The 56,423-nt window shown below is 46.2% G+C and carries 56 protein-coding genes (2 of these 56 cut by a window edge); 23 read left to right on the top strand and 33 right to left on the bottom strand.

The genetic code is table 11. The features are described 5' to 3' along the window. The 3 genes from WH95_RS04640 to WH95_RS04630 all read left to right on the top strand — a co-directional run. Positions 1-1,593, top strand: the 3' portion of a protein-coding gene (locus WH95_RS04640) for a sensor histidine kinase (RefSeq protein WP_218044440.1). Its footprint begins 207 nt before the window's first position; the window shows 1,593 of its 1,800 coding nt (coding positions 208-1,800); the start codon falls outside the window, past its left edge; the stop codon is at positions 1,591-1,593. A 287-nt stretch (positions 1,594-1,880) separates the two neighbouring features. Beyond that, positions 1,881-2,906 carry a TAXI family TRAP transporter solute-binding subunit gene (locus tag WH95_RS04635; protein WP_046503672.1) on the top strand — a complete coding sequence of 342 codons (1,026 nt, stop codon included), beginning with the start codon at positions 1,881-1,883 and terminating at the stop codon, positions 2,904-2,906. Between the two features lie 91 nt (positions 2,907-2,997). Next, the gene (locus WH95_RS04630; protein ID WP_046503668.1) at positions 2,998-5,109 is read left to right on the top strand and encodes a TRAP transporter permease; all 2,112 of its coding nucleotides are present in this window, start codon (positions 2,998-3,000) and stop codon (positions 5,107-5,109) included. Between the two features lie 109 nt (positions 5,110-5,218). On the opposite strand, the gene WH95_RS04625 is transcribed toward WH95_RS04630, so the two are convergent. Then, complete coding sequence (locus WH95_RS04625) at positions 5,219-5,872, bottom strand: hypothetical protein (protein ID WP_157845891.1); 654 nt, start codon at positions 5,870-5,872, stop codon at positions 5,219-5,221. 191 nt (positions 5,873-6,063) lie between these two features. Between WH95_RS04625 and WH95_RS04620 the strand changes: the two genes are divergently transcribed. Then, positions 6,064-7,203, top strand: a complete 1,140-nt coding sequence (locus WH95_RS04620; RefSeq protein ID WP_046503662.1) for a DNA alkylation repair protein — start codon at positions 6,064-6,066, stop codon at positions 7,201-7,203. Positions 7,204-7,284: 81 nt separating this feature from the next. On the opposite strand, the gene WH95_RS04615 is transcribed toward WH95_RS04620, so the two are convergent. The 4 genes from WH95_RS04615 to WH95_RS04600 all read right to left on the bottom strand — a co-directional run bounded on the left by WH95_RS04615 (position 7,285) and on the right by WH95_RS04600 (position 9,421). After that, positions 7,285-7,767 carry a copper chaperone PCu(A)C gene (locus tag WH95_RS04615; RefSeq protein WP_046503660.1) on the bottom strand — a complete coding sequence of 161 codons (483 nt, stop codon included), beginning with the start codon at positions 7,765-7,767 and terminating at the stop codon, positions 7,285-7,287. Positions 7,768-7,846: 79 nt separating this feature from the next. Next, complete coding sequence (locus WH95_RS04610; protein ID WP_046503657.1) at positions 7,847-8,284, bottom strand: hypothetical protein; 438 nt, start codon at positions 8,282-8,284, stop codon at positions 7,847-7,849. A 58-nt stretch (positions 8,285-8,342) separates the two neighbouring features. Continuing rightward, entirely contained in the window at positions 8,343-9,017 is a 675-nt protein-coding gene (locus WH95_RS04605; RefSeq protein ID WP_052741802.1) for a tetratricopeptide repeat protein, read from the bottom strand. A 134-nt stretch (positions 9,018-9,151) separates the two neighbouring features. Next, the gene (locus WH95_RS04600; protein WP_046503653.1) at positions 9,152-9,421 is read right to left on the bottom strand and encodes a hypothetical protein; all 270 of its coding nucleotides are present in this window, start codon (positions 9,419-9,421) and stop codon (positions 9,152-9,154) included. 402 nt (positions 9,422-9,823) lie between these two features. Between WH95_RS04600 and WH95_RS04595 the strand changes: the two genes are divergently transcribed. Both WH95_RS04595 and WH95_RS04590 read left to right on the top strand, forming a co-directional pair. Further along, entirely contained in the window at positions 9,824-12,811 is a 2,988-nt protein-coding gene (locus WH95_RS04595) for a phosphoenolpyruvate carboxylase (protein WP_046503649.1), read from the top strand. A gap of 103 nt (positions 12,812-12,914) precedes the next feature. After that, positions 12,915-13,454 carry a DUF924 family protein gene (locus WH95_RS04590; protein WP_245622938.1) on the top strand — a complete coding sequence of 180 codons (540 nt, stop codon included), beginning with the start codon at positions 12,915-12,917 and terminating at the stop codon, positions 13,452-13,454. 100 nt (positions 13,455-13,554) lie between these two features. On the opposite strand, the gene WH95_RS04585 is transcribed toward WH95_RS04590, so the two are convergent. Both WH95_RS04585 and WH95_RS04580 read right to left on the bottom strand, forming a co-directional pair. After that, on the bottom strand, positions 13,555-14,529 hold the full coding sequence (locus WH95_RS04585; RefSeq protein WP_046503645.1) for a glutathione S-transferase family protein: 975 nt from the start codon (positions 14,527-14,529) through the stop codon (positions 13,555-13,557). 28 nt (positions 14,530-14,557) lie between these two features. After that, positions 14,558-15,268 (bottom strand): pirin family protein, encoded by a 711-nt coding sequence (locus WH95_RS04580; RefSeq protein WP_046503642.1) that lies wholly within the window; start codon positions 15,266-15,268, stop codon positions 14,558-14,560. 125 nt (positions 15,269-15,393) lie between these two features. Between WH95_RS04580 and WH95_RS04575 the strand changes: the two genes are divergently transcribed. After that, positions 15,394-16,302: a LysR family transcriptional regulator gene (locus WH95_RS04575; protein ID WP_046503640.1), complete on the top strand. Its 909-nt coding sequence runs from the start codon at positions 15,394-15,396 to the stop codon at positions 16,300-16,302. Positions 16,303-16,625: 323 nt separating this feature from the next. Next, a complete protein-coding gene (locus WH95_RS04570; RefSeq protein WP_046503638.1) occupies positions 16,626-17,162 on the top strand; it encodes a GNAT family N-acetyltransferase in 537 nt (178 codons plus the stop codon). Here the strand turns inward: WH95_RS04570 and WH95_RS04565 are convergent. From WH95_RS04565 to WH95_RS04550, 4 genes are read right to left on the bottom strand one after another with little or no spacing between them, the layout of a single operon-like run. After that, complete coding sequence (locus WH95_RS04565) at positions 17,159-19,225, bottom strand: hypothetical protein (protein ID WP_046503635.1); 2,067 nt, start codon at positions 19,223-19,225, stop codon at positions 17,159-17,161. The genes WH95_RS04570 and WH95_RS04565 overlap by 4 nt on opposite strands. After that, a complete protein-coding gene (locus WH95_RS04560) occupies positions 19,222-21,981 on the bottom strand; it encodes a DUF4159 domain-containing protein (RefSeq protein WP_046503632.1) in 2,760 nt (919 codons plus the stop codon). Before WH95_RS04560 ends, WH95_RS04565 begins: the two co-directional genes overlap by 4 nt. Next, complete coding sequence (locus tag WH95_RS04555) at positions 21,974-22,975, bottom strand: DUF58 domain-containing protein (RefSeq protein WP_052741800.1); 1,002 nt, start codon at positions 22,973-22,975, stop codon at positions 21,974-21,976. The genes WH95_RS04560 and WH95_RS04555 overlap by 8 nt, the downstream gene beginning before the upstream one ends. Before the next feature lie 9 nt (positions 22,976-22,984). After that, on the bottom strand, positions 22,985-23,998 hold the full coding sequence (locus tag WH95_RS04550) for an AAA family ATPase (protein ID WP_046503629.1): 1,014 nt from the start codon (positions 23,996-23,998) through the stop codon (positions 22,985-22,987). Positions 23,999-24,271: 273 nt separating this feature from the next. On the opposite strand from WH95_RS04550, the gene WH95_RS04545 reads away from it, so the two are divergent. From WH95_RS04545 to WH95_RS04530, 4 genes are all read left to right on the top strand, one after another. Beyond that, positions 24,272-24,799, top strand: a complete 528-nt coding sequence (locus tag WH95_RS04545) for a DUF1285 domain-containing protein (protein WP_046503627.1) — start codon at positions 24,272-24,274, stop codon at positions 24,797-24,799. Between the two features lie 38 nt (positions 24,800-24,837). Then, on the top strand, positions 24,838-25,530 hold the full coding sequence (locus tag WH95_RS04540) for a CoA pyrophosphatase (protein ID WP_082113979.1): 693 nt from the start codon (positions 24,838-24,840) through the stop codon (positions 25,528-25,530). A 114-nt stretch (positions 25,531-25,644) separates the two neighbouring features. Continuing rightward, positions 25,645-25,830: a hypothetical protein gene (locus WH95_RS21250; protein ID WP_157845890.1), complete on the top strand. Its 186-nt coding sequence runs from the start codon at positions 25,645-25,647 to the stop codon at positions 25,828-25,830. Then, on the top strand, positions 25,827-27,047 hold the full coding sequence (locus WH95_RS04530; RefSeq protein WP_046503621.1) for a CCA tRNA nucleotidyltransferase: 1,221 nt from the start codon (positions 25,827-25,829) through the stop codon (positions 27,045-27,047). Before WH95_RS21250 ends, WH95_RS04530 begins: the two co-directional genes overlap by 4 nt. Positions 27,048-27,053: 6 nt before the next feature. Here WH95_RS04530 and WH95_RS04525 read toward each other — a convergent pair whose 3' ends face one another. Genes WH95_RS04525 through WH95_RS04515 form a run of 3 tightly spaced genes read right to left on the bottom strand, consistent with a single transcriptional unit; the run spans position 27,054 to position 29,085 of the window. Further along, positions 27,054-27,590, bottom strand: coding sequence for a GNAT family N-acetyltransferase (locus WH95_RS04525; protein ID WP_046503619.1), 537 nt, complete (start codon positions 27,588-27,590; stop codon positions 27,054-27,056). 60 nt (positions 27,591-27,650) lie between these two features. Continuing rightward, positions 27,651-28,550, bottom strand: a complete 900-nt coding sequence (hemF, locus tag WH95_RS04520; RefSeq protein WP_046503617.1) for an oxygen-dependent coproporphyrinogen oxidase — start codon at positions 28,548-28,550, stop codon at positions 27,651-27,653. A gap of 58 nt (positions 28,551-28,608) precedes the next feature. After that, on the bottom strand, positions 28,609-29,085 hold the full coding sequence (locus WH95_RS04515) for a tRNA (cytidine(34)-2'-O)-methyltransferase (RefSeq protein WP_046503614.1): 477 nt from the start codon (positions 29,083-29,085) through the stop codon (positions 28,609-28,611). 322 nt (positions 29,086-29,407) lie between these two features. On the opposite strand from WH95_RS04515, the gene petA reads away from it, so the two are divergent. The 5 genes from petA to WH95_RS04490 all read left to right on the top strand — a co-directional run bounded on the left by petA (position 29,408) and on the right by WH95_RS04490 (position 33,626). Beyond that, positions 29,408-29,962, top strand: a complete 555-nt coding sequence (gene petA, locus WH95_RS04510; protein WP_046503611.1) for a ubiquinol-cytochrome c reductase iron-sulfur subunit — start codon at positions 29,408-29,410, stop codon at positions 29,960-29,962. A 12-nt stretch (positions 29,963-29,974) separates the two neighbouring features. After that, positions 29,975-31,186, top strand: coding sequence for a cytochrome b (locus tag WH95_RS04505; RefSeq protein WP_046503610.1), 1,212 nt, complete (start codon positions 29,975-29,977; stop codon positions 31,184-31,186). 16 nt (positions 31,187-31,202) lie between these two features. Beyond that, positions 31,203-31,961: a cytochrome c1 gene (locus WH95_RS04500; RefSeq protein WP_046503608.1), complete on the top strand. Its 759-nt coding sequence runs from the start codon at positions 31,203-31,205 to the stop codon at positions 31,959-31,961. Between the two features lie 167 nt (positions 31,962-32,128). Further along, complete coding sequence (locus WH95_RS20435) at positions 32,129-32,992, top strand: VOC family protein (protein WP_052741799.1); 864 nt, start codon at positions 32,129-32,131, stop codon at positions 32,990-32,992. Positions 32,993-33,116: 124 nt separating this feature from the next. Then, complete coding sequence (locus WH95_RS04490) at positions 33,117-33,626, top strand: HPP family protein (protein ID WP_046503605.1); 510 nt, start codon at positions 33,117-33,119, stop codon at positions 33,624-33,626. Between the two features lie 99 nt (positions 33,627-33,725). On the opposite strand, the gene ychF is transcribed toward WH95_RS04490, so the two are convergent. From ychF to rfaD, 9 genes are all read right to left on the bottom strand, one after another. Continuing rightward, the gene (ychF, locus tag WH95_RS04485; RefSeq protein ID WP_046503603.1) at positions 33,726-34,823 is read right to left on the bottom strand and encodes a redox-regulated ATPase YchF; all 1,098 of its coding nucleotides are present in this window, start codon (positions 34,821-34,823) and stop codon (positions 33,726-33,728) included. Positions 34,824-34,915: 92 nt separating this feature from the next. Then, a complete protein-coding gene (pth, locus tag WH95_RS04480; protein ID WP_046503601.1) occupies positions 34,916-35,662 on the bottom strand; it encodes an aminoacyl-tRNA hydrolase in 747 nt (248 codons plus the stop codon). A gap of 41 nt (positions 35,663-35,703) precedes the next feature. Continuing rightward, entirely contained in the window at positions 35,704-36,351 is a 648-nt protein-coding gene (locus tag WH95_RS04475) for a 50S ribosomal protein L25/general stress protein Ctc (protein WP_046503598.1), read from the bottom strand. 163 nt (positions 36,352-36,514) lie between these two features. Beyond that, entirely contained in the window at positions 36,515-37,447 is a 933-nt protein-coding gene (locus tag WH95_RS04470) for a ribose-phosphate pyrophosphokinase (RefSeq protein WP_046504508.1), read from the bottom strand. Between the two features lie 125 nt (positions 37,448-37,572). Further along, positions 37,573-38,484, bottom strand: coding sequence for a hypothetical protein (locus tag WH95_RS04465; protein WP_046503596.1), 912 nt, complete (start codon positions 38,482-38,484; stop codon positions 37,573-37,575). Between the two features lie 116 nt (positions 38,485-38,600). Next, positions 38,601-39,377 (bottom strand): peptidoglycan editing factor PgeF, encoded by a 777-nt coding sequence (gene pgeF / locus WH95_RS04460; RefSeq protein ID WP_046503593.1) that lies wholly within the window; start codon positions 39,375-39,377, stop codon positions 38,601-38,603. Further along, positions 39,374-40,492: a class I SAM-dependent methyltransferase gene (locus WH95_RS04455; protein WP_046503590.1), complete on the bottom strand. Its 1,119-nt coding sequence runs from the start codon at positions 40,490-40,492 to the stop codon at positions 39,374-39,376. Before WH95_RS04455 ends, pgeF begins: the two co-directional genes overlap by 4 nt. Continuing rightward, positions 40,489-41,388, bottom strand: coding sequence for a prolipoprotein diacylglyceryl transferase (gene lgt, locus WH95_RS04450; protein WP_046503587.1), 900 nt, complete (start codon positions 41,386-41,388; stop codon positions 40,489-40,491). The genes WH95_RS04455 and lgt overlap by 4 nt, the downstream gene beginning before the upstream one ends. Beyond that, on the bottom strand, positions 41,385-42,368 hold the full coding sequence (gene rfaD / locus WH95_RS04445; protein ID WP_046503584.1) for an ADP-glyceromanno-heptose 6-epimerase: 984 nt from the start codon (positions 42,366-42,368) through the stop codon (positions 41,385-41,387). Before rfaD ends, lgt begins: the two co-directional genes overlap by 4 nt. 230 nt (positions 42,369-42,598) lie before the next feature. Between rfaD and WH95_RS04440 the strand changes: the two genes are divergently transcribed. The 5 genes from WH95_RS04440 to WH95_RS04420 all read left to right on the top strand — a co-directional run bounded on the left by WH95_RS04440 (position 42,599) and on the right by WH95_RS04420 (position 45,679). Continuing rightward, positions 42,599-42,916, top strand: a complete 318-nt coding sequence (locus tag WH95_RS04440; RefSeq protein WP_046503581.1) for an accessory factor UbiK family protein — start codon at positions 42,599-42,601, stop codon at positions 42,914-42,916. Between the two features lie 257 nt (positions 42,917-43,173). Further along, positions 43,174-43,674 (top strand): type III secretion system chaperone family protein, encoded by a 501-nt coding sequence (locus WH95_RS04435; RefSeq protein ID WP_046503578.1) that lies wholly within the window; start codon positions 43,174-43,176, stop codon positions 43,672-43,674. 39 nt (positions 43,675-43,713) lie between these two features. After that, the gene (gene proC, locus WH95_RS04430) at positions 43,714-44,535 is read left to right on the top strand and encodes a pyrroline-5-carboxylate reductase (protein WP_046503575.1); all 822 of its coding nucleotides are present in this window, start codon (positions 43,714-43,716) and stop codon (positions 44,533-44,535) included. 115 nt (positions 44,536-44,650) lie between these two features. Then, positions 44,651-45,253, top strand: coding sequence for a TetR/AcrR family transcriptional regulator (locus WH95_RS04425; RefSeq protein ID WP_046503572.1), 603 nt, complete (start codon positions 44,651-44,653; stop codon positions 45,251-45,253). An 84-nt stretch (positions 45,254-45,337) separates the two neighbouring features. Next, entirely contained in the window at positions 45,338-45,679 is a 342-nt protein-coding gene (locus WH95_RS04420; protein ID WP_046503569.1) for a tRNA-binding protein, read from the top strand. 38 nt (positions 45,680-45,717) lie between these two features. On the opposite strand, the gene WH95_RS04415 is transcribed toward WH95_RS04420, so the two are convergent. From WH95_RS04415 to WH95_RS04405, 3 genes are all read right to left on the bottom strand, one after another. Then, positions 45,718-47,130: an ATP-binding protein gene (locus tag WH95_RS04415; RefSeq protein ID WP_082113978.1), complete on the bottom strand. Its 1,413-nt coding sequence runs from the start codon at positions 47,128-47,130 to the stop codon at positions 45,718-45,720. Further along, the gene (locus tag WH95_RS04410) at positions 47,131-47,826 is read right to left on the bottom strand and encodes a response regulator (RefSeq protein ID WP_046503565.1); all 696 of its coding nucleotides are present in this window, start codon (positions 47,824-47,826) and stop codon (positions 47,131-47,133) included. It abuts the gene before it with no gap. Positions 47,827-47,923: 97 nt separating this feature from the next. After that, positions 47,924-48,430, bottom strand: coding sequence for a MarR family winged helix-turn-helix transcriptional regulator (locus WH95_RS04405; RefSeq protein ID WP_046503562.1), 507 nt, complete (start codon positions 48,428-48,430; stop codon positions 47,924-47,926). 182 nt (positions 48,431-48,612) lie between these two features. On the opposite strand from WH95_RS04405, the gene WH95_RS04400 reads away from it, so the two are divergent. Beyond that, positions 48,613-49,494, top strand: a complete 882-nt coding sequence (locus tag WH95_RS04400; RefSeq protein ID WP_046503560.1) for a branched-chain amino acid aminotransferase — start codon at positions 48,613-48,615, stop codon at positions 49,492-49,494. Positions 49,495-49,628: 134 nt separating this feature from the next. Here the strand turns inward: WH95_RS04400 and WH95_RS04395 are convergent, their stop codons facing one another. The 7 genes from WH95_RS04395 to WH95_RS04365 all read right to left on the bottom strand — a co-directional run. Further along, positions 49,629-50,081 carry a molybdenum cofactor biosynthesis protein MoaE gene (locus WH95_RS04395; protein WP_046503557.1) on the bottom strand — a complete coding sequence of 151 codons (453 nt, stop codon included), beginning with the start codon at positions 50,079-50,081 and terminating at the stop codon, positions 49,629-49,631. Position 50,082: 1 nt separating this feature from the next. After that, positions 50,083-50,334 (bottom strand): molybdopterin converting factor subunit 1, encoded by a 252-nt coding sequence (moaD, locus tag WH95_RS04390; RefSeq protein ID WP_046503554.1) that lies wholly within the window; start codon positions 50,332-50,334, stop codon positions 50,083-50,085. Next, the gene (gene moeA, locus WH95_RS04385; RefSeq protein ID WP_046503552.1) at positions 50,331-51,590 is read right to left on the bottom strand and encodes a molybdopterin molybdotransferase MoeA; all 1,260 of its coding nucleotides are present in this window, start codon (positions 51,588-51,590) and stop codon (positions 50,331-50,333) included. The genes moaD and moeA overlap by 4 nt, the downstream gene beginning before the upstream one ends. After that, entirely contained in the window at positions 51,590-52,111 is a 522-nt protein-coding gene (mobB, locus tag WH95_RS04380) for a molybdopterin-guanine dinucleotide biosynthesis protein B (protein WP_046503548.1), read from the bottom strand. The genes moeA and mobB overlap by 1 nt, the downstream gene beginning before the upstream one ends. 137 nt (positions 52,112-52,248) lie before the next feature. After that, a complete protein-coding gene (gene uvrC / locus WH95_RS04375) occupies positions 52,249-54,279 on the bottom strand; it encodes an excinuclease ABC subunit UvrC (RefSeq protein WP_082114016.1) in 2,031 nt (676 codons plus the stop codon). Positions 54,280-54,985: 706 nt separating this feature from the next. Then, a complete protein-coding gene (locus WH95_RS04370; protein ID WP_046503545.1) occupies positions 54,986-55,378 on the bottom strand; it encodes a dihydroneopterin aldolase in 393 nt (130 codons plus the stop codon). Between the two features lie 132 nt (positions 55,379-55,510). Then, positions 55,511-56,423 carry the 3' portion of a calcium/sodium antiporter gene (locus WH95_RS04365; protein WP_046503543.1) on the bottom strand. Its footprint extends 59 nt past the window's final position, so only the last 913 of its 972 coding nucleotides appear in the window; its start codon lies beyond the right edge, outside the window; the stop codon is at positions 55,511-55,513.

Raw genomic sequence — 56,423 nt, 5'->3', positions numbered from 1 at the left:
TACCTCCCTTTCGTTCTTTCCCGAGATGAAGGAATTAAAAACTTACTGAGTGTAGAGGATGGACGAGAAGGTGTTGTTACCTCAGTTAATCGTGTTTTAAGTGCGACAAACCAAAAAGCTGAGTCTGATGTTCTCTATGTTTTGAATAGTGAAGGCACAACACTTGCTGCGTCTAACTGGATGGAAGAACGATCCTTTGTTGGACATAACTATGCTTTTCGCCCCTATTATAAGGATGCAATCGAAGGGCGAGAGGCAGGTTTTTTTGCAGTGGGCGCAACAACGGGTGTGCCTGGTTATTTCATGTCTCATGCCGTTCAAGACAAGTCCGGAGTTAAGGGTGTAATCGTTGCCAAGGTCGATATGAGACCGCTGCAAAAGCAGTGGCACAACGGTGGTGAACATGTTTTTGTGACTGATAATAACGGGGTTATCTTTCTATCCAGCCGGGATGAATGGCGATATCGAACTATTCTGCCCATTCGCGATCAGGCTATGACACGGATAAGAAGTGATCGCCAGTTTGGTGGTGCGGATCTTTTGCCGCTTAATCTCCGGTTTCACAATCTGTTTGGGCGAAGCGTTTTTGAAATTGATGGGACGAAATATCTTTCTTTGACGAGGGATTCTGTAAAACCAGGATGGGTTATGCACTTTTTAATCCCGCTTAAGCTTGTCGAAGAAAAACAACAGACGGCTTGGGTTATTGGTGCTGTCTTGTTGATATTGTTTGTTCTTGGTGGGCTCTTCCTACGCGAGCGTCGACAAAAGTTACGTTCAGCCCAACGGGCACGTCAGGCTGGCAGGTTCCAGGCTATTAACAAAAAGCTGCAGCTGGAAATTGATGAACGAAAGCGTACGGAAACGCAGTTATTGAAGACGCAGGAAGACTTGGTCCAAACGGGGAAACTTGCTGCATTGGGGCAGATGTCGACCGCGATAGCGCATGAGATAAATCAGCCAATGGCAGCGATCCGAACTTTTGTTGCCAGTGCGCGCTTGCTTTTAGCTAAGGGAAAAAAAGAAAGTGTGAAAGAGTCTTTGACCGAAATATCGTCACTGACCGAGCGCATGAGTAATATCACTGGTGAGTTAAACAGCTTTGCGCAAAAAGCCTCTGTTGAGTATGAGGCTGTTGATTTGAGAGCAGCTCTGCAAAATGCGATAAACCTGATGGAAACGGTTTGGAAACCGGACGAGATCAAACTCGATTTTCAGGATTTAGGTACCCCTGTTTTTGTGAAGGGCGATCTGATTCGGTTAGAACAGGTTTTTGTTAACTTGCTTCGTAATGCCGTGGATGCGATGGACAAACAAAGTGAAAAGAAGATCTTTGTTTGTCTTCGTCAGATTGATCATTGCGCGATTGTTATTGTTGAAGATAGTGGTCCGGGTATTAATCCCCAAAATTTAGATCAGATATTTGACCCCTTTTTCACGACTAAAGAAGTTGGTGAAGGTGTCGGTTTGGGATTATCAATCAGCTATGGAATCATCAAAGACTTTGGTGGGAATATTCGTGTTGAAAACGCGGCGAAATCAGGTGCCCGATTTGTTATTGAATTCGAAGCTGTATTGAATCGCGATGTTTAGATGAACATGCGCGGAAAGTTGCCGATCATGGATTTGGATATCGGCGAAAACTCGCTTTAAACTTTGTTGTGATCTTTTAATATTGTTTGTTTTCAGTGTGTTGGTGCTGTCGCTGAATGGCATGTTTTTTGCCAAATATGTCGCTATAAGTTTTCTTTCTACGCTACTTGTTTTGAAAACCCCTAAAAAGGATGCTGGTTTTGTTTCGGGGAAATGAGTAACGTAGAGCCTGATACACTCAAACACGTAATATGTACGAAAATAATAAATGTCTTAGGGAGGCTCTTATGAAAATGATGAAAGCAATCAAAGGTGTTGCTGCTGCTGCGACAATTTGCAGTGCTCTTTCGGCTGGTGCAGTGGCTCAGGCTGCTGAAGCTCGTGATTATCTTTTGGCAACTGCAAGTACTGGCGGGACGTATTATCCGGTTGGTGTTGCGATTTCTACTCTGGTGAAAGTTAAGCTGCAGCCAAAACAAAAAATTGGTCTCTCTGCTATTAACTCTGCTGGTTCCGGCGAAAACGTAAAGCTACTGCGCGAAGATGAGGCTCAATTCGCTATTCTTCAAGGACTGTATGGTTATTACGCGTGGAACGGTAAAGGTCCTGTCGAAAAAGATGGCCCACAAACAAAGATGCGTTCCGTATCAATGCTATGGCAGAATGTGGAACAGTTTACGGTGTTGTCTGAGTATGCAAAAACAGGAACAGTTTCTGATTTGGCTGATATGAAGGGGCAGAGCATGGCCCTGGGTAAAAAGAACTCTGGAACGATTGGTTCCAATACGGTTCTTTTGAAAAACCTTGGTATTGATGCTGAAGCTGACTACAGCTTGGTTCATGTGGGTTATGGTCCGTCTGCTGATGCGTTGCAAAATGGTCAAGTTGCGGGAATGGGAACTCCATCAGGTACGCCGACTGGCGCGGTAACCAAAGCGATGGCCGCTATGGGTGATAAAATCACTCTGTTGAACTTTACGGCCGAACAAGCAAAGCAGGCTGATGGCGGATTTGGTCTTTGGACACCTTTCACAATTGCGGCTGGTACCTATCCTGGTCAGACAAAAGATGTGACGACCATTGCTCAGCCAAACTTCCTTGCTGTGCGTGATGATGTGGATGAAGATGCTGTATACCAGATCACAAAAACGATCTATGAGAATCTTCCTTTCCTTAACGCTATTCACAAAGCAACAAAAGCAATGAGCACAGATGCTGCGCTGGCCGGCTTGCCTGTGCCTCTGCATCCTGGTGCTGCTAAGTACTACAAGGAAATTGGCATTGATATTCCCGCAAACCTAATTGCGAAATAATCAGTCGAAATTGTAATATTTCAATGTTTTATCGGGCGCTCGACATGTCGGGCGCCCGTCTTACTTAGTACGCTTTTCTTTCGGGGAAATCATGTCACAAGAAACAAACGCACCAGAAGTTGAGTTGGGCGAGCACGAAGCAATTGTCCGCGGTGAAGACGGGTGGATAGGAAAAGTCGTTTTCGGTTTGGGCGTCCTTATCTCCCTGATGCACATCTATTTTAATGTCTTTGCCGTGATACCGGGGCTTTGGCAAAATGCACTGCACTTTGCTGGTTTTGTTCTTATGGGGGCTTTGATTTACCCCATGTTTGGAAGGGGAAAGAGCAAGGGGCTTCTTGTTTTTGATCTGTCTTTGGGGATCTTGGGGGCGTTCGCTGCGCTTTATATGATTTCTATGGAAGATACAATCTATGAGCGTGGTGTTCGACTGGATACGCCAGAATGGATCTTTGGGACTTTAGCAATTCTTGTCGCCATTGAATTTACCCGTCGTACGACAGGATGGATAATTCCGATACTGATTGTGTTGGCGCTCACTTACATTGGTTGGTGGGGCGCACTGATTGACGGCGTGTTCAAATTCAAAGGCCTAAGCACGGAAACTATTCTGTTCAGAAGTGTTTATGGCGATGATGGATTGTTTGGAAATATAGCGCGTATCTCTTCTACTTTTGTCTTTATGTTTATCCTCTTTGGTGCTTTTCTAGTGCGTTCTGGCGCAGGTGAATTCATTATTGACCTGGCCCGTGTGGTCGCTGGGCGCACCGTGGGGGGACCTGGCCTGGTGGCGGTATTTGCCTCTGGTCTGACGGGGACAATTTCAGGTTCGGCTGTGGCAAATACAGCATCGACTGGTGTGATTACCATTCCTTTGATGAAAAAAGCGGGCTTTCCTGCCCGGTTCGCAGGTGGCGTTGAAGCCGCTGCGTCAACGGGAGGTCAGCTAATGCCACCTATTATGGGGGCGGGCGCCTTTGTTATGGCAAGTTACACGCAGATCCCCTACACCACCATTATTGCCGTGTCTTTCTTACCAGCCATTCTTTACTTTGCGACGGTTGCGTTCTTTGTACGGATGGAAGCCAAACGCAGTAATGTACATGTGGTCGAAGTCGAAACGGAAAGTGCGTTCGAGGTTCTCAAGAGGGGCGGATTGCCGTTTCTGGTCCCGATTACTGTTCTGATTGGCTTGTTGATCTATGGCTTTACCCCAACCTATGCAGCTGGTTTTTCGATCATTGGGGTCGTGGTTGCCTCGTGGTTGACACCAAATAAGATGGGCCTGCGTGCAATCCTTGATGCTTTGGCCCTAGGGGCGCGAAACATGGTCATGACGGGGATCTTGCTGTGTGCTGTTGGTTTGATCGTTAATGTGATTGCCACGGCGGGCATTGGGAATACCTTTTCGCTGATGATTACTAACTGGGCGGGGGATAGTCTGATCATCGCCATGGTGCTTATTGGACTTGCATCATTGGTGTTGGGTATGGGGCTGCCTGTTACCGCGTCTTATATTGTGTTGGGAACACTTTCGGCCCCGGCGCTTTATTCGCTTATTGCTGATGGTCTGCTTGTTGAGGCCATTGCGGCAGGTAATTTGGCTGATGATGCCAAGGCAATCTTTATGTTGGCGGCTCCTGAAAGGCTAGCCGAAATTGGCTTGCCAATGTCTGCAGAGGCGGCAAAGGAAATTCTGGCATTGGTGCCACCGGATATGGCGGATACGTTGCGTCAAATGGTGTTGGATCAAGATACCCAAATCTATGCGCTGTTATCAGCACATATGATTATTTTCTGGTTGTCACAGGACAGTAATGTGACCCCACCGGTTTGTTTGACGGCCTTTACAGCCGCGGCAATTGCTAAAACACCACCGATGGCAACAGGATTGCAGTCCTGGAAAGTTGCCAAAGGTCTCTACATTGTACCGCTGCTTTTTGCTTATACACCATTCTTGGGTGGCGAATGGCACGAAGTTCTCTCGATCTTTGGCTTCTCTCTGGTTGGTCTTTATGCCTTTACCGGGGCGTTGCAAGGATATCTGGAAGAGAAGTTGAGCTGGCTGGAACGTGCTGTGGTGTTTGCACTTGGTGCCGGATTACTGTGGCCTTTGGGGTGGCAGATTCATCTTGCTGTCTTGGCTGTTTTTGTTCTCTTTTTCTTGTGGAATAAAAAAAGCGGCGGTGTTGTTAAAGTGTAGTCTGGATATAAGCAAGCTATACATAATGCAAAGATGTGAAAGGCCGGTATTGATGTCAGTATCAATACTGGCCTTTTTTGTATCGTGTGCTTAGCTGGATTTGGATATTTTACTGTTTGGTACTGTGCATGATTATATCCATTTGCTCTGTGGCAATTGCGAGGCCGCCTTCGTGGTGATACCAAACAATCCGTCCATCTTGATCCAGATCCTGTCCGATAAAGAGTGCTTCGGTCAGCTTCTGGAGTCTTTGTACCTGGGGAGCAACAGATTCCGGGGTTTTGCCAGTTAGAATTTCTTTCGAAAGCTCGATTGCTTCTTCTCCGCGGCGCGTTGTGTTCCGTCCAACGGAGGCAACCATGATTCCTGAGACGCGAATAATATCACTTGCGTCTTCTGAATCTGAAGCCAGCTCTGCATGTGCTGCGACACCTTCAGCTGCTTTTATCAAGCCATAACCAAGTCCGGGACCCTTTGATTCCTCTGTAGGATCTAGGGCGTGTAAAACGTGACGTGTATGGAGGTGCATAGAGGCAAGGTCAGTCAGGTCCGATGCTGCGAAGCCAGCATGCGTTCTGGCTATTTCGGCTTCTGCTGTGGCAACTGGTAATAACCCTCTTTCTTCAGGTGTGTCTGCCCAATGGGTCATAACGTGACCTACGTGCTTCAAGGCCTCGTTTGCTGTCGCCGTCAGGCTGACTGTGCCTGACAGGGTAAGGGCGGTTATAAACATAATTGAGGATAGCGGGCGGGTCCGAGACATTATCTGATCCATCTGTTCAAAGACTGTTTATGTCATTCCATTAACCTATAATAACCATCTGTAATGACGAGCAAAGAATACTCAATTTATTGTGAGCTATTTCTGGTTAGTTCCTACTGACACAATGCTGTCAGTAGCGGTGTTTTATAAGAAAAGAAGAAAATAAAATTCTCACATTAGACAGGATAGTTATGGAGCCATTTAAAGAAGTCTTTAATCATAAATCTATTTCTAAAATGGCTGAACATATAAGTGCTCGGCAGGATAACTTTGACCAAGATGGATTTATTGCCTATGCAACTAAAGATCTGAGCACATTAGAGTTAAAGCAGCGATCAGAACGTATTACAGAGGCATTGTATAAATTTTTACCAGACGATTTTTGCCGTGCTGCTGAAATCTTGCAGGCAATTTTGCACCCGGACGAGAATATTTCGATCAGTGATCAGGGAACATCTGATAAGGGGGTGTCAGGCTGGCTGGTTATGCCGATGTGTGACTATGTGGCATTCTTCGGGAAAGATCATTTTCATATGTCTATGGAATTGCTGAAGGAGATGACCAAACGATCAAGCTCGGAATTTGCGATTAGACATTTTTTTCTGTCTGCGCCAAAGGAGACAATGGCAACCGTTCTGAAATGGGCCGATGATGAAAATTACCATGTGCGTCGATTAGCTTCTGAAGGTTCGCGGCCTCGTTTACCTTGGTCAATGCAGTTACCTGATTTTATCAACGATCCTGCACCTCTGGTTCCTCTTTTGGAAAAGCTGCGGGATGATCCAGAAGAGTATGTACGGCGCTCTGTAGCGAATAGTCTTAATGATATTGCAAAGGATCATCCGGATCTGGTTGCCGATATTGCAAAGAAGTGGATGAAAGGGGCATCTAAGGAGCGACAAAAGCTAATACGGCATGCGTGTCGGACGCTTATCAAATCAGGGCACAAGAAGTGTTTAGAGGCTTTGGGCTATAAAGACGCCCAAATTGAGTTGACTGATTTTAATATACTGACTCCGTCTGTAACTTACGGTGAGGGGGTGGAATTCGAAGTAACAATGAATTCTGTCGGCAAGGTTGATCAGGCGTTAATTCTGGATTTTGTTATTCATCATCGCAAGGCCAATGGTGATACATCGCCGAAAGTCTTTAAGTGGAAAACCTTTAGTTTAGCTGTGGGCGAAGAACATACAATTCGCAAGCGTCATAACATCAAACCTATAACCACGCGCAAGTACTATCCTGGAATTCATAGAGTTGAAATTATTGTCAATGGAACGTCGTTTGGGATTAAGGATTTTGAATTGATTATGGAGGTTGCTTGCGCCTAGACACACACTGTGGTTCGTAAAAGCCGAGCTTGTTCGAAGCTCGGCTTTTGTATCATTTAACCAGACTGTGGTTTTGTGTTTTTAATGGTTGCTATGATCATCTGTCTTTTTCATGGCGCCACCTTTTTCGATGTGAACCATAATGTCGACGTTTCCTGCTTTTTCGAAAGTAAGTGTAAGTGGGAACATTTCACCTTCTTTTAAAGGTGCTTCAAGACCCATTAACATGATGTGAAAGCTGCCAGGTTTTAGTTCTACCATTGATTGGGCTGCAACAGGAATACCACCTTCTACTTCGCGCATTTTCATAACGCCATCGACCATTGTGTGAGAATGCAGTTCAATGCGTTTGGCCGCAGATCCAGTGGCTGCAACCAGTTTGTCATCTTCTGCGCCCATATTGTGAAGGGTTAGGAATGACGCACCGTTTTTCATTTGACCAAGAGTAGCGCGGGCCCATGGCTGTTTAATCATAATATCGCCTGCTTTATAGTCTTTTGCGACGGCTAGGCCAGAGAAAGTCAAAGCGAGAAGGGCTGTTAGGGTAACGAGAAATTTTTTCATGATGACCTCATGTTATTTTCAAGCGTGAATGGCTTGAGAGTAGAGAAAATATAAGTGAAATTTTTCTTGGAATTCTTGATTAGGCGCGAGGAGGCGCTCTTGAAGAATGACGATGGTCGTCAAAAGGCAGCTTCGCCTGTTTTGATTTTATGACCTGCCAAGATAGCGGGCTTAGTGTCAATGAGGCTGATGTCAGTTTATCAGTATTTCGTTGAAGTGAATAAAAAGCACAGGTCAAGCAATGGTCACAGTGATCCATTTGTGTGGTTGGTCCTGAGCCTGAGCCATTATCCAGATTTTTGTCTAAGCCGTTTGGTGTGCAAATAAAGCTGAGAGCTTCCTGTAGAGTAGGATTAATGTCATTCGCAGAATCGTCAGGGGTGGCAGCAGTTGCCTGAACGGAAATAAAGAAGCTTGCAAATATGGGCAGAAGTAGCTTGAGGCAAAGCGCAAGGACGGAAAGCATGGCAATGCTTTGTTTGTCTTGTTTCGATGTTTGTCCAATCTGCCGGGGCATACTGCGCTCAAGTACCTTAAAGTTCGCTCATTGGGTTGAGCATCTTCAAGATTGATCCTTACCTTCTGGGGAGAGTCTTGGCAAGTTGTTCACCCTCTAGAACCTCTATAGAAGACATTTTTGCGCTTATTTGTCGCAGAGACTGGGTGCCATAGGTGTTACCTTGAAGGGATGAGACTTTGTACCAAGCATAGGCCTTGATAAGATCAATCTGAGAACCGCGCCCTTTTTCATAAAATCGCCCTAGATTCCGTTGAGCAATGGGATGCCCTTGCATGGCAGCTTTGGTATACCAATAGGCCGCGGTGTCATAGTCGACAGGACGGCCCAGACCATTTTTAAAGATTGCTGCCAGACTGTTTTGTGCTGCAGGATCCCCGGCCTTAGCAGCTTTTTCTAACCAATAAACGGCGAGATCAAAGTCCTGATTAACGCCGATCCCATCCGTATAATACAGTCCGATAAAACTCTGGGCTTCGACTTGGCCTTGTTTTGCTGCTTTCAAATACCAAAAGGCTGATTGCCTGTAGTCTAAGTTGCCATTTATGCCTTCGCGATATATGTGCCCCATATAGAGCTGTGCCGTTGCATCCCCGCTTTGGGCCGATTCTTGAAACTCGGATAGGGCGGTTTGCTTATCACCGTTCTCGTAAGCCTGAAGACCGAGCGATGTCTCGGCAAAAGATTGAGTTGAGATAAATAGAAAGAAAGCGGAAGCAAAGACGCGTATCATTAGATCTCTGACTGTTAAGAGGTTAAAAATGATCAGATACAATCACGGAGCGTAATCGCAAGGAAGCTTACAGGAAAAAATCAGATTCCGGTATGCTTAAACTGCTTTGAATTTATTGATTAGGATAGGGTGTTTTAAACGTCAGGTGCAATAATCAGGATATGATCATTGTCGTGATACAATGTCATGCCATTTGCAAATTGACTATATGTCAGTCCACCAACATCTGTGCCTGAAGCTGTAATATGTGAATCTTCTACGACACCCGTTTCGATCAAGGGGGTATCTGCTTCAATTTTGAGCGGCTCATCACGCGCAAACAAAACAACCTCTCCTGCATCATCAGGAAGAAGGTCGCCTAGCTGCAAAACGAGTTCATCGTCATTTTCAAAAAAATCGCTCATACCTTAGTTTTATTCCTTTATGAATGCTGATGCAACGATTTTTTCTAGTGATTCCAGTGACTTTTCTGTGGCGAGGGTGAAATTAACCATATTCAGCTGTGGATTGATGATTGTGATTTGAAGATTTTTTTCTTTTTCAGGTTAAAAAACAATCTAATTATTTGAAAAAACTTAGATTTATTTAATTTGCTTATGATTTGATCGAAGAATTCTCTTTGCCAGCTTTGTAACTTTCTCTTATAAGCACTGGAAATCAAAACTGGTCATATAAAAGCCCCAGCACGACAGACCCGAAAAATCGGGAAATTAAATATAAAATAATGACCATGAATTCGAAGGCATGAACGACTTTTTGAGTCTGCGATGCCCATAGTAATGTCGTGAATGGGAAGGTCAAAATTAATGGCAAAATCTAAAGCCCCTAAAGGGCTCGCTTTGGACGCATTGTTTTCACAGGTGAAAGGTGAAAAGCGTTTCGCGGAAGCTTGCGCACTGCGTGATGAACTGGAATCCCGCCTGATTACCATGCGACAACAGACAACCAGCCATCCCCTGGGAAACCCGGTTCTGGAACTTGCTCACGACCTTTCTGAACGACTTGCGGCAGGAAATCTGTCTGTCGATCTTCTTTCTCAACTGGTGCAATACTTGTCCGTCGAAGCCTTTGGCGACAGGGCCAAGCGCGTTTCTGATTATGTTGGTGTCGAAAGCATCGCAGATAATAAATCCAGATTGTCAGAGCTTTTCAAGGCGCTGGCTTTTGAGGATACCAATACCCAGTTATCGTTTGACGCTTTTAAAAATAAGCTAGAGCGCGAAGCATTCGGAATTGTTATCACCGCGCATCCAACCTTTGGGTTGTCAAAAGAGCTTTATCAGGCATTGGCTCAGTTTACTGCTAATGAAAACCAGAATGGGCAGGCACTCGATGCCAAGGCTATTGAGGCTCTTAATCAGCGAGTCATTGAGAATTCTCATGAACCGGATCAGGGAATTGACCTGCTGGCTGAACACGGTCAGGCCATGGAAGCAATTGCTTCGATACAACAAGCCTTGCGGGACGTATACGATGTTGCGTTGGCTGTGACAGAAGAATTGTACCCGGAAAAGTGGACTGAACTTTCTCCGCGTGTTCTGTCTGTGGCGAGCTGGGTCGGCTATGATCTTGATGGCCGGACAGACATTACTTGGGCAAATACACTTCATACCCGTATGAAGGTTCAGGTTGTTCAGCTTGGGTACTATATTTCCAAACTGAACGAAATTATTGCGACACACAAGGGCGAGAAAGACGAGCTGGAAACCACCCTTGCCTTGATCAAGAGCCGGGTGACCCTTGCTTTGCATGTGGCCGAAAAGGAAACTGAATTTTTCGGTGATAACGCTACGTCGGAAGAGGCACTAAAGGAAGTATCCCGCTCTATCGTTGCAGATGATGGCGCACGTCTGGTGCATACCGCGGAATTGATTGAAGCAATTAACCGGGCACTGAATTTAACAGATAAAGCCGATCTGAAGCGTTCGCTCATTATTCTGAGGTCGGAAATTGCGAACTATGGTCTGGCGACATCCCACATGCACGTGAGACTCAATTCTGCGCAGCTTCATAATGCCATCCGAAAGAATATCGGGATGGAAGGGGAGCCGGATGATCCCGGGCGCCGCAGAGGGAATTTCCGGGCGCTGTCCGGTTTGCTGGATGAAGTTCAGCCCATTCGTATAAACTTTGGCTCATTATCTGCTGAACATACGACCGCGAAACGCATGTTCATGCTGATCGCCCAGATGATCAAGTATGTTGATGCCTCGCGTCCAATCCGTTTTTTGATTGCCGAATGCGATACGCCTTTTACCATTTTGACAGCGCTTTATTACGCTAAGCTGTTCGGTGTTGATGATTTACTGGATATCTCTCCGCTCTTTGAGACAGGAACGGCACTGGAACGCGGAAGTGAAGTCATTGCTGAACTGCTGGAGAACGAACACTACCGCGCCTATGTCGAAAAGCGCGGGCGTTTGTGCATTCAGACCGGTTTCTCTGATGCCGGGCGTTATTTGGGACAGGTTTCAGCATCGCTTGCTATTGAACGTCTGCACATGAAATTGGCCCGGTTGCTTGCGGACTATAGCGTCAAAGGTGTCGAAGTTGTTATCTTTGATACCCACGGCGAATCAATGGGTCGCGGGGCGCATCCGCTAAGTTTTAATGATCGTCTTAAATATGTCTCTTCTCCGATGACACGTTCCTTGTTTGCGGCGAATGATATTCCCCTGAAACAGGAAGTCAGTTTTCAGGGTGGTGACGGATATCTCTATTTCGGAACACCCAAGCTTGCGCTGACCACGGTAACCCGTCTTTTGGAGCATGCGCTGGGCAAGCCGACTGTGGATGACAAGGATGCGTTTTATACCAACACAGACTACTCACTGGATTTCTTTTTAACCCTGAAAGATTTCCATGAGAATACGCTGGAAAACAAAGACTATGCGGCTCTTTTAGGTTCTTTCAGCACAAATCTGTTGTACCAGACAGGATCCAGAAAAAGTAAGCGCCAGCACGATAAACATCACGGGATTGATCGGGGGCACCCGTCACAGATCAGGGCGATTCCGCATAATGCGATCCTCCAGCAATTGGGGTATCTGGCCAACACGGCGGGTGGTTTCGGTACTGCGATATCGAGAGATCTGGATGCCTTTGTGAAATTGCACGGCGAATCAGATCGTGTTCGACGCTTTATGGATATGGTGTCTTATGCCAAGGGTCTGAGTAGCCTGAACACACCGGAAGCCTATGCCGCGCTTTTTAATCCCAGATATTGGTTGGCCAAGGCCTATGCCGTGAAGCATACCGCACGGGCCCGTGATCAGCTTCGCCTTTCCAACCTTGTTGGTGATACGCAGCGGTATGACGGCATGAACAGAATGTTACAGGTTTTCCGTCAGGATGCGATTCATCTTCACCGTGGGTTGGATGCACTGGCGGCTGACGGGCAAGAGAAGGTTTTCCCTTTTGATACCCGTCGGCGCATTAATTTGATCATTCTACATGTAGTTCGCTTGTGTCTTATTCAGGAAATCTTCCTCTTGGCGATGCGTATTCCGGCCTTTGCCAACCGAGATGATTTAACCCTAGAGGATTTGATCCAGGATATTATTGCCATGGAAATTCCGGCCGCATTAGAAGAGCTGAAGGCAACTTTCCCTGTGCACGAAGGGAAGACGATTTTTACTGCGCAAGAGTATGGTGAGCCCAGTGATTATAGCGATGATGAGACGCGGGATTATTCTGATGAGCATGCCACTATCTTTAAGCCGATTGAAGAACTGTATGATCTTTGTCGTCGGATCTCTGTCGGTATTTCAAATAGTATTGGTGCGCATGGCTAAAGCATTGGTATAAAAGTTTCAGAACCTGTAATTTTCTATTTGAGCAGTGAATTACAGGTTCTGGATTTTGTGGCAAAATGTTGATTTGTTGGGGGAGTGTACCGTGATTGATGATGTTTTGGATTTTTGGCTGGCTGACGGTATGGACCGGAAGTGGTTCTTTAAAGATCCGGCATTTGATCGCGAAGTTGCGGAAAAACTCGGCCCTCTCTATGAACGGGCAAGTGCAGGTGAGTTTGACCATTGGGCTGAGACACCCAAGGGATGTTTGGCTCTGTGTATCCTTCTGGATCAGGCTCCACGCAATCTGTTTCGAAATGACCCCAAGACCTTTGCGACGGATAAAAAGGCGCTGGGGATTGCTCAGAAGGCTGTTGATAAGGGGTGGCATAAAGAGCTGCCGCAACGAGAGCGAAACTTTATCCTCTTACCTTTTGAACACAGCGAAGACCTAGCGATGCAGGAAAAATCTCTGGAGCTGTATCAGGATATGGACGAAAACCCTGACTGGCTCAGTTATGCAAAAAAGCATGAGGTTATTATCCGTCGGTTTGGCCGCTTTCCCCATCGCAATAAAGTGCTGGGTCGGGAAAGCACGCCAGAGGAAATTGAATTTCTCAAACAACCCGGGTCTTCTTTTTAGTTCTGTCTGTTAAGGCAGATAAATCCGATGTGTATATTGCTCTGGAGCGAGACAATAAACACATCGGGATTGTACACTGGAAACCTGCAACGGGATTTGTTTACCTGTTATGGGGCTGGTTGAAATCAATATCTGGTCCAACAGGAATGACACCCGTTGGGTTAATTGTGTCATGACTGCCGTAATAATGGGCTTTTATGTGGGGAATATTAACGGTTTCTGCTACCCCTTCGTATTGGTAAAGCTCGCGTGTTAAGGCCCACAGGTTGGGATAGTCAACAAGCCGCTTTTTGTTACATTTAAAATGGCCGTAATAGACGGGGTCAAAGCGTAACAGGGTGGTGAAAAGTCGCCAATCAGCCTCTGTCAAACGATCCCCGGCTAGGTATTTCTGAGAACTCAGTCTTTTCTCTAAATCGTCCATGGCGTCGAAAAGTGCGTGGTAAGCCTCTTCATAGGCTGTCTGGGTTGTCGCAAAACCGCTTTTGTAAACGCCGTTATTGATGTTGTGATAGACAAAATCATTTACGCTATCGATGGCTTTTCGCATATCTTCTGGATAAAAATCTGGAACAGTTTTTGTTGCAAAGGCATCAAAAGAGCTGTTGAGCATTCTGATGATTTCAGATGATTCATTAGAGATAATTGTCTGCTCTTTTTTATCCCACAGAACGGGAACGGTAACGCGCCCCGTATAGTTTGGATCAGCTTTGGTGTAAATTTGATATAGATAATCAACCCCATAGAGATGGTCTTTGGTCGAGCCAAGATCCCCGGGTTTGAATTCCCAGCCGTTTTCTTTCATTTTCCAGTGAACCACCGAGACTGAAATAACCTCTTCCAACCCTTTAAGAGCTCTGAAAATCAGAGCACGGTGTGCCCAGGGGCATGCAAGGTTTACATAGAGATGATAACGCCCGCTTTCTGCTGGATAACCTGTTTCTCCATTAGGGCCTTGTGACCCATTTGTGGTTATCCAATTTCTGAATTGCGCGTCTGTGCGTTGAAATTTGCCGTTGCTGCTTTTGGTGTCATACCAGACATCATGCCATTGGCCATCGACGAGTTTTCCCATTGTTTGTCCTTTTCTTCCTGTCTGTTGCTTATTGAACTGTATCTGGCAGGTCTGCAAAAATAAGTTCTGCGTTACCAAGGGCTTTGATGTTCAGGTTTTCTTCGTTGGCAATCATGGCACCGTCCCGTTCGTCCATTCGTTGGCCGTTCAGCTGGATCGATCCTTTCGAAACCACAAGATAGCCTAATCGGTTTTTCTCTATTGGCTGATTTATCTCTTCATTGTCTTTCAGATGTGTCCCATAAAGAGTGGCGTTTTGGTTTATAGGCAGTGCATCCGGGTGTTTTGCTTCACCAGACGCCAAAGGTAGAAAGCGGCCCGCATAATCAGCCTCGGAAAAGGTTTTTTGATCCCAATGAGGTTTGAGATAGGTTTCTGACGGTTGTATCCAGATTTGATAAAGCCCCGTAATCTCGGCCTCGTGATTGTATTCGCTATGAAGGATGCCCTTGCCAGCGGACATGACCTGTATATCTCCTGCGGGTGTTTTACCTTTATTGGACAGATGGTCTTCATGAGAAATCGCGCCGTATCGCACATAGGTGATGATTTCCATATTTCGGTGCCCATGCATTGGAAAACCGCCACCGGGCTGAATTTCATCATCATTCCAAACCAGCAGAGGTCCGATGCCTGTTCGATCCGGATTCATATAGTTCGCAAAGCTGAAGTGATAATGGGCGTTTAACCATTCATTTTGAAACCTGCCCAAACTATCAAAAGGTCTGACATCAATCATCAGGATCTCCTGTACGCTTAAAATTACAATTGAGCTATAGATAGTTATATCTGTTTCGATTTATAATGGGTGTTTTAAGAACAACATTGTTTCTCAACAGAAACAATGTTTGGTGAGGGGCACACATGAATCTGAATGAAATGGCTGTCTTTGCTACTGTGGTTCAAAACGAGAGTTTTACGGCTGCGGCAAAGGTGTTGGGGATCAGTAAGTCTGCTGTATCCAAACAAGTCAGCCGTCTTGAAGATCGTTTGGGAATACGATTGTTAAATCGCACGACACGCCGCCTTTCTTTGACAGAAGCAGGGCGGTTGTTCTTTGAAAAGTGCCAAGCGGTAATGAATGTTGCCGAACAGGCAGAGCATGCTGTCTCTCGCTTGTCTGAAACGCCAAGAGGGTTGTTGAAAATAAATGCCCCGATGTCTTTTGGAATCAAATGCATGGCACCGATGCTGGCTGCTTTTCGAGAGCATTATTCTGAAATAGAAATAGATTTGGTTCTTAACGATCAAATTGTTGATCTGGTGGAAGAGAGTTTTGATGTGGGGGTTCGTATAGGGCGAATGATGGATTCTAGACTGATTTCCAAAAAAATATCGGATTGTGAAATGAGTATAGTTGCGGCTCCATCGTTTTTTGGAAAAGATCCTCGTTCAGTAATACCGTCAGAACTCACGGGGTATAATTTTTTACATTATTCAAATCTTAATCGGATATCTGATTTAAAGCTTATTGGTGATCAAGGGACGGTTACGATATCCCTCAAAAGTAATTTATCAGCTAACAACGGAGACTTTATTCTCTCGGCTGTTGAAGAAGGTATTGGATTTTCCTGTATGCCACATTTCATCTGTCGGGATGCGATCAAGGAAAATCGGGTTGTAAAACTATTCTCTGATTGGATAGTGGATACCGAAAACGGGATATATGTTGTCTATCCTATTAATCGTAACCTTTCGCCCAAAGCCAGAGTTTTTATAGATTTCATCACGGATTACTATCGTAATCGATCGGACCTTAATCATTCGTTTTAAAGTGCCCATATGCGGTAAAAAGATGCTCGAGATATTTTCTTGCTTTGACAGGGCAAAATTTCGTGATATCGAAGATATAGAAATCGTATTTACTTTTTTAAGGTTTGGTCATTTAGATGCCCAACTGTTGTGAACATCTCCGACGACGACGCACCTGCCCTCGAACTTCTGTTCGCTGGGCTGTTAGTCTGTGTGTCGAGACGGATTGTTCAGCGACCTGAGTATCGGGTCAACCTGCACGAACCAAAGACAGCAGTTAGCAATAATGTCTTTGAAAAATAAAAGTACAGGCTCGAAGAGCTGGCACTAATGCAGGAAGTACCATGTGTGACTATACGATTACTCTCCAGAATGCTGCTGATGAAGCACAGATCGACACTTTGTTGGATTTAACGTTTGGACCTGAGCGCAAATCGCGCCCGTCCTATTCTTTCCGGACTGATGTTTCTGCCATTCAAGATTTAAGTTTTTCCGTCAGATCCCCCCTGTCTGGTGATCTGCTCGGGACACTCCGCTTTTGGCCTGTACTGATTGATGGTGAGACGGCTATCTTGCTAGGACCTTTGGCTGTGCAGCCGGATTTACAGGGCAAGGGTATCGGTAAGGCCTTGGTTAAGCACGGTCTGAGCGAGGCGCGTAAAATGGGGTATCGTTTGTGTTTTGTTGTCGGCGAACATCCTTATTATGCACCCTATGGCTTCGAGCTTGCGAAACCTTGCGGGTTTGATATGCCGGTTCCAGTCGGTGCCGATAAATTTCAGGTTCTGTCACTCCAGAATATCCCCTTTGACGGTCTCCCCAAAGGTCAGTTGTTGCCTTGCGGAAATACCTGTGTGGATCGTATCCTACAAAAAGTCTAACGACCTTCGCGATACCAGGCCCCGAAAGCTGTAAAGAGTAAAAGGGATAAGAAAACCCATGGAGGAAGCAGAGGGTGTCTTGTTGATCCAATTAACTTTTCAGCCCTTTGTGCCTGTAATCCGGCCCACTCTTTTCCTGTTAGAGTGCCTTTTCCCCGTACCAGCCGTAACTTGGGGGTAAGGTCCTTAAGGGGGTATGTGCCGCCTTTACTTGTTGTGATGATTGAAGCAAGCGGCGTGGGATCTGCACGTACTCTTTCATGCTCGGGGCCACTTAGGGCCTGTTGGGCAACCACGGTATGGATATTATCATTAATTGTGTAAAGACCGGGTTCTGTGGCTTCTAGTCTGGTTGAGGCATACCCGTGCGTATCTGCCCTAAGAACAGTTTCTGTTATTTTTCCGGAAGGACTGGTGATCGTCAGTGTGACTTCCTTTTCTGACATGCTCTGGCGTGTGATTGTCAGCTGTTGATCTTTTAACTGAGCTCTTAATGTTTCTTCTTCCAGCTCGGGTTCTTTCATAAGCCAGTGAACCAAGCGACGTATCAGTTCTGTTTGTGGACCCCCGCCTTCGATGTTTCGCCCCCATAACCAAATGTGGTCACTGGTCATCTGAGCAACACGTCCAGCCTCGTAATGATCCAGTATAAGCAGAGGTAACTGTCCGTTCCCAGTCATGAGGGTTGATCCCCCAAGTGTATCTGTTTCAACCTGTCTGAACCATCGTCCCCACCGGGGTTTTTCATCTTTTGACAGGTTTGCCTGGGGAAGGCGAGCCGTTACAGGATGGCGAAATCCAAGTTGTGTTATAAGGGGTTGAAAAGCTTGTTCGGATACTTTTCCCAAAGGTTCTGCGGGCAGAATACTTCCAAGTGCGGTATTATAGAGTGATGCAGGTGTCGCGTAGCCAGGGCCGCCGACCTCTAAAAGAGCGCCCCCTTGTTTGACGTATCTGACAATATTGGTCAGATAATGACTGGGAAGGAAACCTTGACGCTGATACTGATCAAAAATGATCAAGTCAAAATCGGCCAGCTTTACTTCGAACAATTCGTGAATTGGGAAGGCAATGAGGGACAGTTCTCTAATGGGGGTGCCGTCCTGTTTGCTTGGGTGTCGAAGAATTGTGAAATGAATAAGATCAACAGAGGGATCTTCTTTGAGAATATTTCTCCAAGCGCGTTCGCCTGGGTGTGGTTCTCCTGAAATTAAAAGGACTTTTAATCTGTCTCTTACCCCATTGGCAGTGAAAACAGCCTGATTATTTATCGGTGTGATTTCGTTGCCTAATGTTTCTGCGGTTATATCAAAAGTTGCTTCCCCGCGATTTTCCAGTGTCAATTCATGTGTGATCGTTTGGTTTATCGGGGTTTGAAACTCCGCGATAACATCACCATTTTTACGTAATGTAACCGTTGCGGGCGTGTCTGTTTCATTGATGTTTTCATCAATAACTCTAAAGGTTAGTTCCGTTTTCTGATCTATAATTCCAAAGGCCGGAGCCTGTTCAATAACAATACGGCGATCCCCCTTGTCGGGGTCTCCGGCTAAAAATAGATGAAATGGAATGTTTTGTGGAAACTGAGTTCCTTCTAATGTGTTGGGGATGTCATGAATTTGCCCATCTGAGATGATGACAATTCCTGCCAGACGTTCTTTCTCTTCAGCAGTCAGGTATATGTCATCGAATAACTTTGTCCCGTTTTCGGCGTCTCCGTTAATCTGAATGGTTTTGAGGATTAGATCTGATCGCTGATTAACTTGCTCATGTAGCGAAGTCAGGGCGTTGGCAGCTTGACTTTTTCGCCCGCCATAATTCATCGATGGGCTATTATCGACAATGGCCAATACCAGTTCCGGTAAAGCTTCGCTGATTTCTTTATGAAGGTTGGGATTGGATAAAAACAGAGCAACGATCACCAAGAAAAATGCTCTGAGTTCCCCGCCCTTACTTTTGAGAAAAAACAGAGAAAGTAATGAAATCAGCGCAAAGCCGAGGATCGTGTAGATCATCCATAGAGGAACAAGAGGCTGCCACTCTATTCCGTAACTAGAGATCATTGGCCTAGCCTCTCTAGAATATGGGGGATATGAACCTGATCTTCTTTGTAGTTTCCAGTTAAGGCATACATTACCAGATTAATGCCAAAGCGATAGGCCAGTTCTCGTTGGCGTTCGCCCCCTCGTACCATGGCATAGAGCGGGGCTCCTTGTCCGTTGATCGCCCAGGCGCGTGACCAGTCATTTGATCCGATCAAAATTCTTGCAACACCGTCATTTCTGTAAGGATCGGTACTTTCAGTCCAAAAATCTCGATTGTTATTACGGCCTGGAAAGCTTTCCAGAAGGTAAAAAGAGCGTGTAATTACATGTCCGGCCGGAACAGGTTCCATCTGAGGGATATTTATCTCATTTGTCAGCATTTGCAGGTATTGTGCATTGCCTTGTGATCCCAAAGCAGAATTGAGTGTGCTGGATGCTTCGCGCAGATCGAATAAGATCAAGCCGCCATTGCTGATGTACTCGTTTAGTTGACGCTTGCCCCGGGATGTCAAAGGTTCCTGAATAGCCGTGATCGGCCAATACAGAAAAGGGTATGGAGAGATTTGATCTCGATCCAGATCAACGCCGGTCACCCTCACATTTTCTACTGCTGTGCGCCTGTGCAATTGAAGGGAAAGGCCTGCCAATCCTGAGTGGCTGTCAGCATCGACCTTGTTGTCCCCGGTGATGATGTAGGCAAGGTAAGTATTCAGTGTCGCCTCTATGCCCTTTTTGTCCAGAGGTTCGTTGATATCCTGGGCTGTTGCTCTGTGGGAAGGTATCAAGGCCACGGGAATTAGAAGGAGGGCGATAACCGCAATCGGTTTTCCGATCGCAGCAATTGGGAATAAGCCTCTGAGCCATAAGGTCAGGGCTTGATCCAGTAAAAAAAGTACCAGAGCCATGAAAAACAACGGTATCTGGAGCGGACTTTCCCTTTTTGAATCGTAAACGTGTCGATTATCAGCACGGAAATAGTTCTTTTGAACATTTGGCAAGTTACCAGCTAGATTTATGGCTTTTTGTCGTTTGTTTTTTCCATAGTAACCTGGGGGATTTTGGGGACCGATGCTTTGTGCTTGAAGTGGTTTTTTGGGCACCGTGTCTAATGTAATGGCAGAATTTTCAACAGGAATTAGATTGCCATAGGCATCCAGTACATCGTGTATGGGAAGCTTGCTTTCGGTCGCGTTGGTGACGCCAACACCTTGTCCAAACTGTAATATACGTCTGAGGATATCAACAAATGATCCGGATAAAGCAAGGTTTGACCATCGGGTATTTGATGAGGTGTGGACAAGCACAATTGTGCCATCCCCCTGGTTAGTTGCTGTGATTAGGGGGGTGCCATCTTGAAGTCGTGCCCATGTGTGGCTGTCCAATTCGGGTGTCGGTTGGGCGAGTAATTGGCCAGAAACTGTTATTTCCGGGTTTTGAGGAAGTCCGAAAAAGGGGCTGTTTTTGTCAAAATCTTCCAAGGTGAGGGGCTGTTCCCAAGTTAAATTTCCTTCGAGGTTTCGATAGCCACTGCGCAGGGGTACGGGGATAAACTGATCTCTTTTTTCTGCGAGATTTGGGCCGGAAAACCTCAGGAGAAGACCTCCTTGGTCAATCCATTGACTAAGCGTTTCCTGGTCGTTGACAGGGATGGTTTCTTTGTCGGTGACAATGATTGTTGAAAGTTCGCGTGACAACAGTTCCTTTATCGATCCGTATCTGACATCGGTAAACAGACCAAGCGCCCGTTGAAGGTAATAGTGTTCGCCAAGCAAAGATTTGTTATCTTGCTGTCCTGCTGCCGTTAGTATGCCCACAGGAAAACGATAGTTGCTCTGATCAAGTAAAAAAGTTGTGGCCGCTGTGCTCTTTCCGACGACGGTTACTTTTTTTGCTTTGTTATAGAGCTCATTGGGCATCTTGAGGGTTGTTGAAACTGTTTTTGTGCCGGAATTAAAGGTGACCTTTTCAGAGGCCAAAATTTCATTTTTATCCGAAAGAGCAGCGATCCGTTCTTCTGTTTCAAGCTGTTCAAAAGCGCGTTCTATCGTGACAGTTACCCCGTTTTGCTCTGGTTTAACCGCTGTTATCCAAAGGGGAAGATTGTCATCAGGTGGTAGATAAATTTCTGAGATGGCAAAAGGTATTTCCAATTCCGGGGTTTCGTCCGCCTGCGAGGTCGAAGTTATTCCGTTTGAGAGCCACAGAATTTTAAGTGGTTGATAAGGTTCTAGCTGCTTTTCAATGCCTTTCAGGGCGTCCTGTGGGTTGGATGACCAGCTTTGTATGGTTGATAGTTGCTCTATATCTGCCAAAAGGTTTTCCGGGCTTTTGAACCCAGAAAAATTATAATGCTCCGTCTCGTTCTTTGCTGTAGCCAAAAAGGCAAATTGTTTGTTGCTGCTTTTGTTCTGTTCCAGCATCGAACGTAATGTTCCCAATTGTTGGGGCCAGCTGTTGGTTGATGCCCAGTCGTTATCTACTAAAACAAGGGTGTTATAGTCATTGTCAGCTCTTTTGATTGGCGCATAAACAGGCTCTGACAAGGCCAGGATCAAAAGCAACAAGATCAAAATCCTCAATAGAATTAGCCACCATGCTGTCTTTTGGGGTTTGGAACTTGATCCCTGTAGCCCGAAGAGAAGGCGCAAAGCTGGGAATGTGATCTTTTTTGGAGCTGGTGGTGTGATGCGCAGAATGAGCCAGACAACTGGAAGTGTCATAAGGCCGAGTAAGAGCCATGGATTTAAAAATCCTATGATTCCTAAATCAAGCATACTCTTCCCCTGATTTTCCGCCGTTTATACTGGCTCTTGCCATTGTGTCATTTCGGTTTTCATCGGCGGTAAGCGCAATGGTGTTCTGTCGTTCAGAGATACTTCGATAGAGAGTCAGAAGTGTGGATTCTGGTGATTTGTCCGTTGTGTGAAGAATGTGGTGCCACCCCCATTTTTTGACGAGGCGGGAAAGATCTTTGTTATGTGCCCGTATACGGTCGATATATAAGTCACGGATTGATTCTACATCTGAATGTAAAAGTTCGGTATCTCCGGCTGGTTGCTGGAACTTCACTCTTCCTGTGTAGGGTAAGTTCATTTCAGCAGGGTCCAGGATTTGTACTAGCCAGACACGCAGATTTTTGTGTGCAAGGCTAGCAAGAACCTGTTTTTGTTCGGCCAAGGGGACAAGAAAATCGGAAAAGCAGACCAAGGCAGAATTTTGGGAAAAACGATATCCTTGGGGTAATTCATGTTCGGGATGTTTGTCCTTGGTATCGGAATTGTGACTTTCCAGTTGTTGCGCAATTGTAAAAAGGTTTTTCCTTGAATTCGACGGGGGGATGCCCGTCCCGGCCAGAGCGACTTTTTCTCCGCCCCGGATTAAAAGTTGTGCGAGGGCAAGACTCAGGACGGAAGCACGATGTGTTTTTGTTACAAGGTTTTTGCTAGATGCCCAATTCATCCCAGAGGAATTGTTGTTCCATAGCCATAAACTCTGGGCTGATTCCCATTCTTTTTGGCGAATAAATATGCCCGAATTTTCCGAATTTGGATCAGATTTTGCGGATCGGCGCCAGTCAATTTTTCGTGGTGAATCCCCGGGGCTATAGTGCCTGTACTGCCAGAATTCATCCCCCTGTCCCACATGACGTCTTCCGTGCGCCCCTTGAAAGACCGTTGACGCAACACGTTCAGCTTCAACCAGAAGGGGGGGGAGTGTTGCAGTGAGCTTCTCGGCAGAAGCTTCTATTGATGAGGCCCGTTTATACATATTTACCCTTTAACTCAGGGGGGCGATAAGTCGTTTAATAATCTTGGAGACGGTTATGCCTTCGGCTCGAGCAGTGAAATCCAAGTGTATTCTGTGTCTTAAAACCGGAGCGGCCAAGGCGATTACATCATCCAGTGAGGGGCTCAATCGTCCTTGAAGCAGGCATCGTGCTTTACTTGCCATCATCAATGCTTGGCTGGCACGAGGTCCAGGTCCCCAGGCAACGAACTGTTTTACAAAGTCATCTTCTGTTTCTTCCGGGCGTCCGTTGCGGACCAGTGTTAAAATCCCCTCGAGCACATCTTCGCCAACCGGGATTTCCCTAACCAGGCTCTGTGCCGCCAATAGTTCTTGTGATGTCAGAATGCTTTCGGCCTCGGGTTCACTGGTTCCGGTTGTCGCAAGCAACATTTGTTTTTCAGCTTCGCGGTCTGGATACCCGACATAAATTTCCAAAAGAAATCGATCAAGCTGTGCTTCTGGAAGGGGATAAGTACCTTCCTGTTCAAGAGGGTTTTGAGTTGCAAGTACATGGAAGGGAGAGGGGAGTTTGTGGCTTTGCCCAGCTACTGTGACAGTGTGTTCTTGCATAGCCTGTAACAAAGCTGACTGTGTTCTGGGGCTGGCGCGGTTGATCTCATCAGCCATGAGCAGTTGAGAGAAGACTGGACCGTGAATGAAGCGGAAAGATCGTCGTCCATCTTCGTCTTCTTCCAGAACTTCGGCACCAATAATATCGGATGGCATTAAATCGGGCGTACATTGAATACGCTTTTCCTGAAGGCCAAATACAATGCCAAGGTTTTCAACCAATCGCGTTTTTGCCAATCCGGGGGCGCCGACCAGCAGACCGTGTCCTCCGGCCAATAAGGTAATTAGGACTTGTTCAATGACATCTTCTTGCCCAAAAACAACTTTTCCTAGATTTTGATTGAGTTGTGCGAGGCGCGTGTAGAGTTGATCTGCCTGTAAGGTTAGGTCTTTGGATAATGTTGTACTCGGATTTCTATCCGTAGTGTCCATTTTGCTTCCTCTTTTGACGTAACTTTTAAAACTATGGCTTCTTGTCGGGTGGGGTCTTTACCTTTGTTTCCTCTGTCGCGAACAGTGTTTGTTCCCTGTTAGTGTTATTGGCAATATACCGTAGGGTCGTTGCCCAGATGTATCCTATGGTAGTATACATCAATTCTTTAGAATGACGAATAACACCTTGGTTATAATGAACTTAAAACGAGCATTTGCATAGTGATATCCTATCAATCAACAGTGATCGCCTGTGTATAGAGACATAAAAAAATGACAGATTATCGTGACACACCAAATCAAAGCGATTTAGTCGAAGCCGTACGGCAAATGCCTATAACCAGTCATGTTGATATGCGGATTGATCGTAATGGGGTTTGGTATCACGAAGGACGGGAAATAGAGCGTAAAGCCTTGGCGCGATTATTTTCGACAGTTCTCAAGCGGGATGACGCTGGTAAATATTGGTTGGTCACACCTGTAGAAAAAGCACAAATTGGTGTCGAGGACGTTCCTTTCACAATTGTTGAATTAAAAAGCGTTGGTCAGGGGGAGGAACAGGTTCTTTCTTTCCGTAACAATATGGATCAATGGTTTGATCTGGATAAAGATCACCCGATTCGAATTGATTATAAAGATGGAAGTGATGAGCCATCGCCCTATATATTGGTAAGAGATAATCTTGAGGCCCGTATATTACGTAACGTTTATTACCAGCTTGTGGATTTGGCCGACTTAAAGGGAGAGGACGTTGGAGTATGGAGTTCAGGGGTATTTTATGTGCTGGGTAAGGGGCTATAGAAGTACTGAGATTAGGCTGAAATTTTAACAAGAGGGCGATGGTGAACGTGGGGTCGAACTGGACATCTCAAAGATTGATACAGGTTTTTGCGCAGCAAAAAGCTGTGCCGTCTGACCAGGGTAACTTACGAGGCGATCACGATTTGAACCCGGGTTTTTTCGATCCAAAGCGCGATAAAACCCCCGCGGCTGTTGTAGTGCCGCTGATTGAGCGTGAAAATGGCTTCACGATTCTGTTAACCAAACGAACAGATCACCTTCATGATCATGCTGGACAAGTCAGTTTCCCCGGCGGACGTGTTGACCCCACAGATCAAAATCACTGTGACACCGCTTTACGTGAATTGGAAGAAGAGGTAGGTCTTCCCAGAAAACATGTCGATATTATTGGAGAACTGGATACCTATGTCACCCGCACAGGGTTTGTGATTACGCCTGTTGTGGGGCTTATCAAGCCACCCTTTCCAGTTGAGCCAGACAGCTTTGAGGTTGCCGAAGTTTTTGAAGTACCTTTGAATTTCTTTCTAACGCCGGGCAATCGCCAGCGACACTTTCGTGAATTTGAAGGCTATCGGCGATACTATTATGCTTTTCCTTTCAATGATTATTTTATCTGGGGAGCAACGGCGGGCATGCTCGTTAATCTGTGCGAAATTTTAAGTCTAAATAGAGGTAATGATATCTCTGATAACGATGTAACTTGTAATGAGGTGATTTGTAATGGGGAATAACAACAGATGCTGACCAGGTTACTTCTAACTCTTCTGCCAATCCTATTACCTTTTGCTCTCTATTTCGCATATTATCTTGTTACCCGGAGATCCCATTCCGAAAAGGCAGGGGAAATGCGTGAAGAAGACTTACCCTGGATCGAACAAGGACCTTGGGCCTGGTTGTTTCTAAGTGGTGTTGTCATGGCCGGAATTGCGATGGGTGTCTATTTCTCAAATTCTGGACCCGCACCGGGGGATAGCCTTGTATCGCCGAGCTACCAACCAAAAGTTCTGGAAAATACAGACACTGATTCATGACGACGACTTATCGGCTAGAAAGCCAGCCATGGATGTTGGCAGAGGAAACGCAGCGTGTCATCGGGGCGTTGTCCAAGCAAGGACAAGATGTCCGCTTTGTTGGTGGGTGTGTGCGTGATGCCATGCTCGGTCGTGAAATCAAAGACATTGATATCGCGACGCCGGACCACCCTGAAACCGTTATCAAGCTACTTGAAGCTGGCAAGATCAAAGCTATTCCGACGGGGCTTGATCATGGGACGATAACGGCGGTTTGCAATCATCAGGTTTTTGAGATTACCACCTTAAGGGTCGATGTCGAGACCGATGGTCGCCATGCAACCGTGGCCTATACAGATAATTGGGAAGAAGATGCTGCCCGACGGGATCTAACGATGAATGCACTGTCCTGTCGTCTTGATGGGACGGTGTTCGATCCCTTTGGCGGCGTTCAGGATCTAAAGGAAAATCGTATCCGTTTTGTTGGCAAGGCAGAAACACGTATCGAAGAAGATGCGCTAAGGCTATTACGGTTTTTCCGATTCCAGGCCTGGTATGGGACAGATGCTTTTGATCAAGAAGGCGTAATGGCGGCCAAAACAAAGGCCCCTATGTTAAAAGGCTTGTCAGCAGAACGTATTCACAGCGAATTGATGAAACTTCTGGCTGCACCCAATCCAATACCCGTCTTGAAGGTAATGCTTGAGAAGCAAATTTTTTCTCATTTCCTGCCTGAAGTCCGCACCGTTGATTGTGTCGAGGCGTTTATCGCTTTGGAGGGCAGAAGGGATCCTCTGGTTCGTTTAGTTGCTTTACTTGACGGGGGGGAAGCGAAAGAGAAACGATCTATTCCCGATCGACTACGGTTTTCCACGGCGGAAAAACAACATTTTCTTTCTTTGATTGAGCCCGAGTATGGAATTGATGCTTCGACAGATGAAATGCTGTTTAAAGAAGCGCTTTATCGTATTGGCGCTGGATTGGTTTCGGATCTTCTCAGGCTGCAAATGGCAAGGGATGGTACAAGCTTCGGTCATGAGAATGCCCGTTCCCGTGCAAAGATAATAGAAAACTGGCGCCCGGTTTTTTTTCCGCTTCAGGGAAGAGATCTCATTCAAGCAGGTGTTGAACCCGGACCCAAAATGGGTCGGCTTTTAAAGGCAACTGAAAACTGGTGGATCGAGCAGTCGTTTAAGCCCGATCACGAAGAATGTTTGGCTTATGCCCTAAAGGTTTAGGTGGGGCTATCGGGTTGCTTTCCCGGAAACATAGTACTTTGTTTCGGGGAGATCTTCTGAAACCTTGATCATTTTTTCAAATGTAAGGCCAATTTTCTCAAGTACTCTGGCAGAGCCTGTATTATCGGGATTTACGATGCCAACGATTTTCTCTAGCCCCAGTTGATCGTGCCCATATCTGAGAACGGCGTCGGCAGCCTCGGCAGCATAGCCTTTTGAGCAGTATTCAGGGAGCAGGGCATAGCCAATATCAGGATCATCCAATCCATCACGCTTTACCAACCCGCACATGCCGATGGACGCTTTTCCTTCTTTCAGGATAACTACGTAGAGGCCAAATCCGTTTTCGCGGTAACTGGCTACAGGTCCAGAATTAATATACTCACAGGCCTGATCAAGTGTTCTGACTTCTTTATCGACGATATTTTTAATGAAAGCCGGGTCATTCAAAAGACGTAGGATAAAGGGCGCATCGGTCTCGCCAAGCTCTCTGACGATAAGGCGATCTGTTTCCAATATGATCTTTTGCTGCACCGATGGCATAGGTCTGGTCCTTGGGTGGTTTTATCTATCGGATTGTTTTCTGTCGTCCCTCTGGCGGGTTTAGGGCCAGGCAGCTTCCGGCGGCATGGACATAAGAATTGCTTCGACATTGCCCCCTGTCTTAAGACCAAACATGGTGCCGCGATCATAGAGCAAGTTGAATTCTGCATAGCGTCCCCGACGGAACAGTTGATGTTTCCTCTGTTCGTCGTTCCAGTCCTTGTGCATGTGACGCCTCACAATCTGGGGATAGATATCCAGAAATGCGCGGCCCACATCCTGTGTAAAGGCAAAATCAGCGTTCCAGTTTCCTGTGTTCAGGTAGTCATAGAAAATGCCACCGACACCGCGGGCTTCATTACGATGAGGAATATAGAAATATTCATCACACCATTCCTTGAAGACAGGAAAAAAGCCCGGATTGTGTTTGTCACAGGCGTCTTTGTATGCCCGGTGAAAGTCATGGGTGTCCTGATCGACAGGATACATGGGGTTCAAATCACCACCGCCACCAAACCAACTGGTTGTCGTGACAATATGACGTGTGTTCATGTGAACGGCGGGGACAAGCGGTGAATGCATGTGGGCGACAAGGGAAATACCACTGGCCCAGAATCTTGGGTCTTTATCTGCGCCGGGAATGCGCTTGGAAAACTCTTCACTGAATTCCCCCATGACTGTGGATATGTTAACGCCCACTTTTTCGAACACGCGTCCGCGCATGATAGACATTTCACCACCGCCACCACCATCGCGGTCCCACTGTTTGCGTTCAAAACGGCCCGCAACAGGTTCGCCCAGTTTCGCAAGAACAGTACCGGAAAGTTCGTCTTCCAGCCTTTCGAACTCGGCACATATACTATCCCGAAGTTGTCTGAACCAGCGTTGGGCCTGTTCTTTATGGTCGTCCGGTGCGCTGTGATTGGGAAAGGGACTTGTCGGATCTTGCCGTTGGTACATTTGTTACTCGTGTGGTTTTGGTGTTCTGGGGCAGGAATGTGGATAGGTAATATAAACTTTATACGGTGCTTGGGACAGGAAATCCACCTGTCTGTCGCAGTGCTTCGCCAAGAACTATAGCAGCAGATACCGCGATGTTGAGCGAGCGGACGCCAGCTGCCATGGGAATGAGAACGGAATGATCAACAGCCTTGTGAACATCGTCAGGGACCCCGGCTGATTCTCTGCCGACCATGAGTATGTCGTCGGGCTCAAAACTAAAGTCCGGATAGGTGGTTGTCGCTTTGGTTGAAAGCAATATCAGACGTTTTGGTCGGGCGCTTGCCAACCGATTGTTATTAAAAGCATCCCAGGATGTGTGTCGAACAAGCTCTGTTTGGTCCAGGTAATCCATACCGGATCGTTTCATGCGTTTGTCGTTGAGAACAAATCCACAGGGTTCAATAATATCGACTGCAACATCAAGACAGGCAGCCATGCGAAGCATTGTTCCTGTGTTTTGGGGGATATCTGGTTGGTAAAGAGCAAGACGCATGCTGTTTATCTCTTACTGAGGCAATGGATATCGCCATAAATCGGGGCCATAAATACGGAAGTGACGGAAAAAACGTTATTTTCCTGTCCGACTCACACTTAGAGTCTTTGCCTTTCTATGACAAATCCTTTATATCCCTGTCTCTAAATATAGGACTAGTCCTAAGTGCGACAGGATGTCACATCCGTTCTTGCATCCAGCGATGCTTAGATGGGGGCGCAATTAGGGTTAGACAAGGGCAATGGCCCAAAAATCCTGTATCGTATCGCAGCTCTTTGTTTTAGAGTTGTAAGCTTGAGAGATGAAAATAGGGATTACACAAATGGCAGACGGCGCGAATCCTGAAAATTCCGCCCAAGGGTCCGGCGAGACCCGGCGTGAATTTCTGTACCTGACGGCCGGGGCTATGACCGTTGTCGGGGCTGCTGGTGCAATATGGCCGATGATCGATTCTATGAATCCTTCGGCTGATGTTCTGGCTCTATCTTCTACCGAGGTAGATTTGTCACCGATCGAAGAAGGTCAATCCGTAACAATTACATGGCGCGGTAAGCCTGTATTTATCAGACGTCGTGGAGCTGAAGAAATCGCCCTTGCAGAGGAAACTCCGCTGGCTGATCTTCCTGATCCTCAAACGGATGAAGATCGTGTTGAAAAACCTGAATGGCTCGTTCTTGTTGGTGTTTGTACACACCTGGGATGTGTTCCACTTGGTCAGAAAACGGGTGAATCACGGGGTGATTATGGCGGGTGGTTCTGCCCTTGCCATGGTTCGCACTATGATACATCAGGACGTATTCGTAAGGGACCGGCACCCACAAACCTGGAAGTGCCACCTTATGTTTTCTTGACTGACAACTCTATCAAGATCGGCTAGGGGGAACAGGTCATGAGTTTTAAAACGAATAATAAAGTCGTCCAGTGGGTTGAGGATCGTCTGCCTCTGATCTCTATGGGACATCACACCCTTTACGAATACCCAATGCCAAAGAACCTGAACTATCTTTGGAACTTTGGATCGCTTGCCGGATTTGCTCTGGTGACAATGATTGTAACGGGTATCATTCTTGCGATGCAGTATACACCGCATGTTGATTTGGCCTTCAATTCAGTTGAACGTATCATGCGTGATGTGAATAACGGTTGGTTGATCCGTTATATTCACATGAATATGGCATCGTTCTTCTTTATTGCTGTTTACATCCACATCATGCGTGGACTGTATTACGGATCTTATAAAGCACCACGCGAACTTCTTTGGCAGTTGGGTGTTGTTATCTTCTTGTTGATGATGGCAACTGCGTTCATGGGCTACGTGCTTCCATGGGGTCAAATGAGCTTCTGGGGTGCAACGGTTATCACAAACCTTTTCTCTGCCATCCCGATTGTTGGTGAGAACATTGTTACCTGGCTTTGGGGTGGTTTCTCTGTTGATAATCCAACATTGAACCGTTTCTTTGCGCTGCACTATCTGTTGCCATTCATTATCGTTGCTGTTGTTGTTCTTCACATTGTGGCTCTTCACACTGTGACCTCGAACAACCCGCTCGGTATTGATATGAAAGGTCCACAGGACAGCCTGACATTCCAGCCTTATTACACCATTAAAGATCTGTTTGGTCTTGGCGTATTCCTTATGGCTTTCTCGGCATTCCTGTTCTGGGCACCTAACTATATGGGGCATCCGGATAACTATATTCCAGCGAACCCGCTATCGACACCTGCGCACATTGTTCCTGAATGGTACTTCCTGCCTTTCTATGCAATCTTGCGTGCGGTTCCTGATAAACTTGGTGGCGTTATTGCCATGTTCGGTGCTATTGCTGTTTTGTTTGTTCTACCTTGGCTGGATCGTTCAAAAATACGTAGCTGTAAGTTCCGTCCCGTTGCCAGAATTTTCTTCTGGATCTTCCTTCTCAATGGCCTTTTCCTTGGTTATCTTGGCGGTAAGCCAGCTGAAGGTTGGTACGTTGTCGCAAGTCAGATCGCGACTGTTTATTACTTCTTCCACTTCTTGATATTGCTTCCTGTAATTCTGCCGATGATTGAGCGTCCGCGAGAATTGCCGAGCTCTATCCATGAAGCCGTGTTGAAATCTTAAGAGAGGGGAAAGACCTATGAAGAAAATTCTGTCTGGCCTCTTTGCTGCGGCCCTTGGTTTTGCAACAGTACCTGCCTATTCAGCAGGGGATGCTGTTCCGTTGCCTGACTATGAGTGGAGCTTTGACGGTGTTTTTGGCACTTATGATAAAGCTGCTCTACAACGTGGATTTCAAGTTTACAAAGAAGTTTGCTCTGGATGTCACTCGCTTGATTTGATTGCATTCCGTAACCTGGCTGATCTTGGCTACAATGTAGATGAAATCAAGGCGATTGCTGCTGAATATACAGTTGAAGATGGACCAAATGATGAAGGCGAAATGTTTGAGCGTAATGCTATTCCGTCTGATTATTTCCCGGCACCATTTCCGAATGAAAAAGCAGCAGCAGCTTCAAACGGTGGTAAAGCGCCCCCCGATCTTTCACTAATGGCGAAAGCACGTGTTGGCGGACCAAACTTTGTTCGTGCTCTGTTGACTGGTTACGAAGATGCGCCAGAAGGTTTCGAGACTGGTGATCTGAGCTATAACAAATATTTTCCAGGTCATCTGATTGCAATGGCTCCGCCACTTTCAGAAGATGCTGTGGAATATGGTGATGGTACAGCTGCAACGGTTGATCAGATGGCGGCTGATGTTAGCCATTTCATGATGTGGGCTGCTGAGCCAAAGCTTGAAGCGCGTAAGAATACTGGCGTGAAAGTTATGATCTTCCTGATCATCTTTACACTGATTATGTATGCTGCAAAGCGTAAGGTATTTGCTAAAGTCCACTAAGATTTTTCTTGGTTTACGAGAAAGGCTGCTTGGTTCGAGCAGCCTTTTTTTATGACATTTTTCGAAAAATTTTGGTGTCGGATGTGCCTTGGCAAGATGAGGGATTACCATTGTCATCAGGATAGAGTAGGCTTGATTTGCCGAATAGATATCAAAGGGAAATTTGAATGCTTTTCAGTTCGTCTCTCAAGGGGATTGATCATCTTTTAATTGGCGTGCAGCAGTTGGAAGAGGCTCGTCATCATTACCTACGTCTCGGGTTTCGATTAACACCCAGGGGACGGCATATCGGGTGGGGGACCGCCAATTACTGTATTATGTTTCCCGACGATTATCTGGAATTAATCGGTATCGTTGACAAAAGTCAGGATACCAACGGACTGGATGTTTTTCTTGAAAGCGGGCAGGGGGGACTTGGTTTGGCATTCAGAAGCGAGAATATCAGCCAGACAGCGGCTTGCTTGCAAGAGATGAATGTGCCTATTGATGGACCCAAAGATCTAAAGCGTATACTAGAGCTGGAACATGGTGATGTCATGCCAGCATTCGAGCTTTTGCGATATGACAATCAAGTTAGTCCCCAAGTATCCTCTTTTGTTTGTGATCATAAAACTCCGGACGTAGTCTGGCAAAGCCAGTGGCTTGAACATGCAAATAGTGCTTGTGGTATCAAGCGGGTGGTTTATGTGACCCCAAGCCCAAGTGACGTGATTACGAAGTATTCAGATTTTTTTGGTGCGGATGCAGTCGTTGTTACCGATGGGTGTATTGATGTCTATGTGAGCGAGCGTAAGCAGGTTTTGCGGTTTATTGCTCCGGAAGATATTAGTCGATTTTACCCAGGATATGAGCAGAGTAATCCCATAACTGAAAGCTACATGATTGCCATTCATCTTTGGGCAGAAAATTTAAAGGTCACACAGGCTTATTTTGACCAATACAGGGTTAGTTACCAACGTGAAGGCAATACACGTATCAGTGTGCAGAAAAATGATGCCTGCGGGGTTGTTCTGGCCTTTGATGGCCTTTAGTAATATTGGCGTCTTCTAATTATCCCTTCGATCCATATAACTGATGAAGAGATAGAAATATAAAAATAGAACGCTCGGTATACTTTCCTTATATCCTGTCCTGGATAAAACTTGGATTTATGTGATGAAAAATTACCTCTTGAAGTATCGGGGAAGAGGAACTGCTGTTCCTGCAATTCCCAGTGTTAGCCATATTTGGTGGAGCTGGCTTGGGGCTATGGTCGCAATTGGTGCAATCGCGTGGCTATCTGATCAGGCTGGGGCTTTGTTCTTTATGGCGCCATTTGGGGCAAGTTGTGTACTGGTTTTCGGGGTACCTAATAGTCCGTTGGCGCAACCGCGCAGTCTAGTCCTTGGCCATCTAATTGCAGCATTAATAGGGTTGCTTGTCCTTGAGGCACTTGGGGCAAACTGGTTTTCTATGGGGGTTGCTGTTGCTACGGCAATTGCTTTTATGCAGCTAACGCGAACTCTTCATGCGCCAGCTGGAGCTACACCGCTTGTGATTATGCTCGAAGGTGCTGATTGGTCGTTTGTTTTTACCCCGGTATTAAGTGGGGCGTTTATTATCCTGTTTGTTGGTTTGATCACGAACAATTTGTCGCGCAACAGGTCTTATCCAGAATACTGGTGAGCTTTGTTGGTGTTGATGTGATAAGGAGTGTGAAATCTATAAATAAAAAGGCGGCTTGATTAGCCGCCTTTTAAATTTAACGTGCTGATATAACAACTTTTAAACGTTGAAGCGGAAGTGGAAGATATCACCATCCTTGGCGATGTATTCTTTTCCTTCAGCACGCATTTTTCCCGCATCTTTTGCGCCTTGTTCACCATTACATTCGATGTAATCGTCATAGGCAATGGTTTCTGCACGAATAAAGCCACGTTCAAAGTCGGTATGGATAGCGCCGGCAGCATTTGGTGCTGTCGATCCTTCTACAACTGTCCAGGCTCGTGCTTCTTTAGGGCCAACAGTAAAGAAGGTAAGAAGGCCGAGTAGGCCATAACCCGCAGCAATAATTCTTTTCAGACCAGTTTCTTCCAGACCGAGATCGGCGAGGAATTCAGATTTTTCTTCTGGATCAGAAAGGGAAGCAACTTCTGCTTCGATTGCCGCAGAGATAATAACACTCACACCACCAGAGGCCGCAGCCATTTCCTCGACTTGTTTGGAGTAATCGTTTCCAGTCGCGGCATTCTCTTCTTCAACGTTTGCTACATAAAGAACAGGCTTTGCAGTGAGCAATTGAAGTTGATTGTATATTGCGCGTTGATCTGAAGATATATCAGCTGTTCTTGCTGGCTTACCCTCTTGGAGGACTTCGACTACAATATTCAGAACTTCAAGTTTAGCTTTGGCTTCTTTGTCACCGCCCTTTGCTCGCTTTGCATTGGATGTGATTTGCTTCTCAACAGATTCAAGATCAGCGATAAGGAGCTCTGTTTCGACGGTCTCTGCATCCCGTACTGGATCAACGGACCCGTCAACATGGGTTACTTCGCCATCAAAGCAGCGTAAAACATGAACAATGGCATCAACAGAACGAATGTTGCCAAGAAATTCGTTCCCCATGCCTTCGCCCTTGGATGCACCACGGACCAGACCAGCGATATCCACAAACTCAAGTTGGGTTGGGATAATTTTTTGGGAACTGGCAATGGCTGCAATCTTGTCCAAACGGGGATCAGGTACAGCAACCCGACCAACGTTCGGTTCAATCGTGCAGAAAGGATAGTTGGCCGCTTCGGCTGCTGCTGTTTCAGTCAGCGCATTGAAAAGTGTGGATTTGCCTACGTTTGGCAAGCCGACGATGCCGCAGTTGAAACCCATGGGTATTCCCTTTCACTATGGTTCTCGTCGAAGCATGGTCTGTAATGCCGAGAACAGTTGTTATCTAATTAAGCCAATGGCTAAAAATATCATTAATCTTGGGGGGTTTTACTATTACTGAACCAGTTAGCCAAGGTCGATTGCCATCCGTCTTTGCTCTTTTTGACGTTTGCATCTGTCTTGGTTGTTTCTTGCTTTACTGTTTTAGGAGCTTTTTTGTCATCCCCGGGCATTTCAGATGGTGCTTTTTGTGTCGACATTTTCTTTGCTTTGGGGGGCGCAACGTCTTGGGCAACCTTTGACATAAAGCCAGGGGTGTCACCCTTTGCAAGCAGGTCGATGTGTCGGGAAATGGCGTCAATTTCTTTGCCGAGCCAATCTTGATCAGCCTTTGAAAAGTCACCGAGAACATGACTGGTAACACGTTCTTTGCCTGGGTGACCAATTCCCATCCGCAAGCGCCAGTACTCTTTGCCAATATGTGCATCAATAGATTTGATGCCATTATGACCACCTGACCCACCTGCTTTCTTGATGCGGAGCTTCCCGGGGGCAAGATCAAGCTCGTCATAAAAGACAAAGACATCTTCGGGATCGATTTTAAAAAAACGAATTGCTTCGCCAACAGCACGGCCAGATTCGTTCATATAGGTTTCTGGTTTGAGGATAAGAACCTTTTCGGTTCCAATCCTGCCCTCAGAAGTCTTTCCCTGAAAACGAGAACGCCAGGGTGAAAAGTTATGGCGGTGGACAATATTGTCCACCGCCATAAAACCGATGTTGTGTCGGTTATTCTCGTACTTTTGACCTGGATTACCGAGACCCACAAACAATAGCATGTCAGTTTACCTCTAGGTTCTCAGATCAAAATAGAGATATCTTACTCTTCAGCTGCTGGTGCTGCTTCTTCTTCACCTGCAACTTCTTCTTCGCCTTCTTCATCAGCTTTCGCAGACTTAACAGAGCTTGGTACAGCAATCGTCGCGATTGTGAAGTCACGATCAGAAATTACTGGCTCTGTGCCGTCGGGAAGAGTCACGGAAGAAATGTGAACACTGTCACCCAGCTCAACACCAGCCAGATCAACTTCGATGTTTTCTGGAATGTGGTCAGCGCGGCAAGATAGCTCGATGTCATAACGTACAACGTTAAGAACACCACCCTGTTTAAGGCCAGGGCAAGTATCTTCGTTGATGAATGCAACAGGGATCATCACGTTAACAGATGTTTTGGCAGAAACGCGAAGGAAGTCAACGTGCTCAACCATGTCTGTTACAGGGTGCAATTGAATGTCACGTGGAAGTGTACGCTCTTTTTTACCACCAACTTCGATTTCCCAAAGGCGGGTACCAAAGTGACCAGAGTTGTACTCTTTAACGATCGGACGTGGGTCCAGGTTGATCATGACAGGGTCTTTTTTTGCACCATAGATGACGGCAGGAACCAGGCCTGCACGACGAGCGGCACGAGCGGGCCCCTTGCCGGCTCTATCGCGAGCTTCAGCGCTCACTTTTGTGATATCACTCATTTTAGTCTCCAAAAGTAAAATGACAGCGGCAGAGCATTTGCTCCGCCGATGCAGTAACTGGCCAGCCTCCAGGGGTGCTGAGCCAGAGAATTCGCCCGTCTTGTATACGGACGAAAGCTATTCGTCAAATTAATCCGCAGTAATTAACCGTGGTTAGCCGCAATCAGTCAAACAGACAGGATACAGATTGCTCATCACTGATGCGGCGCATTGCTTCACCAAGTAATGGTGCAACGGAAATTTGACGCATGTTATGAGCAACCCGAACTGCTTCTGTTGCCTGGATTGAATCTGTCGTGACAAGCTCCTCAAGCGGAGAAGAGGTGACCCGCGCCACAGCACCACCAGATAGAACACCGTGAGAGATGTAGGCAGAAACTGCTGTTGCGCCCGCATCCTTCAAGGCACCGGCTGCATTACAGAGGGTACCAGCCGAATCCACGATGTCATCGATCAGAATGCAACGCTGACCTTTTACATCGCCGATGATGTTCATCACTTCTGAAACACCGGCTTTTTCACGACGTTTGTCGATAATTGCCAGATCTGCATCAAGGCGTTTGGCAATTGCTCTTGCGCGAACAACACCACCAACGTCAGGTGATACAATTGTCAAAGGTCCGTCGGAGGTTCTTTCTTGGATGTCTTTGATAAAGACAGGTGCCGCAAAAAGGTTATCTGTCGGAATGTCAAAGAAGCCCTGGATCTGTCCTGCATGGAGATCCATGGTCAGAACGCGATCCGCCCCGGCAGTTTGAATCAGGTTTGCAACAAGTTTCGCCGAAATTGGTGTGCGAGGGCTGGATTTACGATCCTGCCTTGCGTAGCCATAGTATGGCATTACGGCTGTTATGCGGCTTGCTGAGCTGCGTTTCAGTGCATCTATCGTTACCAAAAGTTCCATAAGGTTGTCATTGGTAGGATAGGATGTCGGTTGAATAATAAATACGTCTTCACCGCGCACGTTTTCGTGGATTTCCACAAAAACTTCTTCATCAGAAAACCGTCTCACTGATGCTTTTGTCAGTGGCAGATTCAAATATGCAGAAATGGCCTCGGCCAATGGTCGGTTGCTGTTACCCGTTAAGATCTTCACGCCAAAATCCCCGGCTAGGCTGGACAAGCCATAACAGATGACTTGTCGGCAGTTTTCATATTGGACGGGCGGAACTTAGCAATCTCAGTCTTTTCTGTAAACGCCCATAAAGATTCGTTTCTTGCTTATTTCAGAACAGTTTGATTTTGAAGACTCTTTTGTTGCAGCAAGTCCTTGATTCCCATAGAAGTTCCCTCTGCAATTGCCTCTGAGGCCGGAATTAGTATACGCGAAAGTGGGAGATTGGGAATTGGGTTGGTTTGGCTGATTTGGCCGATTTCGTCACCGTTGGCGCTGTCTTCTAGAATCCAGAGTAGGGACAAAATGCCTTGATCGTTTTGTTTGGACAGATTGATTTTCAAGTTGAGCTTGTAAGTAGAGGCCTCGTTTGACTGGTGTGTCAGATACAGCTTTCTGATTTGGAATGAGGCTCTTAATTCGCTTTCCAGTACTTTCCTGGTTCTGTCATCAAGATTATCAGGCAAAGAGGCGAGTTGGATAGAAATATGATCTGTCGCCTGTGGTTGGGGATCGTTTTCCTGATCAAGCTGTGAGATTTTGAAACTAACGTTTTGTGCTGCTCTTTTTATGAGCTCCGCAAGAACTGGTTTTGCATCTTTAGTCAAATGTACCGCGGGGACTTTGGTTATTTCTTCCAATTCAACCAGCAAAAGATCAGGCGTTGCGGTTTCGGTAACTTTGATTTTGAGGCTCAATAGAACTTGATCGCCAGCAATCCTTTCTGTTTCAAAGCTGCTGTATAGGTGCAGGCTATTCGAGGCAAAAGCATAGTTTGCTGCCGGTAAATCCTGGTCACGTAAAGCGATGCTCAGGTTATCCTGTGCCCACAAGGTAAGGTCATTTGTCTCTGTCGCTGTTTCATCTACCTTGAAAATAGGCGGCTCAACAGCAAGGGGGCGGGTATTCTCTAGCTGAAGGAGCGGGTTGCTATTTGGTTCCTGCGCAATGAAAGGCCGGGGCAGAGGGCCACAGGCGGTAATCATCAAGATAGCAAGAAGAGGAAATAATCTGGTCATATAATTGAGTAATGAAACAAAGGCATGGATATTGAGCTGAATTTGTTATCACATAAAACTGCACGTCGCGAGAATGCCGAGAATACACATTAGAAAGAAGAGAATTAAGTGTGGCATCAGCTTGTTCTTTCGAGTGATATGATGGATATACCTCTGCCGTAATCAGCTTCTTTTCTGTGGCAGGAACGGCGATAGCTGAAAAACAGGTTTTCTTCGGCATAGGTATCATTCTTTGAAATGGATACTTGTTTCGCACCGGATTTTTTCAATCTGTCGCCAACATATTGGCGAAGGTCAAAAAGAAATTTCCCTTCTCGGGGCGAGGGAATGAAGTAAGCCATATTATCATCAGTATCTTCAAAGAAACGATGTGCAAACTCGGCGCCAACTTCATAAGAGGCTTGGGCAATACAGGGGCCAATTGCCGTATAGATATTTGATCTGGTTGCACCCAGGCTTTCCATGGCTTCGATCGTGTTATCGGTAACCCCTTTGATCGCACCCTGCCAACCCGCATGTGCCGCCCCGATCACTTGTGCATCAGGATCAGCAAAAAGAACCGGCGCACAATCTGCGGTCATAATACCCAGGGCGAGATCGGGTTGGTTGGTTACCAAGGCATCAACTTGCGGGGCATCGTCGGGGCATTTCCAGGGTGTTTTGACGATCTCTACATTTGCGGAATGAATTTGATACCCAGTGACAAGTTTGGCTTGGGGACAACCCATTTGCTCAAGTGCAAGCAACCTGTTTTGGGTTACATTTTCATGAGGCTCATCGGCACCATATCCGCAATTAAGCGATGAATACAAACCTTCACTCACTCCATCCTGTCGGGTCAGAAAACCATGCTTGATGTTCTTGTGCTGATCCAGTACGGGGTTTTTTATCATGATATTTCCTTTGGTTCTGGAAATGCAGCTGGAGTGGGCTGATCAGGTTTTGTCAGGGCCATGACTTTGAACAGGGTTCCCATTTGACTCGGGTCGGTCAGCCGGTGTTCTGCTGCCGTAATATCTATAGCCTGCTTTTTATCGGCGTTTAAGCGTAACATTTCGGCGCGCTGTTCAATCCCAAGATTTTTCAGGAAATCCCCCTGATTCACAGGGCCATGAACAGCAACTCCATTTGCTTCAGCTGATTTTTTCAAAGTGGGGAAATCAACAAACGCAGAAATATCTGCTGTACCCGGTTCTTTCAGGACTGGGTGTTTTTTGTGATTACGGATAGCTTGTAGGCTTGGTTTTGCTGTTGGTTTTTCCCACCCATAATCTACGAAAAGCGCGGCGCCACCATAGTGACTGATATGATGGGATACCTGTGCAGAAACGTTGGCCGCTATTGATGAAAGCTCTACGACGGCTCCCTCATGATTATCAATTAACTCTTGGGGAATAATCGTCTCAATCGCTTTTGATGGGGGGGAAAGCGTAAAGACCAGATCGGTTTCATTTTCGTTCAAGGTGACCAAGCGCTCGCACCAGCCTTTGGGAGATCGCTCGAATTGACGAAAAGGCAGGGCATCAAAGAATTCATTGGCAATAAAGATACAGGGCCCCTTGGGGAGATCTGTCAAGTCGTCATGCCAGCTAACATCATATCCGCTTAGGGCTTCTTTTTGCTTTTTTCGTAGCTTCGGGCTGACTTCAATAAGGTTTATTTTCACAGTCTGGTGAAAACCGGGCACCATTGCAGCCGCCCGCATTAGGTCGCTCATGAGTGTACCGCGGCCTGGTCCCATCTCGACCAAATGAATTTCTGTTGGCCCCCCCATATTGTACCAGGTATCTGCACACCAAAAACCGATAAGCTCACCAAACATCTGGCTTATTTCGGGGGAGGTTATGAAATCTCCGGATAGGCCAAAAGGTTCATTCGACATGTAATAGCCATGTGTCGGGGCGACCAGAACATCAGCCATATAATCAGCGACGGATATGGCACCTTCTAGCTTTATGCGCCGACGAAAGCTTTCAAAAAGTGATCCTTTTTTGGGCGTTGTATTCATTTCTTATTCGATGAAGCTTTCTTTTTTGCCGCTTTATCAGCCTCTTTTGGGGAGATGTCTTCAGGTTTGAATTCTGGTCCGGTTGTTTGGAGCGGTTGCCGAAAAGCCAGAACCACCAAAATGATACCGCCGAGTATCATAGGCGATGACAGAAGCTGCCCAATTGTTATTTCTGCAAAGAGGAAGCCGATGTGGGCGTCCGGTTCTCTGAAAAATTCAACAACTGTTCGGGACAGGCCGTATCCAACCAGGAACAAGCCTGCTGTCAGGCCTCTGCGACGAAGTCCGCCTGCTCGGACAACGAGATAGAGAACCAGAAGCAAGGTAAGTCCTTCGAGGCCTGCTTCGTAGAGTTGGCTTGGATGGCGAGGCAGAGGCCCCCCATCCGGGAATACCATGCCAATTTCTGCCGTTGTTACCCGGCCAAATAGCTCACCGTTGATAAAGTTTGCGAGACGACCAAAGAGCAGGCCAATTGGTGTCGCACAGGCTATAATATCGGCCAGCGCGAGAAAGTGTATCTTTTCTTTGCGGGCAAAGAGAACCATGGCTGTAATGACACCTAAAAGGCCACCATGGAAGCTCATTCCCCCTTGCCAAACGGCTAGAATTTCGAGCGGATTATAAAGGAAATAGGTGAAGTTATAGAAAAGTACATAACCCAGTCTTCCGCCAAGAATGATCCCCAGTGTCACCCAAACGATAAAGTCATCCATGGCAATCGGGCGTAGTTGTCTCGGGGCCTGAAAGCAAAGCCATCGGCAATAGCGCCAACCAAGAATGATGCCAAATATGTAAGCCAGCGAATACCAACGTATCGCCAAAGGGCCCAAGCTAATGGCTATGGGGTCAATTTCTGGATAGGTGAGTGCAGCGAAGACCAATTCCTGTGTCATTTATATGCGTCTTCCTGTGCAAGAAATTCTGTGACGTAACGTTGCACACCTTCTTCCAATGATGTGAAGGGATGGTCGTACCCGGCCTCTTTTAGCTTACTCATACGGGCTTCGGTGAAGTATTGGTATTTGTCACGAATATTTTCTGGCGTCGGGACGTATTTGATATTCTCATTACGGTTCATTGCCGAGAACACTGCCCGGGCTAAATCAACGAAAGACCTTGCCTGACCTGTTCCGACGTTGAACAGGCCACTAACTGTCGGATTGTCCTTTAGCCACATCATAACACGCACGCAATCTTCAACTGCGATAAAGTCACGTAGTTGTCCGCCATCAGAATAATCAGGGTGATGCGATTGGAATAGCTTTGCGGCTTCACCGGACGTCACCTGATTGAAAAGGTGGAATGCAACGCTTGCCTGTCCACCTTTGTGATATTCGTTTGGGCCATAGACGTTAAAAAATTTGAGACCGGCCCATTGTGGTGGTTGGGGATCGTTGTTTTCAATCCGGCGTGCTACCCAGCGATCAAAGAGTTGCTTGCTCCAGCCATAGCCATTTAGAGGTTGGAGTTTGGCAAGGTGTGTGATGTCTTCTTCGTCATCAAAACCGTGTTCTCCGCCGCCATAAGTTGCAGCAGAGGAGGCATAAATATAAGGAATGCTATGCTTCGCACAGAAATGCCAAAGTTCTTTGCTAAGTTTAAAGTTGTTTTCCATAAGGGCATCGCCATCGGTTTCGGTGGTCGCCGAAATGGCCCCCATGTGAAACACACCTTCGAGTTTATCTGCATTTTCGGTTAAAAACTCAGGGAGTGTTTCAGGCTTTATAATGTCTTCAAGTTCGTGTTTTGCAAGATTACGCCATTTGTCATCATGGCCAAGCCAGTCGCTGACGACAACGGATTTGCCTTGTCCGACAAGGGATGCAACGAGGTTTGATCCAATAAAACCAGCGCCGCCAGTAACGAGAAACATGCGTAAAGCCTTTCGTGATATATCTTCTGCTTTCCTATATATGCTTTTGAGAAGCTATAGAGAAGCTTTTGCATCGATATTTTAAGGATATTTTTTGAGAACTTTGTTTAAACGATAACGAACAAGGTTGAAGCAGAGTGATCAAAGGGCCATATTAGGCTTAAATAAAGTCAAAAATGTGAGTCTGTTAGAGGTCTTTTGACCAGACTTACGATGTGAAAGGCAAAGACATGCAAACTCAAAACCGTATCCTCGATGATTTGGCCAAAGTTGCCAGTAGCGCGATGGGTGCTGCTGCAGGAATGAGAGGGGAAGTCGAAGCACGGATTCGTGAACAGTTTGAACGTATTATCTCTCAAATGGATGTGGTCCCACGCGAAGAGTTTGACGTGATGAAAGCTGTTGCAGTCAAAGCGCGCGAAGAAAGCGAAGACCTGGCTGAAAAAGTCGCAACCCTTGAAGCTCGACTGGATAAGTTGGAAGGGGCATCAAAAGCAAAAACGCGGACCTCAGCGGCAAAAAAAGCGGCCCCTAAAAAAGCTGAATAACTCATGGGGTGAGCAGAGGTCACTTGGTCATCTCTATGGAGATAAGGTGAATTGTGACTGCTTAGTTTGCGATCTGACGTCTAGATACATAAAAGCCCGGCTGTTGCCCGGGCTTTTATTTTACGTTTTTTCTTGATCCCAAGATTCGTTCTGTGTCACACTATATTTGGTAGTACTCTGTCACATTAATTCAATATATGGACTGTGGCGGTAACTATTGTATCTTGCTCAACTATACTTAGTGAGGGGTTAGTGCAATGAACTCAGAAACTACGAATGAGCGACTACCTTTCAATCCTATTGATGCTATCGAAGAATGGATCCTGGACTATAACTGGGATTTTGAGCGCGAAGGTGACTTCGAGCTGCTAGCAGTGATTGAAGGACATTGGGGGCCACTTCATCTTCATTTCCAATGGCAAGGCGAGTTACAGGCCATGTTTTTTGCCTGTCATAGTGAAGTTGTTATTCCACAGTTGGCCAAAAGCCGTATTTGTGAGCTGTTGATTTCTGTCAACAATCAACTCTGGCTTGGGCATTTTGATCTTGTTCCTGAAACCGGGGGGCCTGCTTATCGGCATACGGTGCCATTAAGAGGGCAAGATGGTTTTTCTCAGGATCAAACCGAAGATCTGGTCGCGACCGCAGTTGCAGAGTGGGATCGTCTTATCCCTGCGATCCAGTTGGTATCCTCTGGGGGGGATTCCGAATTAAATGCAGTAGATCTTGCCTTGATGGATACGGCAGGAGAAGCGTAGAGTTCTGTTTCTCAAGGTTTAGGAAACAGGACACTAAAAATGCTTAACAATGGGACCTTGCTGCTTGTTGGTTGTGGCAAGATGGGCGGCGCAATGCTGCAAGGATGGTTAGATCGTGGTTTAGAGGGAGCACAGGTTGCTATTGTGGATCCCTCGGCAAAAGCACCTTACATGCAGCCCTTTGTCGACAAAGGTGTGCAGGCTGTTGAAGCGCTGGAAGATCTGGATGGAGCCTTCAAGCCAGACTATATCCTTTTTGCGGTTAAACCGCAGATGATTGATGCGACAATTACAAGTTATCAGTCCTATGCAAAACAAGGTGCAGTGTTCCTTTCTGTTATTGCTGGAAAAAAAATATCCTTCTTCGAAGATAATTTGGGATCTGATGCAGCCGTTGTCCGCACAATGCCGAATACGCCAGCTGCCGTTTCTCGTGGGATGACGGTTCTTTATGCGAACAAAAATGTCAGTCAGGCACAGGCAGATATCTGCGAAGGTCTTATGGCTGCTGTTGGTGAAACTGCATGGCTTGATGCCGAAAATCAGATTGATGCCGTTACGGGTGTTTCGGGCAGCGGCCCAGCCTATATCTTCTATCTGGCTGAATGTCTTGCACAGGCCGGGGTTGATGCAGGGTTACCCAAAGAGTTGGCACAAAAATTGGCTGATACAACGGTATCGGGCGCTGGAGAACTTCTTAGACTTTCAGATGATAGCCCTAGCCAACTTCGTGTAAATGTCACCAGCCCGAATGGAACGACGCAAGCTGCGTTAGAAGTCCTGATGGCAGATGATGGTTTGCAACCCGTCATGAGCAAGGCGGTTGCTGCTGCTGCCAAAAGAAGTAAAGAGCTGTCCTAGCCTGGAAAGTCCCTTGAGCTGGCGCATTTTGAGACCGTAGAACTGTCTTTTAATCTCTATTTTCTGCCTTATATAATAATATAATAGAAATATCTTCATTTTGGGGAGAGTAGTGATGAAAAAGTCTGAAATACCCCAGCATATCGTATCGACGGCCATGTCTTTGGCTGTCGAACAGGGATGGGGAACTCTGTCGCTTGCTGAAATTGCCGAAGCTTCAAAAGTATCATTATCCGAATTGCACCAGATTTTCCCTTCCAAGAATAGTATATTGTGCTTCATATCCGAACAGGCTGATCAAGGTGTTCTCGGGGAATATGATAATGACTCTCTTAACCAACCCGCAAAAGACAGGTTGTTTGAAATCTGTATGAACAGATTTGATGCACTTACGCCCTATAAAGAGGGAATTAAGGCTGTTGTCAAAGATAGTCGACGGGACCCTGTTTCCGCCTTGTTGTTCTTTTGTAACTTAAGACGGTCGATGCCTTTGATGTTGGAAACTGCGGGTATATCAACATCTGGAATGCGGGGAATTATCCGGACAAAAGCCTTTTCCCTTGCGTATCTTGCAGCCCTACAAACCTGGCTGCATGATGGCAGCGAAGATTTATCCAAGACAATGGCTAAGCTGGATAAGGTGCTTGGGCGTTTGGATACAATAGCAAGACGTTGTTCAAACACCCGAGCGAGATCAATTCGGAAAAAAGCGGCTTAACCTGCTTTGTTTTGTTCTACCTGTCTTGCTTTTCAATGAGTTGCGTATAATTATTCCTCTCTATTTATAGAGGGAATAAGCTTTATGAGTGATGAGTTGACGTTTGATGATTTTCTGAAGGTGGATATCAGGGCTGGAACCGTGGTTGATGCACAGCCTTATCCCGAAGCTCGTCGTCCGGCAATTAAACTTTGGGTGGATTTTGGTGGTGATATTGGGGTCCGTAAATCGTCTGCTCAAATTACAGATCACTACACGCCAGAAACACTCATTGGGCGTCAGGTAATGGCTGTTGTGAACTTTCCGCCACGCCAAATTGGCAAGTTCATGTCTGAGATTCTTGTTTTGGGTGCATCTGATGATAAAGACGGCATCGTTTTGCTATCCCCTGATTTCAAAGTGCCTAACGGTAGCAGAATGCATTAAGTTGCGTGGTTACAAGAAAGCGTGGGCAGAGAAAAAAGCTAGAATGGGAGAGAAATTCTGGCCCGTAGACCGCCACCGGGGGCATCTTCCAATGAAAGATCACCGCCATGATTACTGATAATATCATTGGCGATTGAAAGACCTAGTCCAACGCCGCCTGTTGCCTGATTTCGGGACTGTTCCAGGCGAAAGAATGGCTTTAGGACATCCTTTCGGTGTTCTTCTGGAATTCCTGGCCCATCATCGTCAATTGTTATTTCCAGTAGCTCGTCAGCATCTTTTGATTTTTTTCTAACGCAGACCATCACGTGGCTACCATATCGCTGTGCATTTGTAACAAGGTTGCTGATCGCACGTTTAAAGTTTTCCTGGCGAAGCTGTATATTTATTTCCTGTTCAATATGTAGATCGATGGGGTTGTTGTTAAAGCTCAACTGTTGCATCAATGTTTTCATAAGGGCAGATACATTACATGATGCGGTTTGTTCGTGTCCTTCTCCCCGTGCAAAGGCAAGGTAACCTTCGATCATCTTTTCCATTTCAGCGACGTCGGTTTGAAGGTCTTTGGTTTCTTCTGACTGTCCTGACATGGCCAGTTGCAGTTTCATCCGTGTGAGTGGGGTTCTTAAGTCATGGCTAACCCCAGCAAGCATTGCCATGCGATGTTCGACCTGTCTTTTGATCCGAGATCTCATCCGAATGAAAGCGCCAGATGCTTGTCTGACTTCTGTTGCACCTTCGGGTTTGAAACCTTTTACATCCCGACCTTTACCGAAGCTCTCTGCGGCTCGGGCTAATCGTTGAATCGGACGAACCTGATTGCGCATAAAGATTACCGCAACGCCAAAGGTAATAACGGATGAACCAACCATCCAAAGAATAACGAGATAAGTCGTTGAGGTAAAAAGGCGCTTACTGGGAACCAGAACCAATAAAACAGCATTTTCCAGCTCGATTTGTATTTTAACCTGATCAACCAGACTGGTTGTATCTATGTCGTAGCGATAGTTTTCGTTCAGGTTTTTGAGCAGTTGATCATGGATCGCCTGATCAAGTCGGCGTTCCAATACTGACCAACCAGGTTCCCAGTTCACAGGGGGTAGCTCAATCCCTTGATGCAGGGTAAGCGATAATCCCGCAGTCTTTTGCATCAACTGAAAAATGTTTGCTTTGTCAAAGGGGGTTTCTGCTTCTTGTAATAGAAGGATTGAGGTGGCGATGTCACCTGCAATGCCTTGGGCCAGGCGTTTTGTTACGGTTTCGTAGTGACGATCATAAAACACCCAGACCGAGATAGCCTGTACCAGTAAAAGAGGGGTGATAATAATAATTAAAGAACGCCCCAGAAGGGATTTAGGAAGGTATCGCTTTAAAAAGAAAGGGCGTTTCTTCTTTTTAGGAAGGATATCTTCTTCATCCAGATATGATTCTTTGGCTGGGGTGCTGGTCATTTAATCTGTTTTCAAGATGTATCCGACGCCGCGGATCGTTTGAAGGAATCTTGGATATTTGGGATCTTGTTCAATTTTCCGTCGTAATCTGGTAACCTGAACATCGACACTACGTGTATTGGCGAGTTCAGATCCACTATCTATCAAGTCATCCCGTCCCACCGCGGTTCCTGCTTGCTGGGCCAGAGTTTTTAAAAGAGCTGCCTCAACGTCGGTCAGATGTATGTATTCGTCGTTATTCCAAAGCTGCGATTTACGTACGTCAAATCTGAAAGATCCAAAAATAACATTCTCTGTTGAGAGTTCAGTAACAGGAGTTGTTGTTTGTATCCGCTTTAAAATCGCATTGATACGCAGAACAAGTTCCCGTGGTTCAAAGGGTTTGGAAAGATAGTCATCTGCACCGACCTCCAGCCCACTGATCCGGTCATTTGTTTCCCCCATTGCTGTCAACAAAAGTATGGGAACATCATCCTTTTCCCTGAGGGATTTTGTAAGCTCTAATCCACTTTCGCCGGGCATCATGATATCAAGAATCAACAGGTCGAAAGATAAAGATGCCAGTTTTGATCTAGCTTCTTCTGCACTAGAGGCCGCCGTGACCATAAAACCTTGATCCGTTAAAAACTTCTGTAGGAGTTCACGGAGCCGAGTATCATCGTCTACGACCAATAAATGTGGGTTAAAATCATTCATGTTTATAGTATAGCGTGTCGGATTTGTATTCACAGGTCTTAATTATTCACGGGGCTTAATTGAGGTGCGGCTGTCAAAAATTAGCTGTGATAATCTCTTAACGTCGAGGTGTTGGAAGCGTGTTTTTTTGAGTGAAGCGGGTACGGTCGTTTTCATCCATCATATTCATGAGAACTGATCTGAAACCGGCAACAGCTTCTGCCCCGGATTCTTTATAGGCTTTCACAATCCTTTGCCGTTGGACATTAAAAAGTTTCTCATCAAGCTCAGCCCCTTTTTCTGTCAATTCTAACAAGCGCTGTCGTCGATCAACTTCACCGGGGGTTTGTTTGATAAAACCTTCGGTCACCAATTGCGAAAGAACCCGTGATAAGGACTGTTTGGTGATTTGAAGAATCGATAACAGGTCGCTGACTGTCATGCCGGGGTGCCGTCCGACAAAATGAATTACCCTGTGATGAGCACGCCCAAAGCCATATTCAGCCAGTAATTCGTCGGGTTCTCCGGTGAAATCTCTGTATGCAAAAAACAGCAATTCAATTGCTTGCATGATTTCGTCTGTTCGAAGGAAAAGAGGATTAGGTCCGGATTTTATGTCAGTCATGTTGACTTATCTATTAGATTAGTATTATCTGTTTTTACTTATGAATAAATGAAGATATCAATTATTCACTGTATTTTGTAATTAAGTTACTGTTCTTTTTGTGGTTCATCCAATGATGCTGTGGTTAAGCCAATGAAAGATACGTAAAAAATGAACTCTATACCACCTTTAACACGAAAGCTATGACTATGCTTCCATTTGATGATCGCGACGGTTCTATCTGGTACAACGGTGAAATAATACCTTGGCGGGATGCTAAGGTTCATATTCTTAGTCATGGTCTTCATTATGGCAGTAGCGTCTTTGAGGGTGAGCGTTCTTACAATGGCCGGATCTTCAAGAGACAGGAACATCACGAGCGTTTGATCAGTTCCGGAAAACTACTTGGTTTTGATATTCCCTATACGATTGATGAACTACACCTGGCTGCGCAAGAGGTGATGGATGCCAATGGTATTGTTGATGGTTATTTGCGGCCAGTTGCATGGCGCGGAAGTGAAATGATGGCGGTTTCCGCCCAAAAATCACGTATACATGTTGCGATTGCTGCTTGGGAATGGCCGTCTTACTTCTCACCGGAAGATCGATTGAAAGGTATCCGGCTGGACTTTGCAGAGTGGCGTCGTCCTGATCCAAGCACGGCTCCGGTTCATTCCAAAGCTGCAGGATTGTATATGATCGCAACCCTTTCCAAACACGCTGCCGAGGCAAAAGGTTACAATGACGCGTTGATGCTTGATTACCGGGGGCAGATCGCAGAGGCGACGGGGGCAAACGTTTTCCTGGTTCAGGATGGCAAAATACATACGCCAACACCCGATTGTTTTCTTGATGGAATAACCCGTCGTACAATTATCGATCTGGCAAAGCAAAAAGGGTATGAGGTGATTGAAAGGGCTATTATGCCCGAAGAATTGTCAAATACGCAGGAAGTGTTTTTAACAGGTACAGCGGTTGAAGTGACCCCGGTGTCGGAAATTGGGAATTATAAATTTACCCCGGGGGATATAACAAAAGACCTTTTACTGGCCTATGACGAGCTTGTTCGCCAACCCACAGCTTAAGTTTCCCACAGCATAAGATTCTGGGACGATATTCTGAACACTCCTTTGGCTGATACAAAGAAAGTAAAATTTGCAACAAGAATAGCGCCTTGTTTAACCGACAGGGCGCTATTTTTTTTTATAATTTTATTAATTTATTTTTCTATCCAGCGTGATGCGGCGGTATCGTCACTATCACGTGCATCAACCCATTTCCCTCCCTCGGGTGTTTCTTCCAACTTCCAGAAGGGGGCCTTGGTCTTTAGGTAATCCATCAGAAATTCGCAGCTTTCAAAAGCTGCCTTACGATGCTTGCTACAGGTAATGACCAGTACTATTTGCTCACCTGGCTCCATTCGACCATAACGATGAATAATCAGGCTGGCATCCAGTTCCCAACGGCGATTGGCTTCGGCTTCTATTTCTGCAAGCATCTTTTCTGTCATGCCGGGATAGTGTTCAAGGGTCATTGCCGAAATTTCTTCCTCACTGGCAATGTCCCTTACTAGGCCAAGGAATGAAGCAACCCCGCCGATAGCATGATTCCCTAGGGTCAGATTTCTAATTTCCTGCCCCACATCAAAATCTTTTTCTTGTACCCTGATCATGTCAACCGCCTGTTACAGGGGGGAAGATAGCTATTTCGTCCCCTGGTTTGATTTTCTGGTCAAGATCGGCGTATTCCTGATTTATGGCGATCCGAAGCAGGTCTCGCTTTTCAAGGGCAGAACTGTAGTTCTCGCCAAGCGAGGGAAGCCAATTCAGAAGATCACTCACAGTATGCACGGCCTCTGGGGGCGAAATATCTTCGGAAGATTTGCCAATTGTTGTTCGTAACCATGCAAAATAGAGAATTTTCATAAAGCAATCTCGTTGAAAGGCAGATAGGAAATGGTGTCCCCGGGGTGGACAGATAAAAGGTCTTCATTCAGAACGGCGAAGCCATCAGAGTGGCACACTGACGAGAGAACACCAGCTCCCTCCTTGGAATATTTATGCGCTTCCCACTGACCGTCAAGGCTTTCTCTCAGATGAACGCGAACCCATTCTCTGCGATCTTTCTTCTTTTTATGTGCAAAGGCTGCCACAACAGGGAAGGTTTTCGGTGTTACATTTTCCGCACCAGACAGTAAATTTATCAGGGGCCGAACAAAGTTTGCGAAAGTGACAATAACGGCGACAGGATTACCGGGTAGCCCGACAAATGCAGTAGAGCCGATCTGGCCCAGAGCAACGGGCCTGCCGGGTTTGATAGCAAGCCGCCATGCGTGGAGCGAACCCAGAGATTCAACAACTTGTTTTACATGGTCTTCTTCACCAACAGATACGCCACCAGATGTCAGGACCAGATCAAACCTGTTGATAGTGCTTTCCAGTGCCTTGTGAATAAGGTCTGGTTTATCAGGTAGAATGCCCAAGTCTGTTACGTTACAGCCCAGATTTTTTAATAAACCATTTATTGTATAGCGATTGGAATCATAGACCTGACCGCTTTCGAGGGGTGTTCCAGGGTTTCTGAGCTCATCTCCGGTAGAAAAAAAGGCAACACGAAGGGATTTTTGAACGCTGATTTTTGAAATCCCAATCGCGGAAATCAGCCCCAGATCCTGCGGTCGAACTCTGCGGCCAGCACGAAAAATAACAGAGCCTTGTTCAACATCTTCACCAGCAAAACGCCTGTTTGAACCCAATTTAATGCCCACAGGAATAGAAACTTTATTCGTTTCCACTAGGGTGCAATCTTCCTGCATCAATACCGTATCAGCGCCTAAGGGCATGGGGGCGCCTGTGAAAATTCGGGCAGCGGTGCCTTTGTCTAGAGTTCCCGGAACATGGCTTCCGGCGGTAATTCGGTCACTAATCGGCAGTGTGGTTACTGATGTCTTGTTTAAGTCATCAAAATATACTGCATAGCCATCAACAGCGGAATTGTCGTGTGGTGGAACGTTACAAGGCGACATCACGTCTTCGGACAATACTCTGCCTAATGCATCCTGAACAGAGATGATTTCTGTACTTGTGATACACCGAAGCTTGTTTTCTAACAGGGTGAGTGCTTCGGCTGTTGTCATCAGCTTGCCGCCATGAGCAAAACAATCATCTGAAAGCTGGGCCATCAGTCAGTGGCCTTTCTGATCTTGTTTTGAAGATCACAGGATGCGCAGATGAAGTCGGCGATTGCTTCTATGTTATTGAGGTCAATGACAGGTAACGATGTATCTATTTCGGCGTCATCGGTCGCGACCCCGATAATATTTGGATCATCTTTGTGAAGCATTCGTTTTCCGAGGGCTGGGCGGAATATTTCCAGTTTTTTGTGGCTCTCTCTTTTAAAGCCTTCTATTAAAAGAATATCCACGGGCGTCATATGTGGAATTAGCTCTTCCAGAGTTGGTTCTTTTTCGTCACGCAGTTCATGCATGAGAGCCCAGCGGTTTCCGGATGAAATCATAACTTCACTTGCACCTGCTTCGCGGTGTTCATATGAATCTTTGCCGGGTTTGTCGACATCAAACTTGTGGTGTGCATGTTTTAATGTCGAGACCTTTAAACCACGCTGGACCAAGGTCGGGATCAACTGTTTAAGAAGAGTTGTCTTGCCACTACCACTCCAACCTGCAAGGCCAAAAACCTTCATAATAAATCCTCTGACGAATTGGTAAATTACTACACGCTATATAACGCTCGAATAGGCCAATTTCTATGTTATAGATCAAATAAGGTGATGGCGACCTTGGAATAAAAAAGTTGAGGTCGTAAATAGCGAAACAGAGATTATTCAGTGTTGAAGTGATCGTAGATTGATTGTGCGACAACACGACTGATTCCATCAACTGCGGCCAGGTCTTCTATACCTGCACGGGCAACGGCGTCTGCGGAGCCAAAGCGGAACAGAAGTGCCTTTTTTCGTTTTGCTCCAATGCCGGGAACACCGTCAAGAGCAGACTTTAACCGTGCATTGGTTCTGCCTTTGCGGTGGGTTTCGATAGCGTAACGGTGTGCTTCATCCCGTAATCGCTGGATGAAGTACAAGACAGGATCTTTGGGGTCGACCAGAAATGATGGGCGGTCGGGAAGGAAGATCCTCTCTCTGCCTGCGTTTCTGTCCTGGCCTTTGGCAATGGCAACTATTGGAATATCCGTCAGTCCCAAATCTTCGAGAACTTCAAGGCCAACGGTCAATTGGCCTTGACCACCGTCGAGAACGAGAAGGTCTGGCCATTGGTCCGTTTGTCTATCCGGGTCTTCCCTTAAGCTTCTTGAGAGCCTGCGGGTTAACACTTCTCGCATCATAGCGTAGTCGTCGCCAGCCTGAAATTCAGCAGGTTTGGTGCCTGGACTGCCATCAGTTTTGACGTCCACTTTCTGGGATTTGTCCCCACGGATTTTAAATTTCCGATAGGCCTTTTTCATAAAGCCTTCGGGGCCTGCGACAATCATCCCGCCGTAAGCCTCTGACCCTTGAGTATGAGAGTTATCATAAACCTCAACCCTTTCCGGGGTTGTTTCCAGAAAAAGCATGTCGGACAGGCCTTCGAGTAATCGGCGCTGGCTTGCGCTTTCTGCCATACGCCGCGCGAGTGCTTCGCGGGCATTAACAGTCGCATTTTCGACCAGTTTTCTTTTTGCCCCTCGGGAAGGGTGGGCGACCTGGACACGTTTTCCAGCCTTGGTTCCCAAAGCTTCGGCCAGAACGGGGGCTTCGGGCAGTTTATGGCTGACCATCACCAGTTTAGGCACTGGTTTGTTTGCATAGAACTGGGCGATAAAGGAGGTAAGAACTGTTTCGGGCTCTATTGTTTTGTCATGTTTTGGGAAGTAAGAACGGTTTCCGTAGTTTCGTCCAGCCCGAAAAAAGAATACCTGAATACAGGATTGCCCTGCCTTTTCAAAGAGGGCGAAAACATCTGCATCATCCAGTTCAGCAATATTGATTTCCTGTTTGGATTGAATCGCCGTCAGGGCGCGAATACGGTCCCGATAAACAGCAGCTTGTTCATAGTCCTGTTCTTCAGCAGCCGTTTCCATTTTCTCGGCCATCTTTTTTTGAAAATCCGAAGAAGAACCGCTGAGATAACTTTCCGCCTCACGTACGTGAGAGGCATAATTGGATAGAGATACCCGGCCAACACATGGGGCAGAGCAGCGTTTGATTTGGTACATCAGGCAAGGGCGCGTACGGTTTGTGTAAACACCGTCGCTACAAGAGCGAAGTAAAAAGGCTTTTTCCAAAGCTGTTATCGTCTGATTAACGGATCTGGCATCTGCAAAGGGACCATAATAACGGCCTTCTCTTTTTTGAGCACCGCGGTGTTTTGTAATCTGCGGCGCTTCGTGGTCGGCCGTAATCAGGATGTAGGGAAAGGACTTATCATCGCGAAGCAAGACATTGTAGCGTGGGGCAAGGCGCTTGATTAGATTGCTTTCTAATAAAAGAGCCTCTGCTTCGGTATTTGTTTGTACGATTTCCATCGACCGGGTTTCAGAGACCATACGTTTTATTCTGTATGGGAGCTGATCAACCCGCGTATATGAAACGACACGTTTCTTGAGGTTTTTGGCTTTGCCAACGTATAGAGGATTTCCGTCGCTATCCATCATCCTATACACACCGGGTGAACCCGGTAATGTTTTGACGACGCTCAAGATAACCTTGGTGCCAGTTTCAATATTACTGGTTTCTGTTGGCTGTACTGTTTCTGACTGTGATCCTGCTTCCCAGCTGATAGTGTCTTCCGATAAACCGGATACAGTATCAAGTGATACACTGGTCGTCGTCAGATCCAGATCTTCACGCGCTGCCATGGCCGATCTTTTACCACCTTGAGAGGGGTCCTTTTTTCTTGCTTTGCGCGAAGGTACTTTTGTCATCGATTGGCTTTGATAGGTCCGGTATGTTTGTTCAATTTTATTAGATCTAGGAAATCTAATATAGCAGGTTACATCTGCCCTAAGAAGGGTGTGTTGTTACTTCATTAGATGGCGTTTAAAGTGGAACAGGTCAAGAACACTTTCTTAATGTAATGATGGGACTCTTTAGAAGTCTTAGGATTCGTCGCATTTGTCATTTTACCCGCGTGAATCCGTACAAAATTATATCCACGGATCCTGTGGATAACTTTGTGGCTATCTTGTGAGCCTACGCGTATACCCCTTGAAAACACTAGCATTACAATAAGCTGCTTAAAAAATAGGCATATTTTACAAGCTATTGATATTGTTGTTAAATTCAAAGTCAACGCTCTAAAGTATAAAAAAAATTCTTTTTTATGGCTTGACGGTTACAGAAAGATTTCTCCTGTGTACAAGTAAGGGATTCTCGTAATAAAATTTCTTTGATTCTTAAAGGTTTTATCTGCGCAGACTTTGATCATTAGCAGAATCTGGAGCGGCTTACTGGAAGGAGATTTGTTAAAAAGTGTTAATGCTTGAGCTTAATGCACAATGCGATTAAGGCCAGAGCGAACTCTGGCCTTTTGAGATGGTTTTTTCATTACGAGAGGGATGTTCCTTATGAACGGTGTCTCGTTATTTCGATGCCGACACCTGCGACGTCCGGATAGCGATCAAGCTTTTCAATCCGCATATGAACCGCTTTAATTCGCTCGTCAAAGAAGCAGGTTTCTGAAATATCATTTGCCAGTGTTTCCAAAAGTTTAACTTTGGTCTGTAAACAGACATTTCTGACTTTTTTGACGAGTATTCCATAATTGATTGTTTCATCAATCTCGTCGTTAAGAACCGGAAGTGGGGTCAGCGTGAGCTCAAGATTCACTTTAAGCCGCTGAGGTCGAAGTCTTTCTTCTTCGGTCAACCCTATATTACAGCTCAGTGTAAGGTCTCTTACAATCAACTTTTGTTCTGTTAACTGGCTCCCGGAAATAGCGGACTTTTCGGATGTCATCTCGACATTCCTTTTCTTTTAAACGATCTTAGACAAACCCGGATTAACAGGGCGATTTAATCGGGCGTCAATCTACGCTTGGAATTTCCGAAGGTCAAAAGCATTCCAACCGTTTTGTGGCGCGATTCTCTTTTAGGCCGCAAAGAGTTTATCTTTAAATTGGTAGAGAATATAAGCCGCGTACAAAGCGAGAAAGAAAACACCTTTGGATCGACAGATTTTTCCGGCATGGACCATTGTGGGAACAATCAAGAGGCTAACACCTGCCATTACCCACATATCAAACTCTATAACAGCCGGGGAAACGGTAAAGGGTGAGACAATTGCCAGTACTCCGAGGATAAGGAGAAGATTGAAGATATTTGATCCAAGCGCGTTACCAAGTGCGACATCAGTATGCCCGCGAATACCAGCTACGACCGCTGTTGCTAGTTCAGGGAGTGATGTCCCCAGAGCAACAAGGGTCACGCCAATAACGGTTTCAGAGATCCCCGCGGCACGGGCAATTGTTTCAGCTCCGTCCACAAGAAGCTCAGACCCATAGATAAGGCCCGCAACCCCGATTAGTAGTAATAGAAGCGAAACGGGGATTGATCCCGGTGCTGCTTCTAGTTCTTCGGCAAGTTCAGGATCTGCTTCTTCCTTTGGATTGCATTTTTTCTCTCGGTAATAGCTACGCCAGATATAAAATGTAAGCGTGGCAAGCATAAAGACGCCATGCCAGATCGTAAAGGAACCTAAAAGTGCGAAGCCTATAAATATTGCGGTTGCAATCAACATTGCAACCGTGTCCCGCATGACATCACAAGGTTTGGTCGCGAGTGGTGAGATAAGAGCACCGACACCCAAAATTAAAAGAATGTTAGCGATGTTTGATCCGATAACATTACCCACGCCGATATCCGTGACCCCATCAAGGCCAGCAACCAATGTAACCATAAGTTCGGGCATAGAGGTTGCACAGGCCACAATTGTTAGGCCAATAAGCATTGGTGAAATACCAAGTTTGCTAGCAATTCCAAGTGCGCCGCGGAGGAGGATTTCA

It is taken from the genome of Kiloniella litopenaei, assembly GCF_000982415.1.
Lineage (GTDB): Bacteria > Pseudomonadota > Alphaproteobacteria > Kiloniellales > Kiloniellaceae > Kiloniella > Kiloniella litopenaei.
This window is presented reverse-complemented; position numbering and strand designations above follow the sequence as displayed.

Excerpts from the sequence above, each read along its gene's own strand:
- WH95_RS04370 (WP_046503545.1), bottom strand. The coding sequence starts at position 55,378 with ATGACATCCGAAAAGTCCGCTATTTCCGGGAGCCAGTTAACAGAACAA.
- WH95_RS04395 (WP_046503557.1), bottom strand. The coding sequence starts at position 50,081 with ATGATCAGGGTACAAGAAAAAGATTTTGATGTGGGGCAGGAAATTAGA.
- WH95_RS04560 (WP_046503632.1), bottom strand. The coding sequence starts at position 21,981 with ATGCTTGATTTAGGAATCATAGGATTTTTAAATCCATGGCTCTTACTC.
- WH95_RS04435 (WP_046503578.1), top strand. The coding sequence starts at position 43,174 with ATGAACTCAGAAACTACGAATGAGCGACTACCTTTCAATCCTATTGAT.
- WH95_RS04400 (WP_046503560.1), top strand. The coding sequence starts at position 48,613 with ATGACTATGCTTCCATTTGATGATCGCGACGGTTCTATCTGGTACAAC.
- WH95_RS04595 (WP_046503649.1), top strand. The coding sequence starts at position 9,824 with ATGGCAAAATCTAAAGCCCCTAAAGGGCTCGCTTTGGACGCATTGTTT.
- ychF (WP_046503603.1), bottom strand. The coding sequence starts at position 34,823 with ATGGGTTTCAACTGCGGCATCGTCGGCTTGCCAAACGTAGGCAAATCC.
- proC (WP_046503575.1), top strand. The coding sequence starts at position 43,714 with ATGCTTAACAATGGGACCTTGCTGCTTGTTGGTTGTGGCAAGATGGGC.
- WH95_RS04515 (WP_046503614.1), bottom strand. The coding sequence starts at position 29,085 with ATGCGTCTTGCTCTTTACCAACCAGATATCCCCCAAAACACAGGAACA.
- WH95_RS04545 (WP_046503627.1), top strand. The coding sequence starts at position 24,272 with ATGACAGATTATCGTGACACACCAAATCAAAGCGATTTAGTCGAAGCC.
- WH95_RS04550 (WP_046503629.1), bottom strand. The coding sequence starts at position 23,998 with ATGGACACTACGGATAGAAATCCGAGTACAACATTATCCAAAGACCTA.
- mobB (WP_046503548.1), bottom strand. The coding sequence starts at position 52,111 with ATGAAGGTTTTTGGCCTTGCAGGTTGGAGTGGTAGTGGCAAGACAACT.
- WH95_RS04475 (WP_046503598.1), bottom strand. The coding sequence starts at position 36,351 with ATGAGTGATATCACAAAAGTGAGCGCTGAAGCTCGCGATAGAGCCGGC.
- WH95_RS04625 (WP_157845891.1), bottom strand. The coding sequence starts at position 5,872 with ATGTCTCGGACCCGCCCGCTATCCTCAATTATGTTTATAACCGCCCTT.
- WH95_RS04620 (WP_046503662.1), top strand. The coding sequence starts at position 6,064 with ATGGAGCCATTTAAAGAAGTCTTTAATCATAAATCTATTTCTAAAATG.
- petA (WP_046503611.1), top strand. The coding sequence starts at position 29,408 with ATGGCAGACGGCGCGAATCCTGAAAATTCCGCCCAAGGGTCCGGCGAG.
- WH95_RS04605 (WP_052741802.1), bottom strand. The coding sequence starts at position 9,017 with ATGATACGCGTCTTTGCTTCCGCTTTCTTTCTATTTATCTCAACTCAA.
- WH95_RS04585 (WP_046503645.1), bottom strand. The coding sequence starts at position 14,529 with ATGGGAAAACTCGTCGATGGCCAATGGCATGATGTCTGGTATGACACC.
- WH95_RS04420 (WP_046503569.1), top strand. The coding sequence starts at position 45,338 with ATGAGTGATGAGTTGACGTTTGATGATTTTCTGAAGGTGGATATCAGG.
- WH95_RS04555 (WP_052741800.1), bottom strand. The coding sequence starts at position 22,975 with ATGTATAAACGGGCCTCATCAATAGAAGCTTCTGCCGAGAAGCTCACT.
- WH95_RS04530 (WP_046503621.1), top strand. The coding sequence starts at position 25,827 with ATGACGACGACTTATCGGCTAGAAAGCCAGCCATGGATGTTGGCAGAG.
- WH95_RS04505 (WP_046503610.1), top strand. The coding sequence starts at position 29,975 with ATGAGTTTTAAAACGAATAATAAAGTCGTCCAGTGGGTTGAGGATCGT.
- WH95_RS04465 (WP_046503596.1), bottom strand. The coding sequence starts at position 38,484 with ATGACCAGATTATTTCCTCTTCTTGCTATCTTGATGATTACCGCCTGT.
- WH95_RS04565 (WP_046503635.1), bottom strand. The coding sequence starts at position 19,225 with ATGATCTCTAGTTACGGAATAGAGTGGCAGCCTCTTGTTCCTCTATGG.
- rfaD (WP_046503584.1), bottom strand. The coding sequence starts at position 42,368 with ATGTTTCTCGTTACTGGCGGCGCTGGTTTTATTGGATCAAACCTCGTT.
- WH95_RS04630 (WP_046503668.1), top strand. The coding sequence starts at position 2,998 with ATGTCACAAGAAACAAACGCACCAGAAGTTGAGTTGGGCGAGCACGAA.
- WH95_RS04500 (WP_046503608.1), top strand. The coding sequence starts at position 31,203 with ATGAAGAAAATTCTGTCTGGCCTCTTTGCTGCGGCCCTTGGTTTTGCA.
- WH95_RS04570 (WP_046503638.1), top strand. The coding sequence starts at position 16,626 with ATGTGTGACTATACGATTACTCTCCAGAATGCTGCTGATGAAGCACAG.
- WH95_RS20435 (WP_052741799.1), top strand. The coding sequence starts at position 32,129 with ATGCTTTTCAGTTCGTCTCTCAAGGGGATTGATCATCTTTTAATTGGC.
- WH95_RS04525 (WP_046503619.1), bottom strand. The coding sequence starts at position 27,590 with ATGCCATCGGTGCAGCAAAAGATCATATTGGAAACAGATCGCCTTATC.
- WH95_RS04405 (WP_046503562.1), bottom strand. The coding sequence starts at position 48,430 with ATGACTGACATAAAATCCGGACCTAATCCTCTTTTCCTTCGAACAGAC.
- pgeF (WP_046503593.1), bottom strand. The coding sequence starts at position 39,377 with ATGATAAAAAACCCCGTACTGGATCAGCACAAGAACATCAAGCATGGT.
- WH95_RS04540 (WP_082113979.1), top strand. The coding sequence starts at position 24,838 with ATGGTGAACGTGGGGTCGAACTGGACATCTCAAAGATTGATACAGGTT.
- WH95_RS21250 (WP_157845890.1), top strand. The coding sequence starts at position 25,645 with ATGCGTGAAGAAGACTTACCCTGGATCGAACAAGGACCTTGGGCCTGG.
- WH95_RS04600 (WP_046503653.1), bottom strand. The coding sequence starts at position 9,421 with ATGAGCGATTTTTTTGAAAATGACGATGAACTCGTTTTGCAGCTAGGC.
- WH95_RS04410 (WP_046503565.1), bottom strand. The coding sequence starts at position 47,826 with ATGAATGATTTTAACCCACATTTATTGGTCGTAGACGATGATACTCGG.
- WH95_RS04440 (WP_046503581.1), top strand. The coding sequence starts at position 42,599 with ATGCAAACTCAAAACCGTATCCTCGATGATTTGGCCAAAGTTGCCAGT.
- lgt (WP_046503587.1), bottom strand. The coding sequence starts at position 41,388 with ATGACACAGGAATTGGTCTTCGCTGCACTCACCTATCCAGAAATTGAC.
- WH95_RS04575 (WP_046503640.1), top strand. The coding sequence starts at position 15,394 with ATGAATCTGAATGAAATGGCTGTCTTTGCTACTGTGGTTCAAAACGAG.
- WH95_RS04455 (WP_046503590.1), bottom strand. The coding sequence starts at position 40,492 with ATGAATACAACGCCCAAAAAAGGATCACTTTTTGAAAGCTTTCGTCGG.
- WH95_RS04610 (WP_046503657.1), bottom strand. The coding sequence starts at position 8,284 with ATGCCCCGGCAGATTGGACAAACATCGAAACAAGACAAACAAAGCATT.
- WH95_RS04580 (WP_046503642.1), bottom strand. The coding sequence starts at position 15,268 with ATGATTGATGTCAGACCTTTTGATAGTTTGGGCAGGTTTCAAAATGAA.
- moeA (WP_046503552.1), bottom strand. The coding sequence starts at position 51,590 with ATGGCCCAGCTTTCAGATGATTGTTTTGCTCATGGCGGCAAGCTGATG.
- WH95_RS04490 (WP_046503605.1), top strand. The coding sequence starts at position 33,117 with ATGAAAAATTACCTCTTGAAGTATCGGGGAAGAGGAACTGCTGTTCCT.
- WH95_RS04425 (WP_046503572.1), top strand. The coding sequence starts at position 44,651 with ATGAAAAAGTCTGAAATACCCCAGCATATCGTATCGACGGCCATGTCT.
- uvrC (WP_082114016.1), bottom strand. The coding sequence starts at position 54,279 with ATGGCAGCGCGTGAAGATCTGGATCTGACGACGACCAGTGTATCACTT.
- pth (WP_046503601.1), bottom strand. The coding sequence starts at position 35,662 with ATGCTATTGTTTGTGGGTCTCGGTAATCCAGGTCAAAAGTACGAGAAT.
- moaD (WP_046503554.1), bottom strand. The coding sequence starts at position 50,334 with ATGAAAATTCTCTATTTTGCATGGTTACGAACAACAATTGGCAAATCT.
- WH95_RS04415 (WP_082113978.1), bottom strand. The coding sequence starts at position 47,130 with ATGACCAGCACCCCAGCCAAAGAATCATATCTGGATGAAGAAGATATC.
- WH95_RS04615 (WP_046503660.1), bottom strand. The coding sequence starts at position 7,767 with ATGAAAAAATTTCTCGTTACCCTAACAGCCCTTCTCGCTTTGACTTTC.
- WH95_RS04635 (WP_046503672.1), top strand. The coding sequence starts at position 1,881 with ATGAAAATGATGAAAGCAATCAAAGGTGTTGCTGCTGCTGCGACAATT.
- hemF (WP_046503617.1), bottom strand. The coding sequence starts at position 28,550 with ATGTACCAACGGCAAGATCCGACAAGTCCCTTTCCCAATCACAGCGCA.